Below are 48,000 nucleotides of genomic sequence, written 5' to 3'. Positions count from 1 at the left end.
ATTCGATAGAATTCATCGGAAGAGATGTAACGACTCGAGAAGTTAGGAGCCGTAGCTGGACAATTAAACAAGCGATACTCCATCTTTTTGACTTCAACTTTATCTAGTTTTGAAGGAACAAACCTTCTATTACATATTCGTCTGGTGATTATGGCGAAGAGGTCACACCCGTTCCCATGCCGAACACGGAAGTTAAGCTCTTCAGCGCCAATGGTAGTTGGGGGATTTCCCCCTGCGAGAGTAGGACGTTGCCAGGCACAGCCCCTATTTGGGGGCTATTGTTTTGTCAAATTATATTGGCCCGTTGGTCAAGCGGTTAAGACACCGCCCTTTCACGGCGGTAACACGGGTTCGAATCCCGTACGGGTCACCATATAGTGGAGGATTAGCTCAGCTGGGAGAGCACCTGCCTTACAAGCAGGGGGTCGGCGGTTCGATCCCGTCATCCTCCACCATATATAGTTGTTAGGTTTAACTAGCAAGGCATAATTGATGAATATATATTAGTAGAATAAATATTAATAACGCCGGTGTAGCTCAACTGGTAGAGCAACTGACTTGTAATCAGTAGGTTGGGGGTTCAAGTCCTCTTGCCGGCACCATTTAGTATATACTTAATAATTTTAAGAGCCATTAGCTCAGTTGGTAGAGCATCTGACTTTTAATCAGAGGGTCGAAGGTTCGAATCCTTCATGGCTCACCACTATTTGCGGGTGTGGCGGAATTGGCAGACGCACCAGACTTAGGATCTGGCGCCGCAAGGCGTGGGGGTTCAAGTCCCTTCACCCGCACCACTGCTTTTATAACGCGGAAGTAGTTCAGTGGTAGAACACCACCTTGCCAAGGTGGGGGTCGCGGGTTCGAATCCCGTCTTCCGCTCCAAAGAAACTTTGCCGGGGTGGCGGAACTGGCAGACGCACAGGACTTAAAATCCTGCGGTAGGTGACTACCGTACCGGTTCGATTCCGGTCCTCGGCACCACAATACGCGCCCGTAGCTCAATTGGATAGAGCGTTTGACTACGGATCAAAAGGTTAGGGGTTCGACTCCTCTCGGGCGCGCCATCTTAATTAATAAACGGGAAGTAGCTCAGCTTGGTAGAGCACTTGGTTTGGGACCAAGGGGTCGCAGGTTCGAATCCTGTCTTCCCGACCAGTAGAAAGTTTAAATACAAACATGGGGCCTTAGCTCAGCTGGGAGAGCGCCTGCTTTGCACGCAGGAGGTCAGCGGTTCGATCCCGCTAGGCTCCATATTATTTTTAAAATGGCGGTGTAGCTCAGCTGGCTAGAGCGTACGGTTCATACCCGTGAGGTCGGGGGTTCGATCCCCTCCGCCGCTATAAGAAATTAATGTTAGTGCTAGTAATATTGGACCCTTAGCTCAGTTGGTTAGAGCTGACGGCTCATAACCGTCCGGTCGTAGGTTCGAGTCCTACAGGGTCCATTTATATGGAGGAATACCCAAGTCTGGCTGAAGGGATCGGTCTTGAAAACCGACAGGGGTGTTAAAGCCCGCGGGGGTTCGAATCCCTCTTCCTCCGCCATATCCTTTAAACAATAATTCATATTAGCGCGGGGTGGAGCAGTCTGGTAGCTCGTCGGGCTCATAACCCGAAGGTCGCAGGTTCAAATCCTGCCCCCGCAATACCAGGTTTTCAGTAAAATGAAAATTTAATTTGGTCCGGTAGTTCAGTTGGTTAGAATGCCTGCCTGTCACGCAGGAGGTCGCGGGTTCGAGTCCCGTCCGGACCGCCATTTACATATAGGGCACTTATAAAATCAGCATACAGATTGAATTGAGATTTGAAAAAATTTCCTGGAAGTTGTATGATGAAGAAAGCCTTGTCTGAAATTAGGATACATATTAAATAAGGCTCAGTAGCTCAGTTGGTAGAGCAATGGACTGAAAATCCATGTGTCGGCGGTTCGATTCCGTCCTGAGCCACCATTAACTTAATATTCCCTTAGTTTTTCAGGAAGTATGGAGGGGTAGCGAAGTGGCTAAACGCGGCGGACTGTAAATCCGCTCCTTCGGGTTCGGCAGTTCGAATCTGCCCCCCTCCACCACCAAAATTAGGGGCATAGTTTAACGGTAGAACAGAGGTCTCCAAAACCTCCAGTGTGGGTTCGATTCCTACTGCCCCTGCCAATAGATAAATAATGGCGGTTGTGGCGAAGTGGTTAACGCATCGGATTGTGGCTCCGACACTCGTGGGTTCGATTCCCATCAATCGCCCCAAAGTAAAGTATTATTATAAAAATTGACTCATGCTGCTTTTCAATGGGCTATAGCCAAGCGGTAAGGCAACGGACTTTGACTCCGTCATGCGCTGGTTCGAATCCAGCTAGCCCAGCCATTTTCAAATAACTTGGTTAATTGTTAGTCAAAGATAGGTAAGCTTTCATAGCAAGTCAAACTTGAGTATTTACAATAAATTTATACATGCGGGTGTAGTTTAATGGTAAAACCTCAGCCTTCCAAGCTGATGTCGTGGGTTCGATTCCCATCACCCGCTCCAAATAATACATAATGGGGGCCTATAGCTCAGCTGGTTAGAGCGCACGCCTGATAAGCGTGAGGTCGGTGGTTCGAGTCCACTTAGGCCCACCATAATTAAATAATTTTTCTTGTTCCGCAGTAGCTCAGTGGTAGAGCAATCGGCTGTTAACCGATTGGTCGTAGGTTCGAGTCCTACCTGCGGAGCCATTTTTTATATGAAGAAATTTTTAAGATCGCCCTTTGCTAAGAGGATAGGTCCCGTAGACATGCTTATTTCTTTTATTTCAAGTGTGATGCGCCTTTAGCTCAGCAGGATAGAGCGACAGCCTCCTAAGCTGTAGGTCAGAGGTTCGAATCCTCTAAGGCGCGTATTTAAACATAACTATGGTAGAGTGATAGAAAAAACTAATATGAATATCTAAAAATATAACGAGGAGCGATTACCAATATGGTAGTCGCTTTTTTTGTAGGGAAAATAATAAAAAGTTCTCTTTTGAATAACCTTTCTATTAGAACAGTCTGCATCTAAACTAGTATAGGGAGCCTGCTTAGCTTTTTCTGCCCGTAAACTGAATCTATTGTTTTAAAAAAGTTTTTTTCTTTTTAACATGAGGGATAAAGATTCCAAACCTCTGTATTTTATAGAACAAATTCGACTTATACTCTTCTGATTCTTACATGTGACTCGAAAGAATTACATCTTCTTAAAAATTTCCTTACACTTCCTCACTTTTATTGCCCTTAGATTCTCTTTTATGTACAATAGGCAATAGTGTAAATCATGAAACAGGAATTTATTTTACATAAAAACAGCATAAAGGAGCGAGTTAGAGTGGGTAAGGTTTATGTATTTGATCATCCATTAATTCAACACAAATTAACATTTATTAGAGATAAAAACACAGGTACAAAGGAATTTCGTGAGCTAGTAGATGAGGTGGCTACGCTAATGGCCTTTGAAATCACACGTGATTTACAATTGGAGGAAATTGAAGTAGCAACACCAGTTAGTCAGGCGACAGCCAAAACATTAGCTGGAAAAAAACTCGGGATTGTGCCGATTCTTCGTGCGGGACTAGGTATGGTTGATGGAATATTAAAGCTTATTCCTGCAGCAAAAGTAGGACATGTTGGTTTGTACCGTGATCCTGAAACATTGCAGCCTATTGAATATTATGTGAAGCTTCCTAGTGATGTGGAAGAGCGTGAGCTTATTGTAGTAGATCCAATGCTTGCTACTGGCGGGTCTGCTGTTGAAGCGATTAACTCACTAAAAAAACGTGGTGCGAAAAACATCAAATTCATGTGTCTTGTTGCCTGTCCTGAAGGTGTGGATGCAATTAAAGAAGCACATCCGGAAGTAGATATTTATATCGCAGCACTTGATGAAGGGTTAAATGAAAAAGGATATATCGTACCTGGTCTTGGCGATGCAGGAGACAGATTATATGGTACAAAATAATGAAAAGCAGGTGAAAATAGTGGACAAGCCTATAAAAGTAATGACAATCTTCGGTACAAGACCAGAAGCAATAAAAATGGCACCACTTGTACTAGAGTTAAAGAAATATCCTGAGCAATTTGAGACAGTCGTAACAGTAACAGCTCAACATCGACAAATGCTAGATCAGGTATTGAACATTTTTGATGTGCAACCTGATTATGACTTAAATATAATGAAGGACCGTCAAACACTTATAGATGTTACCACAAGGGGACTAGAGGGGCTCGATAAGGTAATGAAAGAAGCAAAGCCCGATGTTGTCCTTGTACATGGCGATACAACAACAACATTTATTGCCAGCCTTGCAGCATTCTATAATCAAATTGCAGTTGGTCATGTAGAAGCCGGATTGCGAACATGGAATAAATATTCTCCATTCCCAGAGGAAATGAATCGTCAATTAACAGGTGTTATGGCAGATTTGCACTTCTCTCCAACAGAGAAATCAGCTCAAAATCTTCTAAATGAAAACAAAAAGGAAGAAAGTATCTTTATTACTGGAAATACAGCGATAGATGCACTTAAAACTACGGTTAAAGATGAATATGAACATGAGGTGCTTCAAAAGGTCGGCGATGATCGTCTAGTATTACTTACGGCACACCGCCGTGAAAACCTCGGTGAGCCGATGCGTAATATGTTCCGTGCAATTAAGCGATTAGTGGACGAGCATGATGATATTCAAGTTGTTTACCCGGTCCATTTGAACCCAGCCGTTCGAGAAGTGGCGGATGAGGTGCTCGGAAATGATCCTCGAATACACTTAATTGAGCCGCTTGATGTCATTGATTTTCATAACTTTGCTTCAAGAGCACATTTAATTTTAACCGATTCTGGTGGTGTCCAAGAAGAAGCCCCATCACTTGGTGTCCCAGTTCTTGTGCTTCGTGACACAACGGAGCGTCCGGAAGGAATTGAAGCAGGAACATTAAAGCTAGCAGGGATAGAAGAAGAAAATATATACAACTTAGCGAAAGAGCTTCTTACAGACCAAAAAGCTTACGATAAAATGGCGAAAGCAGCCAATCCATACGGAGACGGACTTGCATCTTACCGAATCACCCAAGCTATCCGTTATCATTTCAAAGAACTAAAGGAACGACCAAAGCCGTTCACAACCTAACTAACATAGAGGCCCTTGTTATTTAAATAACAAGGGCCTCTATTATTTTGCGGACGTAGCTTTAATGCGTTAAAGTAACTAGGGACGGACCTTTGAGGTTGTCTCCAACTTCCATATCTTAACCCATTAAAATCCATACTTTAGAACGGAAAAAATAATTTATACAAGTATAATATTATATGGAAGTATTTACATTACATAAAAGTCATTCACATATTCATGTTTCTTCTATATACTTTAAGAAGTAGAGCAGTAAGTAGTATTGAAAATGCCTAAAGATTTGTATCTATTGTCAAAAAACACGTTTGAATTGTGTGCAAATTGTGACAACTGTAACAGCTAGTAAACTTTTTAAATACAACACATTGACATAGATAATATGCTATTGTATGCTAACAAAGGATATATAATGATAAGGTTTTCACAATTAAATGTTTAAGGTGTGAAAACGCTTTACATCCTTTGAAGAAAGTGCTTTTCCACATTCCACTACAAATTAGTGTGGGGATGAATTATGCGTCAAAACAAACGACGTCCGTATCAATCGATGGCCCTATATTCTGCCATACTTTCACAATTAGTTGGTTCCATTCTCATTGGAATTTTTGGAGGAAGATGGCTTGATAAAATATGGGATACCACACCACTATTCTTAATTATTGGACTACTTCTTGGTCTGTCGGCAGGTACTTATGCCATGCTTCGCACAGTCCAACATTTCTATTCGGGAGACTAATGTGACATGCCGGAAATACAACAAATGTTTATAAGGCATCGTAAGTACATACTTTTTCTTCTCTCCATTTACGTTCTCGGTTGGGGCTTTACATCCTATCAGTCTATTTTTTTAGGACTTATCTTTGGTACAAGTATAAGCTTGTTTAACCACTGGGTAATGGTTAGAAGAACATCAAGGTTTGGAGATGCGGTGTTAGCAGGGAAAAAGGTACGATCATTAGGGACATTTTCACGGATGGCTGGAGCGGCCTTTGCGATTATAGTAGCAATGGAGTTTCCACACGTATTCCATATCCTAAGTGTTGTTTTGGGATTAATGACATCCTACATTGTCATTATGATAGATTATTTTATTCAGCAACTAAAATCTCATCAGTAGCGGGGAAGAGAGGTGAATTTCATTGAATCATGAAGCTCCTTTATACAATTTGGATTTCATGGGTACGACAATAACCTTTAACCTGGCAAATATTTTAATGATTACTGTAGCAAGTGCTATCGTTTTCCTTATTGCCGTTTTGTCTACTCGTCGACTTGCCATGAAACCAACAGGGTTCCAGAACTTCATGGAATGGACGATGGACTTTGTGAAAAACATTATTAAAAGTAACATGGATTGGAAAACAGGGGGACGTTTTCATATTTTAGGTCTTACCTTGATTATGTACATATTTGTTTCAAATATGTTAGGTCTTCCATTTGCTGTCGTGATTGATCACGAACTATGGTGGAAATCACCTACAGCGGATCCTGTTGTCGCCATGACATTATCTGTCTTAGTGGTAGCACTATCCCATTATTATGGTATTAAGATGAAAGGTTTTGGTGAATACGGAAAAGACTTTTTAAAACCAATGTGGTTCTTGTTCCCGCTTAAAATAATTGAGGAATTTGCCAACACATTAACATTGGGTCTTCGTCTTTACGGAAACATCTATGCCGGAGAAATACTTCTTACTTTACTAGCAGGAAGTTTAGCAACTGGCGTAGGAGGAACGATTGCGGCAGTTTTACCAACACTTGCTTGGCAAGGATTCTCCATTTTCGTTGGTGCCATCCAATCATTCATTTTTGTTATGTTAACGATGGTGTATATGGCTCATAAAGTCAGCCATGACCATTAATATATACCTGTTCATTTATTGAACAAAAACATTTAGTAAAAAATATATTTTTATACATTTAAGGAGGAACTTTAGAATGGGTCTTATAGCAGCAGCAATTGCAATCGGTTTAGCAGCACTAGGTGCAGGTATCGGTAATGGTCTTATCGTATCTCGTACAGTTGAAGGTATCGCACGTCAACCAGAAGCACGTGGTATGCTTCAAACAACAATGTTCATCGGGGTTGCGTTAGTAGAGGCGATTCCTATCATCGCGGTTGTTATCGCGTTCATGGTACAAGGTCAATAATCGAAGTTACACACGTTCCAAAATGGCGAAGATCATTCCTTGAGAACCTTCGCCATTCCTTTATGTTCATGACTTCAGAATAGAAGGAAACAATCTATTATTCACTGCGTAAATCAGTGTGAATTAAATAATTAGCAAAAATGCTTAATAGAAGGAATTGACTCTTGAAGGGAGTGAAATCGCGTGCCAACAAACGCATTTGTCCTTGGTGCAGGTGGAGTTAACACTGGTGATATTATATTCCAGCTTGTTATGTTTATCATCCTACTTGCCCTATTAAAGAAATTTGCATGGGGTCCTTTAATGGGCATTATGCATGAACGTGAAAATCATATTGCAAATGAAATCGAAGCGGCAGAGAAAAGCCGTCAAGAAGCTAATAAAAATCTAGAAGAGCAACGTCAGCTTTTAACAGAGGCACGTCAAGAAGCTCAAGGGCTCATTGAGAACTCTAAAAAACATGGCGAAGAGCAGCGACAAGAAATTATTGCAGCAGCTCGCGCGGAAGCAGAACGCTTAAAAGAATCTGCAAAGCGCGAAATCGAAACGCAAAAAGAACAAGCGGTTACCGCACTACGCGAACAGGTCGCTTCATTATCTGTACTAGTTGCTTCTAAAGTAATCGAAAAAGAACTTTCTGTTGAAGATCAGCAAAAGTTAATTAATGATTACATCCAAGAGGCAGGAGAACAGCGATGAGTAACACTGCAGTCGCAAAACGTTATGCGTTAGCTCTTTTTGAAATTGCCAAAGAACAAAATAGTCTAGAAACTATAGAGCAAGAGCTCCGAGTCGTTAAATCTATTTTTATAGAAAATAACGAAATAAATACTCTTTTAGAAACACCAAAGATTCCTTTAGATAAGAAAAAGGAAATCGTAAAAGAAGCTTTTATAACTGCTTCCCCATCTGTACTTAATACATTGTTATTATTAACTGATCGTCATCGTTCTGGTGAAATCGTTGCGGTAGTTGACGCATTTATTGACCTAGCGAACGAAGAGAGAGGCATTGCAGAAGCAACTGTATACTCCGTTCGACCTCTTAGTGATGACGAGAAGGAAGCGTTATCATCTTCTTTTGCAAAAAAAGTAGGAAAACAATCTTTAAGAATTGAAAATGTGACAGATGAAAGCCTCCTCGGAGGTATCAGAGTCCAAATTGGTAACCGCATCTTTGATGGTAGCCTAGTTGGGAAACTGAATCGTCTGGAACGTGAATTAATTCGTTAACTTTCATATAAATGAGGGGTGAAATTCATGAGCATCAAAGCGGAAGAAATCAGCGCGCTGATTAAAAAGCAAATTGAGAACTATCAGTCTGAGATGAAAGTAAGCGATGTTGGTACGGTTATTGAAATTGGTGACGGTATCGCTCGAGCTCATGGCCTCGACAATGTCATGGCTGGAGAGCTTGTTGAATTCTCAAACGGTGTTATGGGTATGGCACAAAACCTTGAGGAAAATAATGTTGGTATTATTATCCTTGGGCCATTCAGAGATATCCGTGAAGGCGATGAAGTTCGTCGTACAGGTCGTATAATGGAAGTTCCTGTAGGTGAGGAACTAATTGGTCGTGTTGTTAACTCTCTTGGACAACCCGTTGATGGTTTAGGTCCAATTAATACGTCAAAAACTCGTCCAATTGAAAGTAAAGCTACTGGTGTTATGGATCGTAAATCCGTACATGAGCCACTTCAAACAGGTATTAAAGCGATTGACGCTCTTGTACCAATCGGACGTGGTCAACGTGAGTTAATCATCGGTGACCGTCAAACAGGTAAAACATCTGTTGCAGTCGATGCAATCTTGAATCAAAAAGATCAAGATATGGTATGTATCTATGTTGCAATTGGACAAAAAGAATCTACTGTACGTACTACAGTAGAAACGCTTCGTAAGCATGGTGCTTTAGACTACACAATCGTTGTTACAGCATCTGCTTCTCAACCAGCTCCAATGCTATTCTTAGCACCTTATGCTGGTGTATCAATGGGAGAAGAGTTCATGTTCAATGGCAAACACGTGCTTATTGTATATGATGATCTTTCTAAGCAAGCGGCTGCATACCGTGAGCTTTCCTTACTACTCCGTCGTCCTCCAGGTCGTGAAGCATTCCCTGGTGACGTATTCTATCTTCACTCTCGTTTATTAGAGCGTGCAGCAAAGCTTAGTGATGCGAAGGGTGCAGGTTCTATCACAGCATTGCCATTCGTTGAAACACAAGCTGGAGATATCTCTGCTTATATTCCAACGAACGTAATCTCCATCACGGATGGACAGATCTTCTTACAATCTGACCTATTCTTCTCTGGTGTTCGTCCAGCGATTAACGCAGGTCTTTCTGTATCACGTGTTGGTGGTTCTGCACAGATTAAAGCGATGAAAAAAGTATCCGGTACGTTACGTCTTGATTTAGCTGCATACCGTGAACTAGAAGCATTCGCACAATTTGGTTCTGATCTTGATAAAGCAACACAAGCGAAATTGAATCGTGGTGCTCGTACGGTTGAAGTACTGAAACAAGATCTTAACAAACCACTTAAAGTTGAAAAACAAGTAATGATCCTTTATGCGTTAACAAAAGGTCATTTAGATGATATTCCGGTAACAGATATTCGTCGTTTCGAAGATGAATTCCTAAGCTGGTTAGATCGCAACCACACGGATGTATTAGACGAAATTCGTACAACAAAAGCTCTTCCTGAAGACGAAAAAATGGTAGCTGCTATCAACGAATTCAAGAAAACTTTTGCGAAATCTGAGTAAAGAATAGATACCGGCTAATTGAAAAGTGAAAGTGGCTTGGTAAGAGGCGACAAGATTTTCCGGGAAAACAGAAGAGGTCGTTCTTTGACCTCAGCTGTTTTATCGGAAAAGACCTCGAGCCTCTAGCCACTGGAACTAGACTAATTGAAAAGTGAAAGTGGCTTGGCTAGCCTCAGGCATAGTATAAGACAAGCACCTCGGAAAGGCGCCTTTTGGGATGGTTGTCTTATGACCTCGAGGGGGCTAGCTGCTGAAACTAGACAAACCGGTAAGTTCTTTTAAATTATCTTTCGTTCTAAAACAATGAAACAAGGGTGGTGAAAACCAGTGGCATCGTTACGCGATATACAAACTCGTATAACTTCAACAAAAAAGACGAGTCAGATTACAAAGGCAATGCAAATGGTATCTGCTTCTAAGATGAGTCGTGCGGAAATGAATGCTAAGTCATTTATTCCTTACATGGAGAAAATTCAAGAAGTAGTATCTTCGGTTGCCCTTGGTAGTACAGATGTAACGCATCCAATGTTAGTCTCCCGCCCCATCAAAAAAACCGGTTATTTGGTCATTACCTCTGACCGGGGGTTGTCGGGGGGATATAACAGTAATGTTATACGACTTGTCAATAACAAAATCAATGAACGTCATAAATCCAAAGATGAATTTGTGATTATTGCAATTGGGCGTAAAGGTCGGGATTTTTTCCAAAAACGTGGATTCAATGTCATTGAAGGCGTTGTAGGAGTTCCAGATCTACCAAGCTTTGCAGATATTAAAGATATCGCAACGAAAGCGATATCCTTGTTCTCAGATGAAGCTTATGATGAACTGTATTTATATTACACTCACTATGTTAGTGCGATCCAGCAAGATGCTACGGAAAAGAAAGCTTTGCCGTTAACAGATATGGACACCACTACAAAAAAGGTAACATCTTATGAGTTCGAACCATCTGCAGAAGAAATTTTAGAAGTGTTGCTTCCTCAATATGCTGAGAGTTTAATTTATGGAGCATTACTTGATGCGAAAGCAAGCCAGTTTGCTGCTGAAACGACAGCAATGAAGAATGCAACAGACAATGCCAAAGAGCTAATTGATAATCTTACATTATCTTATAACCGTGCACGTCAAGCTGCTATTACACAGGAAATCACTGAAATAGTCGGTGGCGCGGCGGCTCTAGAGTAGTAATAAACGATTAATTCAAATGAATGTCGCAGGCACATTCATCTTTTATATCACAGTCGTGAAATGCTAGTTAGGAGGGAAAGACATGAACAAAGGACGCGTACTTCAAGTAATGGGTCCGGTTGTTGACGTAAAGTTCGAAGCTGGTCAACTTCCTGATATTTTTAACGCGTTAAAGGTTGAACAAACGGAGGAAACTGGCTCAGTTAAAGTTGAATTAACACTAGAAGTTGCCCTTCACCTTGGAAATGATACGGTTCGTGCGATCGCAATGGATTCTACTGACGGTTTAACTCGTGGAGTAGAAGTTGCCGATACTGGAGCTCCTATCTCAGTTCCTGTTGGTGATGTAACTCTTGGACGTGTATTTAACGTACTTGGTGAGACAATCGACCTTGATGAGAAAATTAATGCTGAGGCTCGTCGTGATCCAATTCACAGAGAAGCACCTAAATTCGAACAACTTTCTACAGAAGTAGAAATTCTTGAAACGGGTATTAAAGTAGTAGACTTACTTGCTCCATATATTAAAGGTGGTAAGATCGGTCTATTCGGTGGTGCCGGTGTAGGTAAAACAGTATTAATCCAGGAACTTATTAACAACATCGCTCAAGAACACGGTGGTCTTTCCGTATTCGCTGGTGTAGGTGAACGTACTCGTGAAGGTAACGACCTTTTCCACGAGATGAGCGACTCTGGCGTTATTAAGAAAACAGCAATGGTATTCGGTCAAATGAATGAGCCACCTGGAGCACGTATGCGTGTTGCACTTACAGGTCTTACAATGGCAGAATATTTCCGTGATGAGCAAGGACAAGACGTTCTTCTGTTCGTTGATAACATCTTCCGTTTTACACAAGCAGGTTCTGAGGTATCTGCCCTATTAGGCCGTATGCCATCTGCCGTTGGTTACCAACCAACACTTGCAACGGATATGGGTCAATTACAAGAGCGTATCACTTCTACTAATGTAGGTTCTGTTACATCAATCCAAGCGATTTATGTACCTGCCGATGACTATACGGATCCGGCACCAGCAACAACTTTCGCTCACTTAGATGCAACAACAAACCTTGAGCGTAAACTTTCTGAGATGGGTATTTACCCTGCCGTAGATCCTTTAGCGTCTTCATCTCGTGCGCTTTCTCCAGATGTTGTTGGAGAAGAGCATTACGAAGTTGCTCGTAATGTACAACAAACATTACAACGTTACAGAGAACTTCAAGATATCATCGCAATCCTAGGTATGGATGAACTCTCTGATGAGGATAAGTTAGTCGTATCACGTGCTCGTCGTGTACAATTCTTCTTATCACAAAATTTCCATGTTGCTGAACAGTTTACTGGTCAGAAAGGATCTTATGTACAAGTGAAAGATACTGTTCAAGGATTCAAAGATATTCTTGAAGGAAAATACGATCATATCCCAGAAGATGCATTCCGTCTAGTAGGTCCAATTGAGGATGTATTGGCTGCAGCTAAAGAGATGGGTGTAGAGGTATAATTAGGGACCAGGAGGGAAGAAAATGAAGACATTAAAAGTCAATATTGTCACTCCCGATGGCCCAGTGTACGATTCAGAAGTGGAAATGGTAAGTACAAAAGCTCAAAGCGGTGAGCTTGGTATTTTACCTGGACACATTCCGATGGTTGCTCCACTACAAATCGGTGCGGTTCGCCTCAAAAATGGTGGAAACACTGAGCTTGTAGCTGTCAGTGGCGGCTTTTTAGAAGTTCGTCCTGAACAGGTGACAATTCTAGCACAAGCTGCAGAAACAGCAGAAGCTATCGATGTAGAACGCGCAAAAGAAGCAAAAAGTCGTGCTGAAAGCCGATTACAAGCACAAAAAGAAGATGTTGACTTCAAACGTGCTGAAATTGCTCTCAAACGCGCAGTGAACAGAATTAACGTTTCCGAACGTAACTTCTAACTACAACCTAACACCTCTTCCCATCAGTCTAGGGAAGAGGTGTTTTAGTATATTCTTATAGTGGAGGGACGGACCTTTAACCTCTGTTAAAGGTCCGTCCCTCATTACTTTAGTGCAATAAAGCCTTATTGGTAGAAAAATCTTACATTTATTGATAAGATTTATATTTCAGAGTAGAGGCTTTTGTGGTATTATGAGACTATGCGTGGAATTTTACTGTTTAGGGGAGATTGGATGGTTGAAGTTTTTGGTCAGCAGGCTTTAGTGAGCATGATTGTACATATAATGGTTTTTGGAATCACGTTTTGGGCTTTACAAGCACTACAGTTTGAAAAGTTTCTCAGAAAAAACCGTGTAGCACAAGCTCGCTTACTTTATATACTGCTAACAATTGCCATTGGATCTATTGTCAGTAACTTTTTAATTGATTATTATGTCTGGACGCAACAACTCCCTTTTTACTTTGAACTTATCAGGTTTTTGTGAAAAATAGGACTTCCTGCATGTTTCTTTCTTATGCACTTTTAAGTATTATTTATTTTGTGTCTGTTTGTGAAAAAGTTTCAAAATATTTCTGTTATAAAAGCGATGAATCTTGTTTTAAAAGAATGTAAAAAGATGACGACATTTCCCAAGTATTTTCCTCTTCATCATGGAAAGACTTTTTAGTAAGGGGGAGGAATACAAAATGAAACGTTATTTTTACATTGTTTTAATTTTTTTATTGGGGTTTGGTTTTTACGTCATCCATTACGGGAATAACACGACTGAAGCCACTAGTTCATTAGATATCAGTAAGCTTGAAAATGCAGTGAACAGCGTCGATGGTCGTATCGTTGATTGGTCTCTATATGCAAGAGAAAATTTAAATATCTCTACGGATAAAGGATTTGCTAAATTTATTAAAAATATACAAAGTAAATTTCCGGATTTTAAATGGCAGGAAAAAGTGAAGAATGATGGAACCATCGTTGTGGGACATTTCCAACATGCTCATGGGGAAGAAACGATAAAATTCGAGTCAACCCACACAAATGGGACCACTTTTTCGTATGTTGTTTATAGCATCCAAGGAGATAAAGGGTTATCGACAAAAGATACCAAATATATTGTCGACCAATATATCCCTAATATAGATAAAATTTTTATGAATAAACCTATAATATTCTCTTGTATAAAAGGCGAAATCAATGATAGGCTGGACAAAGTTTTGTCAGGTCAGGCAGTTGAATTATTGGCAGAGTTAGATGCAAAGCAAATTGAGTCATTAGAAGAAAAAGATTTTTATTCGATTTCAGCTTATTCGGAAGAGATCACACAGGCAATACCAACAGAGACAGAAGACATGAATATACAACTAGGATTACGAGATAACGGTTTGGGCGCTAAGACAACCTTTGTTATTGGCACACCAATCCTAACGATTGAATATTAATATAGAGAAATTGGACGCGGAGGGGAATACTCTTGGAAAAAATTATCGTCCGCGGCGGACAGCAATTAAACGGTACAGTGCAAGTAGAAGGTGCTAAAAATGCCGTTTTACCTGTAATCGCTGCAACATTATTGGCTAGTGAAGGTAAGAGCGTAATTAAGAATGTACCAGCTCTCTCCGATGTATATACTATTAATGAAGTAATACGTCATTTAAATACAGATGTAGCTTTTCATAATAACGAAGTAACAGTAGATGCATCTAGAGAGTTACTGGTAGAAGCTCCTTTTGAATATGTAAGAAAAATGCGTGCTTCTGTCCTTGTAATGGGTTCATTATTAGGAAGAACAGGAAGAGCACGTGTTGCCCTCCCAGGTGGGTGTGCGATTGGTTCAAGACCGATAGATCAGCATCTTAAAGGCTTTGAAGCAATGGGTGCCAAAGTAAAAGTCGGAAATGGCTTTATTGAAGCAGAAGTTGATGGAAGACTTAAAGGTGCAAAGGTATACCTTGATTTCCCAAGTGTTGGGGCAACAGAAAATATTATGATGGCTGCTGTATTGGCAGAAGGTACAACAATATTAGAAAATGTTGCAAAAGAACCTGAAATAACAGACTTAGCTAACTTTCTAAATAAAATGGGAGCCAAAGTAAAAGGTGCTGGAACAGGAACAATCCGCATTGAAGGTGTGGAACGATTATACGGTACCGAACATAGCATTATTCCAGATCGTGTTGAAGCAGGTACATTTATGGTTGCTGCTGCAATTACAAAAGGAAATGTATTAGTGAAAGGTGCTATTCCCGAACATCTTTCATCGCTAGTTGCAAAAATGGAAGAAATGGGAGTTACCATTGTGGAAGAGGCTGATGGTCTTCGAGTAATTGGACCGGATAAGTTAAAATCAGTTGATATTAAAACGATGCCTCATCCAGGATTCCCAACAGATATGCAATCGCAAATGATGGCGCTTCTTCTCTGTGCAGAAGGAACGAGTGTCATTACGGAAACGGTTTTTGAAAATCGTTTTATGCATGTCGAAGAATTCCGTCGAATGGGTGCAGATATTAAAATTGAAGGTCGTTCTGTCATTATGAACGGTCCGACGACATTACAAGGTGCAGAAGTCGCAGCAACAGACTTACGTGCTGCAGCTGCTCTATCTATCGCTGGACTTGTGGCGGATGGCTATACTCGCGTAACAGAATTAAAACATTTAGATCGTGGTTACGTAAACTTCCACAACAAGCTTGCAGGAATTGGTGCAGATGTAGAACGTGTAAATGAATCTGTCGAGGATTCTGTTACAAGTCAACAAGTTATTAATGATATTAACGCATAATTTTTATAAAAGGTAAGCCTCTTCAATATTGGAGGCTTATTTTTTATACTTTAATTTATTGGATAGAGATGTAAGTCATCCTATTTCCATGCAAACGAGGATTAAAAAGAAATACCCAAATAAAACAGATCCCTGTAAAATGCAGACGGTGTCTGTCCCCTACAGACATAACGACATTGTTTGATGAGTTTGTGGGTCATTCCTTTTAGCAACATCCCCCTTTGTCTTGTAGATGAGGTTTGAGGGCTGTTTCAGCGGCTTAAGGCCTCTCGCCTTGAGGTCATAAGCCAAGCATCCCGCTCAAGAAGGCAAAAAGAGCGCCATTCCGGGATACTTGTCTTTTGTGCTTGTCAAGGCCACCCAAACCGCTTCCGCTTTTCTCTGTCCAGTTCCAGCGGCTAGCTTAGCTCGCTGTGAAAAAGATAATTACCCTCTAAGGGCAAAAGACGCCCCTTGGAGGTCATCTCTATTTTCTTCGCGAGCTGCCCAAGCCGCTTCCACTTTTCTAATCATAAATGCTTGTCCACTACCATACATATGAAGTAGAGAGGAGAAGTGTTCGGGCATTTCTTCTATTCAATCTTATTTTGGGGGCATCAAACATGAAGCATTTAAAACCAGTACTCATCATCTTCTCCATTTTCATCGCAGTAACGTTTATTGTACCTACCTTAGTTGTGCTTCCTTTTTCGTCAGACAAAGAGAGTAAATCTTTAGAGGAAAAACTTGAAAAAGGCGCTAGTCATGAAGAACTTGCAAAATCTGTCGAGGTAGCAGTCTATCGCTCACAAAAAGACGTGATTGAAGAAATACCATTAGAAGAATATGTTGTTGGTGTCGTCTCTGGGGAAATGCCGGCTAATTTTGAGCTAGAAGCTTTAAAGGCACAGGCTCTAGCAGCGCGTACGTACATCGTCAGTCATTTGCTTAGTGATGCGAAAGGTGTTCCTAAAGGGGCAGACGTTACAGATACAGTGGACCATCAGGTTTTTAAAAATAAAGAAGAACTAAAGCAGGCATGGGGTTCTGATTATCAATGGAAGCTAGATAAAATTTCAGAAGCAGTACTAGAGACAAAAGGGCAAGTTTTAACATTCGATGGTAAACCAATAACAGCCGCTTTCTTTTCAACTGGAAATGGATATACGGAAAATTCAGAGGCATATTGGTCGGATGCTTATCCATATTTAAAAAGTGTGAAAAGTCCTTGGGATAAACAATCGCCTAAATTCACCGATCAAAAAGTAATACCTGTATCAGAATTCCAGCAAAAATTAGGTATTACTCTTGCTGGAGATGGGTCCGTTGGGACAATTACATCTAGAACACCTGGTAAACGTGTTGGAAGTGTAGAAATAAGCGGAAAAGAGTTTAGTGGACGTGAGATAAGAGATAAACTCGAACTTCAATCCTCTGATTTTACTTGGTACCGTAAAGGAGACCACATTGTTGTTAACACGAAAGGTTACGGTCATGGGGTAGGAATGAGTCAATACGGAGCCAATGGAATGGCAAAGGAAGGAAAAGGCTATAAAGACATCGTCGAGCATTACTATAAAAACGTGGAGATTTCCAAAGCAGACCAACTATTACAAAAAGTTACCGCACAGCGTTAATATAAAAAGTTAACATGTTAAAACTCATGAAATCAAAAAGGTACAGGATCATAAAAATTGATCCTGTACCTTTTTGCGTGAGCAAGTAGCTAACCCTTCATCCAAGCTTCCACTCTTTTCATCGTTTTTCCGAATGAACTAGTTTCTCTAAAATAAGTCCGATTAATAATTAAAAAACAGACCATAACACCAAACAAGTCTTTGGCAGCATCAATCAATGTTGCGGAACGATAAGGTATGAATGATTGATGGATCTCATCAATAAAACCATAAAAAATAGCGGCAAGTGCTGCGATAAAATTAACGGCATAACTCAACTTATTATGAGCAAGCAATGCAGCAACAAAAAGAACATAAAGGATAGCAAACTCAATTACATGAAGGGACTCTTTAAAAATTCTATCCCATTTGGATGAAGCCAACTCAATTACCGCAGTATCAGGCAAACTGGATAATGTCCAAATAACACCCATATATACAAACGGGGATACTGTTAAAACTATTTTAATAAAACTTTTCATACCAGTTGTCCTTTCAAAAGAAATTCATAAGTGAGTGTTCCAAGTGAGTGTTCCTGGCACAGAACATCGAATTTGTTCCTGGCACAAAACATTGAATTTGTTCCAGGAACAAAAACACTTGTACCTAAGTTTTTTCTTCTAGAAAAAGGTGAAAAATGCTTCTAATTAGAAGGTTTACTTTTTTTGTTATTTTACCATGTCAGCAAAAAATGTTCGAGAAAGTAAAAAAGTTTTAAAAAATATACATAATTAGAGGTGGTTTGTTGAAAAATAAGGATTTTAAAAATTTTTTATGAAAGATGTATATATTTTTGAGTATCTGTTCAGAATGATTGCTGAGGTGATGAAAATGAGAGAGGAAGAAAAGAAACAATCTTCTCAGAAATTTTTTAAGAAGCGTTGGGTATTCCCAGCAATCTATTTAGCGAGTGCTGCAATCATTATTACAGGTATTCTTTGGTATCAATCAGCAGGAAATGATGTAGCGGATGATTCGGAAGACTTTGGTTTTGAAGAAAATGCAACGGATAAACAATTTGATAATCCTGCCGTTGAAGTAAACCGGTCTTTAGAAAACTTTGTAATGCCAGTGAAAAATCCAGAGAATGCAGTCATCGAAAAGCAATTCTATGATGAAAATGCATCAGCAGAAGAACAAGAAGCTGCTCTAGTTGTCTACAATAATCAATATCAGCCAAACCAAGGTATTGATATTTCAAACGAAGGCAAAGATTTTAATGTTTTAGCAGCTATGAGTGGAAAAGTAACAAAAGTTCAAGATGACGCCCTATTAGGGAACATAATTGAAATTGAGCATGCGGAAGGTATTGTAACTCGCTATCAATCTGTTAAGGATTTTAATGTTGCGGTTGGTGATTCCGTAGAACAGGGGCAAGAGATTGCAAAAGCAGGAACTAGCCAATTAAATGAAAAGGCAGGTACTCACGTTCATTTTGAAATTCGTAAGGACAATGTAGCTGTCAACCCTCTAGAATATATGAATAAGTCGTTAGCATCCCTTAAAGAAGCTAACGTAGAAGACGAGAAGAAGTTAGATGAAGGTACTGCAAGTGAAAAAGCAGAAGACCCTGCTGCAGAAGGCGAAACTTCTAGTACACCGGAAGCGTCGGAAGAAGAGGCAGCAGAACAAGGTGAAGGCCAAGATGAAGCTGCTGAAGAGCAACCAGCAGAAGACAAAGCTACAGATGAACAATCATCAACAGAAAGCGAAGCTGACCAAGAAAATCCAACTTCTGGTGAAGAGCCAAAAGAACAAAAAGAACAAGAATAAATTAGGAAAAAGGATAACCTTTAACGCAGGTTATCCTTTTTTAATGGCTGTTTTCTAAAGACTATTTTCGTAAAGTTTGTTGCTTTTTAACGGAAACTAAGTTTAACCCACTGAGTTAACTGGAGCGGAGGGCACTTGACTCCTGTGGGATACAGAGGAAAGGTCGAGACCCCGAAGACGGAATGGATCATCCATTGTCCATAAACAATAAACTTTACCAAAACAGCCTTTTAAATAGAAAAGAAAACATTTTAAAGTAGCAAATCTGCCAACTCTTTGCATTTATTTTTTTAGAGATAGTAAAAGATTCGACAAGAAAAATAGTATTGTAAAAAACATTTTTTATATAAAAATCTCCTATAACTTCTTCTTTTATAAGGAATATCTTTATTTTTATAAAGTATCTACCTTCCATAACATAAAAATTTGTCTAACAAGTTTTCTTGACCAAGCACCCTATAAAAAAGATAATAAAAAACACAGGTAAAATTTCCGAAAATTCAATTAAATAACCTGAGGAGTGATGCTACTAGCAAATGTTGCGTATATAGGGGGTGGAAACATGTATGTATTTATTGGTTTTATGGTCGTAACAGGGATATCTTTAATTCTTACTCTTAAGCACAAAAAATCTTTTTTTCTAGCAATTCCTTTTTTATCATTATTGGTTTATTTTGTTGTTCAAGTTGCTTTAGTTCCGGTTCCGTTTTTGGACACGGTCAAATTTATTTTTAGTCTATCGTAAGTGAAATGTAAAAGTCTACAATGCTTTCCGAAATGTCATTTGAAGATCAGGGGGGAATATGGATAGATGAAAAAAATAGATAAGGCGACAGCTGATCGGTATTCAAGGGAAAAAAACCGCTACACGGTTCTCTACTTAATAGTCTGGTTTGCTGCTTCCTTCGGGGTTGTGCTATTTGCAGAAAGCTTATCAACTGTTACGTTAAACGGCTTTCCTTTTCATTACTTCATGGGTGCTCAAGGGGCCATTTTAATCTTTATTATTCTTTTATTTGTCAATGCAAAGGTCAGTGATCAAATTGATAAAAAGTATGGAATCGATGAAAGCAAAAATGAACAAATAAGCTATGGCAAAACGTTAGACCATTAAAAAGAGAGGTCTTTAGTAGAGGGGTAAATAAGGGGAGATTAAACAAGGGGGAGTACAATGGATCAACAGTTTGTCGTTTCAACGGCCATTATTTTAGTTACATTTGCTTTATATATCGGGATTGCAATTTATAACAAAGCAAGAGCAACCTCAGACTTTTACGTAGCTAGCCGTGGCGTTCCGCCGATATTTAACGGTATGGCAATTGGCGCTGACTGGATGAGTGCAGCGTCCTTTATTGGAATGGCTGGTACCGTCATGATTCTTGGATATGATGGGTTGGCCTATATTATGGGGTGGACAGGAGGCTATTTACTATTAACCTTCTTACTAGCTCCGCAACTACGAAAATATGGACGCTACACGGTTCCGGAATTTATTGGGGATAGGTATAACAGCCATACTGCCCGCGTCATTGCGGCGCTTTGTACTATCATTATCAGTTTTACCTATTCAATTGGTCAGTTGTCTGGTTCAGGGGTAGTTATTGGGCGTCTTTTTGAAATTGATGCAAAGGTGGGAACGATGATAGGGGTCGTTCTCATTGCGTTCTATTCAGCATTTGGTGGAATGAAGGGGATTACATGGACGCAAGTGGCTCAATATATCATTTTAATTATCGCTTATTTAGTCCCGGTTATTTTCATGTCATTGCAATTGACTAGTAATGCACTACCATGGATTTCCTACGGAGAATTAGTTGGGAAAATGGGAGAGCTTGATAGGGAATTAGGAATCTCTGAATACTTTGCACCATTTACAAACGGAACGAAATGGCAGTTTATGGCACTTATGTTTACTTTAATGGCAGGTACTGCAGGTTTACCACATGTTATTGTTCGTTTCTATACAGTTAAAACAATGAAAGCAGCACGTTGGTCCGGGGCTTGGGCACTTCTGTTTATCGGTCTCTTATATTTATCAGCACCGGCATATGCAGCATTTTCTCGTTTTATTTTAATGACAAAGGTAGCTGGTAGTAAAATTACGGAACTACCTGAATGGACAAAATCTTGGGTAGATACAGGGAAATTGCAAGTAGCAGATTCAAACGGAGATGGAGTTTTACAATGGAAGGAGCTCATCATCTCCAACGATATTGTCGTTATGGCGACACCTGAAATTGCCAATCTAGGGGTGTTCGTTATTGGATTAGTGGCAGCAGGAGCAATGGCAGCGGCACTTTCCACAGCAGGCGGCTTAATGATGTCAATTTCATCTTCCTTTGCTCACGATATTTATTACCGAGTTTTCAAACCAAATGCGTCCGAGAAAAATCGTTTAGCTGTTGCTAGGTGGACAATTGTCATCGCGACCGTCTTAGCTGGAGTTGTAGCCTTAAACCCACCTGGTGTGATTACGCAGATTGTTGCCTGGGCATTTGCATTGGCGTCTGGAACATTCTTCCCTGCACTTATTCTGGGAGTTTGGTGGAAGCGTTCTAATGCAGCAGGGGTGATTGCAGGTATGCTAGTCGGTTTAGGTGTGACTCTTACCTATATCTTTATAGCAAGAGAAGGCATCACGCTATTCGGTATTGTCGATACAGGAGCAGGTGTATTCGGAGCAGTTGCTGCTATTTTGGCGAATATTATCGTTTCACTTTCCACAAAAGCTCCAACACAAAAAATTCAAGAGGAGGTTGTGGACTTACGTTACCCTGAGCAGATGACATATAAAGATGGCGAAGTATGGGTGGAGGATGATGTTAATATAAAATAAAATGTTATAGCCAGTTAACTAAGGAAAGCTTAGGTGGCTTGCTCAGAGGCGACAAGTTTCTTCGAAAAATAACTCCTTTTAACAACAGTTGAAAGGAACGGTCCGTTGCTCACAAACAACAAACTTTACGAAAATAAGCTTTGAAAAAGAACTGATTCACTAGCGACGTAAAAGACGTTTATGAATCGGTTCTTTTTTATGGAAATAGTATTGTTGTTTGAGGATAGTACAGTTAAAAAATTAATGCTTGGTAAAAGTGATTTTTTCTCTCTATCCTCGACACATTTCTCAGGAAATAATGAAGTTTTACAGGGAAGTTGTCGAATGAATGAGTAATTCCTTTCGTTGAGGAATTACCCATTTTACTTTTCTAAGGAAAAATTATGAGCTGTTCCTGGCATAACCCGAGCATTTTCATCAATAAAAAACGTCTTTCAGTTACTTTTCATCTTGATTATTCATTTATTTTTGGAAAATTTACACTATATCTTGTCCTTATTGGCTTTTTTGTGCATATATAGGGGCACAAGCTAATAAAATGATACAAACCTGACAAAAAAGAGAGTGTATGAGGTGAGGGATCGTTTTATTAGCTACTAAGGAGCAGCGATAATAATCATGATCATCTGTCGTAATTTCAGAAAGTGTATATATAGCTTTCTGCCGCATAAATAGGAAAATAGCTATTCTTTTGTAGGATACAGAATTTCTTTTTGCGGATTGTACTAGTCATTGAAGCGAAAGGCGAGTCTCATTTCGCACTTCTCACATCCAATTTAGGGAGGTCGAGTGGTGTGCACGATTACATCAAAGAGAGAACGATCAAGATTGGTAAGTATATCGTGGAGACGAAAAAAACTGTTCGCGTCATTGCGAAAGAGTTTGGCGTATCCAAAAGTACTGTCCATAAAGATTTAACAGAACGTTTGCCAGAAATAAATCCTGAATTAGCCAATGAAGTTAAAACAATCCTTGATTATCATAAATCAATCAGACATCTACGAGGCGGAGAAGCAACAAAGAAAAAATACCGTAAAGAAGAACTCCATAGCTAAAACCGATATACCAAGCACCTGAAAACTCAAAAGGTCTTGGTATATTTTTTATTGTCTTCTCTTAAATTGCAAGTAGTTGGGACCGCCTGTTAATGTGGGACAAAGTTAATAACTTCGAAACATTTTCTTGACATTTGTTCCCTTATTTCGACATTTTTATGGTAAAATGATAAATTAGGTGAAAGAATATATAAGTATATATATTTCTATTTTCGTATGACTATTAGCTCAAAGAAATTACATACATGAGTAAAGGCACAAATGTTGACTTTTTTTACTATTGAAGGGAGAAAGACAGGATGTTTGCAAAAGATATAGGAATTGATTTAGGTACGGCTAATGTACTAATTCATGTAAAAGGAAAAGGGATTGTGTTAAATGAGCCATCGGTGGTCGCTATAGATAAAAATACGAATAAGGTGTTGGCAGTAGGAGAAGAGGCTCGCCGCATGGTTGGGCGTACTCCGGGGAATATCATGGCAATGCGTCCACTGAAAGATGGAGTAATTGCAGATTTTGACGTAACAGAAGCGATGTTAAAACATTTTATTAATAAATTAGATGTTAAAGGATTTTTATCAAAACCAAGAATCTTGATTTGCTGCCCTACGAATATTACAAGTGTTGAGCAAAAAGCAATCAAAGAAGCAGCAGAAAAAAGTGGTGGCAAGAAAATTTACCTTGAAGAAGAACCGAAAGTGGCTGCAATTGGTGCAGGAATGGACATTTTCCAACCTTATGGAAATATGGTAGTTGATATCGGTGGAGGTACAACGGACGTTGCTGTCTTATCTATGGGGGATATCGTAACATCTTCTTCTATAAAAATGGCAGGGGATAAATTTGACAATGAAATTTTAAGCTATATCAAAAAAGAGTATAAGCTTTTAATTGGAGAACGTACTGCAGAAGACATCAAGGTAAATATCGGAACTGTTTTCCCTGGATCTCGAAGCGAAGAAATGAGTATTCGTGGACGTGATATGGTATCGGGACTACCACGTACAATCACTGTTAATTCAGAAGAAATCGAGAAAGCACTTCGTGAACATATCGCAGTTATCGTTCAAGCTGCTAAAAATGTATTAGAAAAAACGCCGCCTGAACTATCTGCAGATATTATCGACCGCGGAGTGATTTTAACCGGAGGGGGCGCACTTCTTCATGGCATAGACTTACTGCTAGCAGAAGAGCTAAAAGTCCCAGTTCTAGTAGCAGAAAACCCAATGGACTGCGTTGCAATCGGAACAGGAATCATGCTTGAAAATATCGATCGGATTGCAAAGAAAAAAATAGGATAATTAGAAAAGCGGAGGCAGCTCGTTCAGCCCGCGAAGAAAATAGAAAATTCCCTCAAAAGGCGCTTTTTGCCTTTGGGGGGGATTTATCTTTTTCACAGCGGGCTAGCTGCAGGAGCTGGACAGAGAAAAGCGGAAGCGGCTTGCGTAGCCTTCGAGACCCATCTAAGAGGCAAAGGGGTCTGACACCGCAAAGTAATTGGCAGATACTAAGTGAAAAAATGGAGGTTTCTAACCTAGCAACTGCATACTACATCACGGCGTCAGTCCCTGATTAACGAAGAAGTCGATATGCAGTGAATGTAAGTTATCTGTTTTTTAATAGATAAGGGGACAGACCCCGTCTACGTGCTACCAGGAAAGAACTACACACAACCTATCCAACAAAGTGATTACATCAATAGGGGACAGTCCTCGTAAAGCAAGACATCCAACATTTTCTAATGAAAAATAGCGAAAGAATGATAACAAATAAAGCATTATTCCGATATAATGAATAGGTAGAAGCTTGGACGGAACTTAGGGACTTGGATGCTGTCTAAGTCTTATTCAAAATGGCAACATGCTGTAATAGAAAAAGAGGTGGAGAAAATGTTTCGCGGTTTTTATACTGTTGCTTCCGGAATGCTTGCACAGCAACGGAAAACAGAAATGCTATCAAATAATATGGCTAATGCAAACACACCTGGATTCAAAGCGGACCAATCATCGATGCGAGCATTTCCAGAAATGTTATTGCAGCGGTTGGATTCAGCAGAAGTTCCAACAGAAAGGAAACTAAATATTCCTTTTAATAGTGAGATAGGAGCACTTAATACAGGAGTTTATATGCAGGAAGCTACGCCTAACTTTTTACAGGGCGATCTGAAAGAGACTGGGAATGGGACAGATGTTGCATTAACAAACCTTTCCATGCCTGTAGATGAAGTCTCTGGCGCTCTTGGCTCTATCTTTTTTACAATTGAAGGCTTAGACGGTACACCTCGTTATACGAGAAACGGGAATTTTACTGTTGATGGCAGCGGTTTTCTGACAACAGCAAATGGGCAATATGTTTTAGATAATAGTGATGAAAGAATCCAATTACCTAGTGATCAGTTTACGATAAATGAAGATGGTCAGGTTTTAGTTAATGATAGGAACGTGGCAACATTAGGAATCGGGTTTGCTGGGAATCCTAATACACTTGTAAAACAAGGCGATGGTTTATTTGTATCTGAAAACAATAACCCACTTCCAAGTGCATATAACATAGAGGGTGTTTCCTTTAGAACAAGTCAAGGGTTTTTAGAAAGATCGAATGTAGATGCTGCTAGGACAATGACAGATATGATGACAGCTTACAGAGCTTTTGAAGCTAACCAAAAAGTATTGCAAGCATATGATCGCAGTATGGAAAAGGCCGCTAACGAAATCGGACGAGTAAATGGCTAAGCTAATTACCTCTATTTTACTAACGGATAAAGGAGTCCAATAAGATGAACAGGACAATGATTACTGCAACGAATACAATGAATCAATTGCAAAAACAAATAGATATGATCGGTAACAACCTAGCAAACTCTGATACGAATGGATATAAGCGTAAAGAGGCTACTTTTTCGGAACTATTAGTACAGCAATTCAATAATCAGAGAAACGTAGAGGCAGAGATTGGGAGATTAACACCGAACGGCATCCGTCAAGGTGTTGGGGCGAAGCTTGGTCAAGCTCAGATGATTTTAACACAAGGTTCGCTAAAAAATACCAATCGGGAACTAGACTTCGCATTGACAAATAGTAAACAATTCTTTAAAGTACTTGTCCAAGATGGCGAGAATAATGATGTCCGTTATACTCGTGACGGGGCTTTCTATATTAGTCCTACAGGAAATGGCGAGGCGCTACTTGTTAATGGTTCGGGTCATCCTGTGTTAGATGAGAACGATAATTTTATAACATTTCCAGAGAATGTGGAAAGGTTCAATCTAGAAGGTAACGGGGAAGTAACGGTTCGTGATAGAAATGGAACCGAAACTACCTTTGATCTTGGAATTGTTCAATTAGAAAAGCCACAGTTTATGGAGCAGTTCGGCGGGAATTTAATTGGATTACCAGCGAACATGCAAAATCTAGGTGTAAACGAAGCTGAAATTATTACAAACATCCAAGGAGCGGCACGAAATGGGATTTCCTTGTCGCAAAGAATGTTAGAAGCTTCTAACGTTGATATTGGAAAAGAAATGACAGATATGCTGAATGTTCAGCGTTCATATCAATTTCAAGGAAAATCGATCTCGATGGCAGATCAAATGATGGGCCTTGTGAACGGGATACGCTAAAGGGGTTTGAAACTATGACAGGAAAAGATATACTACAAGAAGGTAAAACAAGGGAAGACATTAAAGCAGATAAAGCGAAAGTAAAACAGCAGAAAGAGGAAATGACACAAGAAACCCAAACGCAGGCTTGGGTACGTGTAAGACTCATTCCAATCTGGCTTCGTGTCCTTTTATTTATTCTACTTCTTGCTGTCAGTTTAATTCTTGGCACCGCCATCGGTTTCAGTGTCATCGGGGACGGAAAATTCTTAGACACCTTTAAACTCGAAACATGGCAACACATCTACGACATCGTAATGAAAGAAAAATAACCCTTGCATATTAGACGCCCTCTCAAGTAGTGGGCGTTTTTTTAATACGTTAGTGTAGTGGGGGACGGACCTTTAAAGGAAACCTTCAAAGGTCCGTCCCTCACTGCTTTAAATTGGTAAAGTAATACTTGTAGTTCTCGGTGCCAGTCAGCACAGTAATGGATTTCCCTTCAAAATAGCATCTATTTCAAATCATCCTCGATTTCGGTACAATAGAAGGATATCGTACATATTTAGGAGGACTAGTGATATGCTTACTATTGATCAAATTAAAGAAATTATTCCACATCGTTATCCTTTTTTGTTAGTGGATCGTATTTTAGAGGTGGAAGAAGGCCAAAAGGCAGTTGGAATTAAGAATGTGACGGCTAATGAAGAATTTTTTAATGGACACTTCCCTGATTATCCTGTAATGCCAGGTGTTTTGATTGTCGAGGCACTCGCACAAGTTGGAGCAGTGGCGATGCTGAAAAAGGAAGAAAATCGTGGCCGGTTAGCATTTTTTACAGGGATTGATAAATGTAGGTTTAAGCGTCAAGTAAAACCTGGTGACCAACTTCGTCTTGAAGTTGAAATGACTCGCTTTAAGGGAGCAATCGGAAAAGGAAAGGGAATTGCTACGGTAGATGGCGAGGTCGCTTGTGAACTAGAAATGATGTTTGCGCTAGGTGACAAACAATAATAAAGTGAAACTTCAATCAGTGGCGTTTTCCTGACCGTTAATGCGGGATAAAAGGAACGGTTCTCTAAGATAAGTCCTTAGAGAACCGTTCCTTTTTCCTTGTTAAATTTCAAAATCAATGTAAGTTTAAAATAAAATTGGGAATGATAATGGGAGACCAGTAATAGCGGTCTTACTTACACTTATATGTTTGAAAGGAGTTATACATCATGAGCAGAAAATTATTATCCATTTTGGGTGGATCAGCACTTGCTGCAATGCTTTTAGTTGGCTGTAATGCCAATGATGACCAAGAGCCACCTCCAGAGGACGATGCACCATTAGAAGAGGACGGCGGGGATTTGAATAACGACAATGGTGACAACGGTAATAATGGAAACAACGTTGACAACGGTGACGATGGTGACCTGAACGGTGACAATGGTGACCAAAACAATGGAAATAACGGTGATAACAATAACAATGGTGATGGAGAGTTATTAGAAGATGAGAATTCTCCAGATGAAGAACCATTAGAAGATACAAAAGATATGAAAGACGAAGATAATAAAGATCAATAATAATTTTGACAGAGATGGCAGTAGCTGTCTCTGTTTTTTAAAAAATACTTTTACGGTGATAACTCACAAAAAATTTGAAGAAAGTTTCGTTTTAAAGTAAAATCTTTTAAGGTAGGATATAGTAATGGTAAAAGTAATTACCATATTTTTTACAATAGAAGCTCTACATATCGTCTGGCCATTATGATATAGTTATAATACTATGTATATTTTTTTAGGGGGTACTTTTTATACATGTTTAATCAATTATCATCGGGTACGAAGATCAGTATTACCCGTTCTATAAAAACAGCTTTTGAACAATATATGGCGAAGATTAGTTGGGATGAAGAAAAGTATGAATTACAAAACTTTGTTCAACTTTGGCGTACATATATAAATGAAAGTGCTTCATGGTTTAACAATTTAGATGATCAGATAAAAAATGATCCCAAATTTCATGAAGAGTTAGCAGTTAAGATTAATGAAACGATAGAAAAAATTCTTTCAGAGCCACCAACCGAAGAGCAAATGAACGAAATAGACTCTCTTCAAAAGGATCTTGGAACGGATTACGACTATTCATGTAAAGTAGAAGCAAAATTTTTACTTGATAAACTCCAAGGAATGGCAAAAAAAAACTAAATCTACCTTTAGATAAAGACTTCAAATTGGCACAAATTTTGTACTATCAAGTTTTTAATGAAGAGCTCCCCTTGCAAAATTACTCCAAAGCGGATATTGAATATATCATAGAAGAGCTTATTAACGCACAAGATATCAACCCTTTTTATAGTGATATTGTTCATTAAAGCCCCTAAAAAATAGGGGTTTTTGTTAATAGTTAGGAAATGATAAGTTATTCTTTTGTGGGTAATTTTCTATTGGGACATCTATATAGCTTTAAACTCTTATCCTCCCAATCCTGTTCGTTCTGAATATGCTAAGCGCACCTGATTAAGGTGATTCTATTCTCCGTGCATTAATAATATAACGCTCCTCTGTACTAGATAAATAGTCAAATGGATAGCAAGTGGACAATGTTAGAACTTCATCAGGGGAAGTGGATTGTAAAACGGACATATTTGTTTCATGAACAATAAATGTTTCAAAAATTTCATAGATAAATATGCCATCCTTCATCTCTATTATAAGTTTATCTCCCTCTTGCAACTCCCCGATGTGCTTAAAAACGGTATCACGATGACCTGCTAAAAAGATTCGATCCCTTTGGTTGGGAAGTTTTGTAGAGGAATAATGACCAATTCCTTTTTCAAGCTCTTCTTCATCCGTACCTTCTATGATCGGAAGTTCTTTATTAAGGGCAGGGATATCAAGAATTCCAACAACATCCCCTTTTGAAAAAGAATATATAACCTCAGAATTATTTCTTTTTTTTTTAGATGTTCATCTGTAAGCTTCTCTTTTGCTTCACTCAATGCCTGTGCTTCCTGTTGTTTTTGCGAAATGATGTGATAAATGGAATAGGTAATTAACATTAATCCTATAATGAATAATGTCAAACTGGTTATTTTCAATATGCTACTTCTCAAAAATTTTTCTCCTTTATCAATAAAGATTATATGACTAGGAAATCCCCATTCTTTTGGGAGGTTTACTAGTCGTATTTTTTGTAACGTATCATACTAATTTTTCTTATTATACATTATAAAGAACAATATATTTTATATAAAAAACGAAATTATCTGAAAGAATGAGGATTTTGAAGATATAGAACAGAAAGTGTTCATTATAATGAAAAAATGAAGGAATTTGCCATTTTTTAAATAACAGTGGCTACTTTATACTAGAATCAATTGTTCTTTTAAAAGAACAATTGATTCTGTAGTATTATTTTAGCTTGCGAAAGGATAATAATTAAAGGCTGCTTTCGTAAAATTTGCTGCTTTTTAACTCCAAACCAAGTTTAACCCACTGAATTGATTGGAGCGGAGGGCATTTGACTCTTGCGGGAAAAGAGGGAAGTGAGAATCCCACAGAGGAAACGTATGTCTAGCTCGCTGTAAAAAAGATAAAATTCTCAAAAGGAAAAGGGTGCCTTGGGGGAATTTTTCCTGTTTTCTTCACGAGCTGAGAAAGTCGCCTCCGGTTTCTAAGAGTCTTTTATTTCTCCCCGAGCGTAGCAGAAATTAACGGGAAGAATTTATATAAGTAAAAACAATAATCTATGAGAAAAGAGCCTAATTTAATGACCTTCAGCATATATTTTTCATCACTACTAACCTTTTCTAATAAATTTATATCAGGGAAAGAGGTATTGAAATGTATAAAAAAACATGCGATCGCTGTACCCGTCCATCCTATAGTAGTGCAGAACTAGGAGAGTGGATTTGCCCCTCATGTGGACTTGACTTAACCAGTGCACCTTTGTATAACTCCTCTACGATAAATCCAAAGAGAATTATTCCTCTAAGTAAAAAGTTGGAAGCATATCAAAGACAGGCAGAAAAGAGACTGTATTAACCCTTCGACAATATTATGTCATTACCTTAATTAATAATAAAAATATACGTAAATTAAAACCTAAATTGTCAAAATATAAAGAAAAATTTTCCGGAAAAAATTTCAGAATAGACAAAAATCAACATATAAAAAAATAGCTAGATAGTATAATAAGGATGGGACTAAAGAGATAATGTCAGATAAAGGCAAACCTGTTGAAAAGTAGGGACGCAAAGTCACGGGTCTAAGGTTTAGACATGCTTCAAAAGGATGAGCTTGTGTAAACTATGACGGCTGGATTGCCTGAAATACGAAGCGTATTTTAGGAGGAATGGGATTTGGGGAAGAAAGAATTAGATGTAGAATGGATCCAACTAATTAAGGAGGCAATGAAAGTCGGAATAAAACAGGGAGAAATTAGAGAGTTTTTACAAATGAACACCTCGGTAAAAGCTCTAAAACCAAACAGAGAAAATTAAAAAGTCTTGCTTCCTAGCAAGACTTTTATTTTTGACCTTGACGCCATTTATTAAATTCAATGAACTCACGAAATTGATCTTTTGAAATGCCTGAATCCATTGCTTCTTCCACAATCTTCATCCATTCATAATCCATCTGCTCTTCTTTAATTTCATCATGTAAAAGGGAGTCAACTGTAACTCCGAGGGCAGCAGAAATTTTTTCAAGGAACTGAATGGAAGGATTCTGTTGAAGACTTCGTTCAATTGAGCTTAAATACGACTTAGCTACTCCAGCTTTATCAGCAAGCTCCGTCATGGACATTTTCTTTTCTTGTCTTAACCTTTTTACTCGCTCGCCAATCATGACTGTCACGCACCTTAGAATTAATTTTATACTAGTATACCACATTCTCTAAGGTTGTTCCATATAATGAACGTCCTGTTCTTGTTATATGTTTTTTGCTTCCGAACTAGACTTTGATGAGGCGGGAATTTGTGGTTTGGATTTCATTTTACTTTTAAATTCTTGCATGAGTTCTTCCCCTGCATAGCCCTTTTGCATTAAGTTAGCGAGTAAGAGTTCTGCATACTCATTTCGTTGTTTTCTTAGCTTTCCTTCAAACAAAATACTCATTTTATCATCCATTAACTTAATGCACCGAATAGATGTTAAGAATGCGGCTGGATCATTTGCTTGGTGAGAAATAACAACTTGTATTTCTAAATCGCCTTTTTCCTGTTGAGCTTCCCGGAAGTAATCATAGTATTCTTTTGAAACATATGTCTCAATTAACCATGTTCTTTTATCGTCTTCTTTGTTAATAATTAAACCGTCCACGATATTAATGTCCTTCAGTACCTCTTTTTCGACAACTTGGAGAGTGATAACTTTGAATGTTTTCATGAACGAACATCTCCTACCATTAGTTTCACTTTTACCAAAATTATACCATAGAGAGAAACGGATACATAATGGTGTAATTTCACTATTCTTCTTCATTGGAAAAAACTTTAAAAAAGTTTAATTTTATATTCCCTCATTAAGATTTGTTTTAAAAAGTGAAAATTCGCCTAGATGAATTTTGAGAATTCGAGAGGAAATAGCAGTGAAAATACAATTTCCTTCATTTTACAGGATAAAGGAATGCTTGTAAGATGGGGTCAGACAGGAAAGGAGGGCAGATGCTCAGTGATTAATCAAGTAACATTGGTGGGGAGGTTAACGAAAGATCCAGAACCTAGAGTAACACCAGATGGAAAATCAGTTTTGAATGCTACAATCGCATTGACCCGTAGATTTCGTAATCAACAAGGGCAATTTGAAGCGGACTTTGTTCTTTGCACGTTGTGGAATAAAGCAGCTGAAAACACAGCGAAATATTGCAAAAAAGGCTCCGTAATTGGAATAGTTGGCCGACTTCAAACTCGTAACTATGAAAATGAACAAGGAAAGCGAATCTATGTGACGGAAGTAGTTGCGGAATCAGTTAAATTCCTTGATGGCAAACCTGCTCAGCCACAGAAATCAACTGATAAAATAGAATTGCCATTTTAAAATATCTTCTAACAAAGAAAAAGTATTTTTTAGGAGGTGAAAACTTGTCTCTAGCATTGATAGAAAAAAGAATTGATCGCTTGGAAAAATTAAATGAAGAATTGATCCGTAAGTTAGCACGAGTAAATGTAGCGAATTACTACCTTTCGCAACGTATAGAAACCCTCGAAGAACACGCATCTGTAGAAAAAGCTCCCGACATATCTAACCAGCAGAAAAAACTCAGCCTAGTATCCAACTAATAATATGTATTTTTGATCCTACCAACAACAAATTACCTCTAACATCCTGCCGAAAAAGATAGAATAAAACGTTACCTCGAAATCAAACTCCTTATAACTTCAAATAGAGCCGATTCCTTTGATGGAATCGGCTGTTTTTTGTTTGCAGTACCCTTTTTGGAGGTCCGTCCCTCACTACGTTAATGCACTAAAACTTATTCTAGTGTTAGGAGGGATTGGAGGTCTTGGTTGGATAGTTCGGTGATCCATTGGTCGCTTCGGATGATTTCTTCGTTTAGTGCTTGTTTTTTTTCGAGCATGCTGTCGATCTTTTCTTCTAGTGTTCCAGAGGAAATCATTTTATGGACATGGACAAATCGCTTTTGACCGATGCGGTAGGCGCGGTCTGTTGCTTGATTTTCAACTGCCGGGTTCCACCAGCGGTCATAGTGAACAACATGGTTGGCAGCTGTTAAATTAAGTCCTGTTCCTCCTGCTTTTAATGACAGTAAAAAGACAGGGAATTTTCCTTCTTGGAAATCAGATACAAGCTTATCACGCTGCGTTTTGGACGTACTTCCATTTAAAAATGGCACGTCAACACCAAACTTATCTTTCATCACGCGTTGGATCATTTCTCCCATTGAAATATACTGGGTGAAAATTAGACAACCCTCTTCGGCACCGAGGGCTACCTCGACAATGTCCACGAGCTTTTGCATCTTCTCTGATCGCTGCAGTACCGAATCTGGCACCGGTTCTTTTAAATAAAGGGCCGGATGATTACATAACTGCTTTAGTTGATTAAGCATTTGCAAGATTAATCCTTTGCGTTCAAAACCATCTAACGTTTCAATTTTTGTGAATGTCTCCTGAATGAGCTGCTCATAAAGGGAGGCTTGTTCCGCTGTTAATGGACAGTATTCCTTCTGCTCAATCTTCTCTGGAAGGTTCAACTCCACTTCAGGATCCTTTTTCGTTCTACGTAGTAAAAATGGTTTAATTTTTGCCTGAAGTTCTCTAACTTTATCCTCAGACTCATCCTTTTCAATCGGAGCAATATAATTTTTCTGAAATTGCGTAAAGCCACCGAGATATCCATGGTTGAGAAAATCAAAGATTGCCCACAGTTCAGATAATCTATTCTCCATTGGTGTCCCTGTTAATGCGATATGATGCTTCCCAGACAATTTACGGATAGCACGGGATTGCTTCGTATTCGCATTTTTAATATTTTGCGCCTCATCAAGTGAAATAGCACTCCAATTTATTTGCGAGAGTTCCTCAAAATCCATATGAGACAAGCCGTACGAAGTTAACACAACATCCGCATCAGCAATTCCTTCTGAAAAGTTCTCCCCCTTTAAGCGATTAGAACCATAATGAAGATGGACAGAAAGAGATGGTGAAAATTTCTCCAATTCCCGTTGCCAGTTCCCCAGTACAGAAGTAGGGGCAATAATTAACGCAGGCGAGTCTGGTGTTTCGTTATTTTTTACATGTAAAAGATACGTAATTAACTGTACCGTTTTGCCGAGGCCCATATCATCTGCCAGGCAAGCCCCAAATCCAAACTTCCGTAAAAATAATAGCCAACTCATCCCAAGCTGCTGGTATGGTCGCAATTCCCCTTGGAAATCTGTAGGCTCTTCGGCAATCGGAATTGTCGACACGTTCGAAAGCTGGTGCACAAGCTTCTTCATCGATCGATTAAGTTCAAGCTGGATACGCGCATACTGGTGTGGATCATACTCATCCTCGTCGGGCGCCGCTTCATCCGAATCTTTCGGAACAAGCTCTTGTTCGAGCATATCCTGAATCGAGATCCCATCTTTCTTTGCCTTTGTCATCAATTCTTGGATTTTGCGGATCATCGCTGGATCAAGCTTCATCCATTGACCGCGGATTTTTACTAACCGACGTTGTTCATTGACAAGCTTTTGGAAGTCGTCTTCGGAAAAATCAACGCCATTCATCGACAGTCGCCAATCAAAGTCGAGCATCGCATTCAAACCGACAAAAGAAGGGCGGTAACTCGTATCTGTATTTTTTAATCGCGCTTTTACCGTCAGCTGGGCATCTTTCATCGCTTCCCACCAAGAAGGCAAAAGAATTTCAATATCTAAATCAATTAGTTTTTCACTTAAAATAGTTAAGAAATCCCACGCATCGTGTTCATCTAATGTTGTTCGAAGTTTATCTCCCGTCCCTTTTATTAACGGCATCATATTCATCCAACGTTTTTGTTCAAGGTAAACTTCCGGTAGATATTTTTTCCAACTAGGCGGAATCTTGTCTTCCACCAATGAAATAACACGATCCTGTTTCTTTTTATCTCGTAAAATGGTTTCTAAGTGCCATGTATCTTCCTCTTCCAAAGGTTCAGAAATACTTAGACCCATTGTAAAAGGGAGGGAGGAGTCCTCTAACCCAATCCATTCACTCCAACGTTCCTCATCAAAATAGGCTTGAAGCTCTTCCGACGTTAACGAACTGTCCTGAAGCTTTTGCACTCGTCTCCATGACGAAGATTCTTTTGCATTCATGGCCTCTTTTAATCCATGTTGAAACCATCGCTCAGTTAAGCCGCGCTTAGTAGGGCCAGAAGGGAGTTCCTCTTCCCAAAACTCATTCGGAAAATTAGTCCAAACCTCTTCAGGAATTTGGAATTGTAACCCCTCTTCTTTTAACTTATCAAACTGTGGAAGCCATTTCCCTGACTCGATGGCATCAAAAAGAATTGGAGCAATCGCAGAACAAGCTTGCCCTGTCTCATCCCAGTCCCAATCAACCATCGAACTAAAACTCTCATTGGCAAGGAGTGTTAAGAGCTCCCAATGAGAAACAATCACATGATCTTGGTAGCCAATTTTTTGTACAGAAAGGCGTGTTCCATAAAAACTTTCCTCATGCCATAAAAATAACTGGCGTTTCCAGTCTGTAACCGATAGAGGCTCCCCCTTATCATTAACAGCAGAAACGAGAAAGTAATCAGGACTTGTATTGGTATCAATTACTATCTTCACAGGCGATAACTTAAGCATCAATCAATTTACCCTTTCTACATTCCTCTTGAAAAGCCCGTAATCGCTTATTTTTTTCTAAAATAAAAGCAAAAAAGACTTCCCATTTTTCCGGGTGTTTTAATTTTTTATATAACGTCCGCAGTCTCTTTAAATAACGAACGGCTTTTTTATAACTGTCACGATTTTTTTGTTCAATATAGTGAATAATCCCTTCATGATACAGTGGAAGAACAAGCTCTGGAGCATCCTTTGCGACATCCTTTAGCCCCATGCCTTCCATTTCTTGTATCGAATAATTCATATAAATTTGAAGCTCCACCCACGCACGATAGTCTTTCGCCGACAATAAAAACTGACTATAGGAAAAAAAGCTATAAGGAAGCAGGGAAAGGAGCAGTTCCTTCAGAAGCAGTTTCTGATTTTCCGCAAGCCAATCCATCGGCAAAATCCGAAAAAACCAACGAGCAAATTGTGTCGCATAGTAATCATCTAGCCCGTTCATGTAGTCCGCAAGCTTAGGAGCAAGTTGTTTTAAAACAAAAACAGCAGTATCATACTTCTTCAAATAGAAAAACTGCTCCAACCAAAAGTCGGCAAAATGAATAATTTCTAAACCTAGTCTATCAAATTGTTCATAAGCATGATCAAAATCATCTAGCAGCAAATACTGATGGAGAAGGGCTACCGTCCCAAACGTATCCTGCGGAACAGCTGCTTTCAACCGTTCTATCTCTTGCCGTCTCCATTGCTTTGTCTTAAATAAGAAAAACCAAAGGAATCGATAAATATCTGCTTTCACCATTGTACTTTGCTCGGAAGAAGAACTAAATTCCACTGTTTTATTTTTTAAAAAACTAATATAAGGATCAAAACTAAAAGGCATTGCATGAACCGCCAGCCTTCGAATAGCTTCTTCCATTTCCGCTAAAAGAAAATCATACATAGAATAATGATTTTTATCTAATTGTATTTCCCGCTTTTGAACAAATGCATCAATTGTTTGTGATAAATAAAAAGTCGTAAACAATTGATAGAGCGGCTTCCACTCTCGTTCAAAAGGAGCATCCTTCATTAATCGCTTATAAAAATTTTGTATATGTATATCAATCATATAAGATTGTCGTTCTATTACCTCCATATCCTCATCGGATACGACTGTTTCAAAAAATATCCACCATTCTTCAGGAGAATTCCCACGTGTTTTTCTCTCCTTTAATAAATCGCTAGCCTTACGAAGAGCACCTGTGGAAGAGTGCTTTGTTAATAAATCTTGGAGCGAAGACGCAGAGCCTGCCTTTGCATTACTAGGGTGTCCCTCATTCGAGCTTCGCCACTCCGTTAGCCATTCACTAACACGACCGACCTTATTATATAGAACAAAAAATGTTGCCATCCGATGACGGCACCATTTCTCATGTGGACAAGAGCATTTACTAAGCAATGGGAAAGTCAAATCCAACTTAACCGTAACAGGCGTAACATCCTGCACCTCCGCAAAAGCCGCTTCATCCCGTACCTTCACGTTCGAAACCAAATGCTGACGAAACAAAAGCAGCCCCTTCTGAACCACATTCCGACTTTCCTCATCCGTAGCCTTCAACTCGCTTCGAATATACTCACTCACCGGCAAAAGCTTCTCCTCCAGCTCCTGTAGCCTAATCGACATAAAAAGCCACCTCCCATCAAACGAAAAATCCCATCTTTTTATTATAACGTAAAAAGGAAGCGGAAAGAAATGGGGGAAGCGGGATTGCAGGACAGATCTGTTCCTGGAACAAAAGCGGTAGTTTGTGCCAGGAACAAAAGGAGAAGAACGTGCCAGGAACAAAAAATAAAAAAGTTGTTAAATTAGAAGGAAAATGAAGGAGAATGCAGAATAACTTTAATGATAAAAATGAAAGGGTGATCAAATGCCGAGAAAACGGAGAGAATACTATCCTGGGGTCATGCTCCATGTTACTGCAAGAGGGAATCGCAAACAGGAAATATTCAGAAAAAAAGAGGATTATTTGTACTATTTATCTCTTATCAAGCGAGCCCAAGAGAAAACTCCATTTTATCTTCACTCCTACTGCCTTATGACAAATCATGTTCATCTCCTAATCGAAACCATCGAACATTCTCCTTCAGATATAATCTTATTTATTCATTCCATTTACGCAAGATATTTCAATCGAAAATATGAATTGGTAGGTCACGTTTTTCAGGAGAGATACCACGCAACTTTAATAAAAAGTTGGAGGCACATGTTAGATACAAGCCGTTATATTCATTTGAATCCAGTAAAAGCCAACATGACAAACAGACCCGAAGAATATCCTTGGAGTAGTTACAGGGCGTATATAAGTAAGACATCTAAAGACACCATAGTTCATACAAAGAGGCTTCTTCGTGAGATGACTAATGGTTCCAAGGAGACTTATAAATTTTACGTAGAATTAAATATAAAAGAGGGCAGTGACGATTTTAGAAGTTAATGGTAGTAATTGTTCCTGGCACAGACAGCATACATTGTGCCAGGAACAGAATTGCCCACTGAAATTCTTCATCCCTCAAAAATCCACGTGCACATAAAATCCATCCCCACTATAAACATTCACACTCTCAAGCAACACTTTATTCCCGTTCCGCAAATAGTAGTTTTTATTCTCCGGAAATTGCAGTTTTTCCGAACCCTTTATAGCTGTAAAAATAGGATTATCCTTATCTTGTTTATCTATTTTGACTTTGTATCCTTTTTTCTTAAAGTATGTCATAGCATTAATGTACCACTCATCATACCTTTTGGAGTGTAAGGGAATCCCCAAATACTCCGAGATAATTAGCGGGATGTGTGTATTTTCTATTAAACCGGTAGGCTTGCCTGGGCCGTATGCATACAGAAAGATATCTTCCCCGCTGTGCCCGTGGGTGGTAAAACCTAAGTGGGCACGTTTAGCCATCATTTTTACCATGCTGTCCTCGATTGTTTCCAAATCATCGGCTTCTTTGATTTTGCAGTATTCTGCTTTTGACAGGTCATCTAGTCCATACGTCGTGAGAACTTTTTTTAAATTGGAGCGGTCTTTTTTTAATTGCGATGTAGCTCCTTTTACGGTTAGCTCTGCTTTTTTTAGCGGTTTAATAAAATTCCCGGCAGGCTGATTAAAATAATCTTTATTTGTACTGCTGTTACCGATTGTTAACCCACTGTTGCCATGGTCTGTAACAGCAATAATCATGGTGTTTTTGTCCTTTTTGGCAAAGTCCAACGCTTCTCCAACAGCATCATCAAAGCTAAGAACCTCGCTTATCATGCCGATAGGGTCATTTTTATGTGCTGCCCAATCGATCTTGCTTCCTTCTACCATAAGGAAAAATCCATTTTTGGAGCTGCTCAACGACTCGATTGCTTTTTTCGTCATTTCAGCTAAAGATGGTTGATCGGGGTGAAGTGTTTCGCGATCGAATTCATACGAGATATCTTCATTGGCAAACAATCCCCAAACCTTATCGTTTCGCACATCTTTTTTTAAAAGTTCCTCACGGGTTTTCAAAAGGGTATACCCATTTGTCTTTACCTCTTTTAACAAGTTTTCACCATCCGTTCGGCTTACCTCGCGAGTTTTCAGCATGCCGTCGTCATTTTTTACATTATCCTCTGCTTTTGGATGAAGCCACGCCTTTCCTCCGCCGAGTGCGACATCGAGGTTTTGGTAAACTTGCTGTTCCCCAATATCACTAAAATCGTTGCGGTCATTTACATGAGAAGAAAACGCGGCGGGGGTAGCATGCTGTATTGGAGAAGTGGAAACAAGCCCAGTAGAATACCCATGTAAATGTGCTGCTTCCAACACGGTCAGGACTGGTCGTGTATCTTTCCGACCTGAAATAGGAATCATGCCTATATAATCAGCAAGTGTTTTATGGCCAGTTGCCATTGCAGTGCCCGCTGCGGCGGAGTCGGTGATAGCCGATTGAGCAGAATACGTTCGCACTCCTCCAACGACAATACTATCTAGGTTTAATGAACTCCCTTTATACCAACGGGAAAGTGTAACAACATCAGAATTAGTGCCGTCCATGATGAGCAGGATAACGTTTTTCGTTCCAGTAGCGGACGCTTGAAGGGAGAAACAATTAGAAGGGAGGGCAATAAGAAACACAGAAATAAAAAGGATAATAAGAGCTGACTTTTTTAATAGGTTCATGGAAGCAACTCCTTTCTTCTACTTAGTATGATGCGAAAAAAGGGGAGTATGTAGATTAAATGAAATGCTTAACTTTTAATTTGTTATTTGTTCCTGGCACAGACCGTTGTAAATGTGCCAGGAACAAAAGGCCGTAAATGTGCCAGGAACAAAAGACCGTAAATGTGCCAGGGACAAAAGGCCGTAAATGTTCCAGGGACAAAAAGCCGGAAACGTGCCAGGGACAAAAAGCTGTAAATGTTCCAGGGACAAAAAGCCGTAAATGTTCCAGGGACAAAAAGCTGTAAATGTTCCAGGGACAAAAAGCCGTAAATGTTCCAGGGACAAAACCCTGTAAATGTGCCAGGAACAAAACCCCCGCATTTGTCCCAGGAACAAACAAATCAGCACCCAAACACCCAAACAAAAAACTGACCCTCAGAAAGAGAGTCAGTTTCATTCCATATTATTTTCTTTCTAAAATCCCCATCAACAAGTTTTCCATAACAAATGGCTCTTTTAATTGTTTTTTCCAGTCTTTCCATTCGACTTTAGACCAATTTAGCGGTGTGATAAAGCGGACATCATTTGTTAAGTAATGATAGTCAGAAGGGTTTACAATATAGTGTTCCCCTTTTTCAACACCTGAAGTAATCTGTTGTTTTCCTTCGACAACAAGGCCTGTTTTGACTTCTTTTCTTTTTACAGTACCCTTATCGGTGAGTACCCAGATGTATTCTTTATCGCCAAGCTTTTCGATACTTATTTCAGGGACTGCTAGCACGTTTTTCACTTCTTCAAGGATAATTGATACTTCAACATGGTGGCCAGGTAAAAGTTTGCTTTCATCCTGAATGGTTACAGTAAAAGGATACGAACTTTCCTTTTCTACAGCAGGATCTTGTTTTGGAAAAGAGGAAATTTGTGAAATTTCTCCCTTTAACGTACCGGATTCATTTTTGGAACGTATCCGTGCTTGCATTTTTTCTTCTACTTCAAGTGATTCTGTTTCTGTTAAATCACCGTTGACGACAGGTGTTGCAGAAGCAATCGTAATTAATGGATTATCAATCTCGTGGGAAAGATTTTTTACAATTCCAGCAACAGAACTTTGAACGGTTAAGCTAGACTCATAGGAATCTAAATCAGATACTTGTCGTTCAAGATTATCGATTTGATTTTCCAAACGGCTTACTTCGAACTCTTTTGAAGCAATTTCTTTTTCGATGGAAAACTCTGTTTCCATAGCACTGGCTTCTAGAGGGATTTTCTCCTCTTCATTGGAAACAGATGGAACAGAACGCTCGAGATCTTCTAAATCATCAATATGATCTTCGATACTGTCGATTTCATCCTCTAGTTGATCAATATCTGATTCTAACTGGTTTCTTTGAGCTTCCAGGTCGGTTGCTTCATATTGAAAAAGCGGCGTGCCAACTTCTACTTCGTCTCCTTCTTTGACAAGGAATTCAGCGAAGGTTCCAAATTCATCATTAAAGTAAATAGGTGTTTCTTCTTCGGAAGTAACGACACCTTCTTTAGCGAGTGTTTTTGTCAAATTGCTTTGCGTTACTGACTTCCAAAGGTCCGTATGAAGTAGGCGGTCTACTCTGCTGTTTTCTTTTTCAATTAGGAAAACATTCACACCAATAAATAATAGGATTGAAATTGTCACTAAAATATAAGTACGTTTTCTCATTCTCATCACTGCCTTATAGTAAACTTGAAAAATCAATATAGGCTAAAAATGCTGTTATACACCAAAAAACGAGATTATAAAGAAGAAGCGTGCCCCAAATAACCCAATTCTTTTTGGCAAGTAATCTTTTCAAGCCTTTATATTGAATAAATAATGTCCATATTTTAAATAGTGAAATACATCCTAAAAAGTAAATGACCCAGCTGTTAGAAGTAATATATTGTGATAGCACTCCTAAAGAAAAAGGAGAGGAAAACCAGTTTAAAGAAAGATAAAGTGCTAATGGGATAAAGGTTAGTTTTTCAATTAATAAGATAATTAATGTTAAGCCTTGAACGACCACTAGTTTGCGATATTCTGCTTCCTCTGAAAGTGTCCAAAAAAGTAGCGATGGAATGAACAAAATAATTCCTGCATACAACAACCCTAATAGCACGCGGCCAATAAAAAAGTAAAATTTTTCTGTCTCAAAAGCAGTAGGGGATAAACCAACTAGCTCTTTGGATAATGAATTCATTCCAATTCCAAAGTGAGCGACTAAACCGTAGACTAAGCTTGAGAGTATAAATAATAGGAAAATTCTAAGACGATAGCCTTTTAAAACCTCTGCTTCTTTTAGCTGGTAAAAGAAAATCGATGGCTGTCTTAACCCCTTGATTAATTTGACTTCATTCTGCATGAAATTTTGTCCTCCAAATTTATAAAAGTCCTCTTCCTATTCTATCGAAAAATGAAGAATGTTTCCATATAATGTAGAATATTAGTAGAAGAATAATAAAAAATGTCGGAAAACCGACGCTATTATCGCCTTATACGTTATAAGTTAAGTAGGTGACCCCTACGATGAGATAATTATACTGAAAAATATACTAATATAACTAGCCGTTTTTCTTTGGTATGTTTTATTTTTACTTCCTCAAGTGCTAAAATTTTCATCCCCTCCGCTACCTCGTTGCCTCAGTAGCAGGATAGTTAGTGATTTTAGTCTGTGGTAAACTGCCAACTTAGTAGGGTCACCTTGATATTTACTCTTCGGGTGTTGCCACAGAACCTAGTCATTTCATCAGTTAGTAATGCAATCTCCCTAACCTAACTGAAGTTCCACCTAGTAAAATTAAGGTTTTTATACCTTTGCGTCACCATTTTCAATTAACTGATAAGTGTAAGGTATTTACGACAAAATTTAGCCAAAATTTGCATTTCCAAAAGTCATAGTTTTCTGATATTGTAGATTCATCAGTTACATAATCTCGTTTTGTGTAATATATTGTGGTAATGAATTAAATTACTGCAAATCTACCCAGGAGGATCTAGAGAAAAAATGGTAAAAAAAGCAGAAGAGAAACAACTATTAAGCCTTATGGAAAAAGCATTCACCCAAGCAAACAACGCCAACATGGACACAAATCAAATGATCAACTGGCTAAAACAAGAACTCGAAATCCAATACACACAAAAAACAAAAGCACTCTAGGTTCTCCTCGGAAACCAGAGTGCTTTTTTGCATTACCATAGCAGGGGACGGACCGCCTCAAAAAAAATTTACTAAATAATGCAGGAACCCCCAAAAATTTGTCGAATAGTATACTTCTACAAATCTAAAAGGAGTGATTCAATGCCTCGAAATCCACGTAACTGGACCCCCGGCACCACCTACAACATTACAGCGAGAGGGAACAGAAAAGAATGTATTTTCTTTCCACCGTTTGATAGACAGAAATACTTACTTTATCTTCAGGATACACAATCCAACTAGCGATTCGCCTTGCATGCGTACTGCCTTATGTCTAACCACCTTCACTTGTTAGTTGAAACAAGCCACATTCCGATACATCAAATTTTCCGAATCCTTCATACAAGATATGTTATTTATTTTAATAGGAAATATGGCCTTGTTGGCCATATTTCTCAAGGAAGATATAGGGCATCTAAAATAGATATCTCTGCCTACTTTATCTCTGCATCTAGATATATCCACCGCAATCCTTTAGAAGCTAATCTCACTTCCAACCCTGAAAACTATCCATGAGGCAGTTATGCCTCGTATGTTACATCCCAACCCAATCCTTATATTAGTAAAACAAGAACACTTGCCTATTTTCCAACTCCGCCGGAAAGGTATTATAGAGAATATGTGGAGAAACAGGAGTGCGAAAAGGATAATCATCAAGATATAAGCAATGCATTTTAAAATATAATTAAGTGAAACTAGAAGATGGAAATAGTTGTATTATATTAAAAAAATAACGGTAATATTACAAATATGTAACAAATACAAAATATTACAGAAAAACGTAGAAAATTGTCGTAAAATGGAATTGTGAAAATATTAAGACTATAATAATAGTCCAAAAGGAGGAAAAAATGAAACGGGAATTTATGATTGTATTCGAGGATTGGAGTAAGCTTAAAAATACTCTTGTTACAGGGAAAAAATATTCAATAATATTTCAAGGTAAAAAGTATAATGACAAACTAGTAGCAGTCTATAGTCCACCAATATTTTCTGATGCTTTAGAGAGTATTATATTGTCAGACTTAGTCATGGAATCTGCAAAGTTTCCTACAGCCTATGCTCTTCCAATAAGCTTTGAAAATCCAATTCCATTTAAATATGTTCATTTTGACCAAAATCAAACGCCAAAAGATTATTTAATCGTTTTAGAAAGAAATCCAGAGGTTAATATTAATATTGTCTCCACAAGTCCTGAGGCTCCAGAACCTACACCCACTGAGCGAATGAACATCTTATCCTACTTGCAATTAAAAAAAGACAGCAGGACAGTCAAATACTTAACGTACAAACCTAACAGCAAAAAGCCGCCTAATAGCAAAACCTCAAAAAAAGATACGGAATGAAAAATGAAAGAACGATCCTGCCCCATAGGATTGTTCTTTCCAATTTAAAGGTTCGTCCCTCCGCATCTACCCTTACCTCTACCCCTAAGTCCCCTTTATCACACTACCAAACTACCTCTCTAAGTTTCTAAAATCAGTAGAAATTTCGTTGACACCTGTCTTTATCAGCACATACAATAAAGATGAGTTATTAGTCAATTTAGAATTTTTCTATTGAGGTGCGGATGCTTTTGGTAAACATAGTAGATCAGAACCGCATAGGTAAAAGTGCGATGCTACTTCTATTAGTGGATAGAGAAGAGGAAGAGTGGAATCGTGAATTCAATGAGTTAAATTGGAGCTATTGTACTGGAAAAATCGGTTCGATGGATAGTCAGAAGGTTGTTGCAGCAATTGAAACAGCCGCCAAACGAAGCGGCTTGGTGAGAGGCGATCTCTACCGTGAGATGCATTCGCTTTACCACGCGATTATGGAAGCTCTCTCTGGTGTAACAAGAGGTCAAACGCAACTAGGTGAAGTTTTGCGAACAGTTGGTCTTCGCTTTTCAATCGTAAGGGGAACACCTTACATAAATGAAGAAGAGGGCGAATGGATTGCTGTTGCACTGTACGGAACTATCGGGGCACCAATCAAAGGATTAGAACATGAAACAATTGGCTTAGGAATAAACCATATATAGTGATGAGCCTATAGATACTAGTTAAAAGGAGGCTCGGTCAGGGACACGTTTGTGTCTTTGACCGAGCCTCCTTTTTGTTTCACTTCGGGGGTGTCGCGCTTTAGAGGTCCGTCCCCCACCACGGTAAAGAGCGAAAGCAAAAAATATAGATGAGGTGATTATAGATGGTTGAATTAACTGGAAGTACGTTGAGTTTAGAGGAAGCAAGACGAGTAATTTTTGAGAAGGAATCTGTCTTTTTGTCAGAGGCTAGTATGGTGAAGGTGCAGAAGAGCCGGGAAGCGGTGGAGCGGATTGTAAAAGAGAAGCGTGTCGTGTATGGAATTAATACGGGCTTTGGAAAGTTCAGTGATGTACTCATTGATCAAGGCGATGTCGAGGAGCTACAGTTAAACTTAATTCATTCTCATGCGTGTGGTGTCGGTGATCCATTTCCGGAAGAAGTATCGCGTGCCATGCTGCTGCTTCGGGCAAATGCACTTTTAAAAGGATACTCGGGGGTTAGACCAGTACTAATTGAACGTTTAATTGAACTTTTAAATAAACAGATTCACCCAGTCGTGCCACAACAAGGATCACTTGGTGCAAGTGGTGATCTCGCACCACTATCCCATTTGGCACTTGTATTAATGGGCGAGGGGGAAGTGTACTACAAAGGGGAAGTACAACCGGCACTTCCTGTTCTCACAAAAGAAAGCATCTTTCCAATTCAGCTACAAGCAAAAGAAGGTCTCGCCCTTATCAACGGTACCCAAGCAATGACGGCAATGGGAGTTATCGGTTACCTAGAGGCAGAGGACCTTGCTTATCAAAGTGAAATGATTGCAAGTCTTACCATCGAAGGTCTTCGAGGAATCATCGATGCTTTTGACGAGGACGTTCATATTGCAAGAGGCTATCCACAGCAAGTCGCAACAGCAAGTAGAATTCGAGATTACTTGAAAGATAGCAAACTCACAACCAAACAAGGCGAGTTACGGGTCCAAGATGCATACTCCTTACGATGCATCCCACAAGTTCACGGTGCTTCTTGGCAAACACTTGATTATGTAAAAGAAAAACTAGAAATCGAAATGAACGCAGCAACCGATAATCCACTCATTTTTGATGACGGCAACAAGGTTATTTCAGGAGGGAATTTTCATGGGCAACCAATCGCACTTGCAATGGACTTTATGAAAATTGCTATCGCAGAGCTTGCCAATATTTCAGAGCGGAGAATTGAAAGGCTTGTCAATCCGCAACTTAACGACTTGACACCATTTTTAAGCCCACAGCCAGGCTTGCAATCAGGAGCGATGATTATGCAATATGCAGCAGCATCTCTCGTTTCAGAAAACAAAACACTAGCACACCCAGCAAGTGTCGACTCGATTCCATCCTCTGCAAACCAAGAGGACCATGTCAGCATGGGAACAATTGGATCCCGTCATGCGTATCAAATTCTACAAAACACAAGAAGGGTGCTAGCAATCGAACTCATTTGCAGCCTGCAAGCAGTAGAACATCGTGGAATCGACTTAATGGCAGAAGCAACTAGAGAGTTTTATGAAAACTCACGAAAAATCATCCCTTCTATCACTAAGGACAGAGTCTTTTCCAAAGATATCGAAAAAACAGCTGAAATGCTAACGAGTCTTCACTGGCAACAATATGCAAGAACAAGAAAGTCAGCAATTAAAGGTGGAAACAATTAAGGAAAAGCGAAGGGGTTCCTATATAATGGAATTCCTTTGCTTTTTTTAAAATAATAAAGAAATAACAATTCCTGCATTAAAAGTAGAAGTGGCTGACACGACCGGATCCAAAGATACGTTTAATGGAGTTCTAGCTGTTTCTTTACTAGAAGGGATAAATATAAAGGAAGCATGCCAAATTGCTACAACTGCTGTACCATTATCGGTGACAAACTTGGAGCGCAAGAGGGAATACCGCTGCGAGAGGAAATAAAGTGCTTTAAATACCAAAGGTTCGTCCCTCACTATGGTAAAGTCAAAGGTCTGGATCAGTTTGCGAACATAAAACAGCGTTTATCTAAGGCATTGAAATCCCCTGCAACACAATACAGGGGATTTCAATTAAATAACTGCTTTTTTAATTGGACCTTCATAAAGTTTTATTCCAATAACTTTTAAAAAGTAAAGTAGTTTTGCCATGGAATCTTTTTCATATTCTTTAATCACATTAAATTCTTTAAGGGTGGCAAACTTATTATTTTTTAATATTGTTCGATCATTGTGGTATAGTTCTTTTTCTTCATTGGAGGAAGAAAATTCAGGGTAAGTGAATACTACTGCTTCACCTATTTTGTTTTGCGATAGCTGAAACTGAAAAGTAAAAGCAATAATTAATTCATCATCTAGGTACGAAGGATTAACTTTCATGTCAATAGGATACAATGCAAAGCCCCCTCTCCTTAATTAATATTAACTATAACAAATTATATGAAGAAGG

General features: G+C 39.0%; 48 protein-coding genes, 24 tRNA genes, 1 rRNA gene and 1 riboswitch. Of the genes, 62 read left to right on the top strand and 11 right to left on the bottom strand.

The genetic code is table 11. From position 1 onward, the window contains the following. The first annotated feature begins 140 nt into the window (after window positions 1-140). From rrf to spoIID, 41 genes are all read left to right on the top strand, one after another. Window positions 141-257: ribosomal RNA gene (rrf, locus tag ACFSUL_RS21265) — 5S ribosomal RNA — on the top strand. 41 nt (window positions 258-298) lie between these two features. Further along, window positions 299-373 (top strand) — tRNA-Glu (locus ACFSUL_RS21260). Between the two features lie 6 nt (window positions 374-379). Beyond that, a tRNA-Val gene (locus tag ACFSUL_RS21255) sits at window positions 380-455 on the top strand. 71 nt (window positions 456-526) lie between these two features. Next, a tRNA-Thr gene (locus tag ACFSUL_RS21250) sits at window positions 527-602 on the top strand. A 25-nt stretch (window positions 603-627) separates the two neighbouring features. After that, window positions 628-703, top strand: a tRNA-Lys gene (locus ACFSUL_RS21245). 6 nt (window positions 704-709) lie between these two features. Beyond that, window positions 710-794: transfer RNA gene (locus ACFSUL_RS21240), tRNA-Leu, on the top strand. Window positions 795-807: 13 nt separating this feature from the next. After that, a tRNA-Gly gene (locus tag ACFSUL_RS21235) sits at window positions 808-882 on the top strand. A 10-nt stretch (window positions 883-892) separates the two neighbouring features. After that, window positions 893-981 (top strand) — tRNA-Leu (locus ACFSUL_RS21230). 6 nt (window positions 982-987) lie between these two features. After that, window positions 988-1,064 (top strand) — tRNA-Arg (locus ACFSUL_RS21225). Window positions 1,065-1,078: 14 nt separating this feature from the next. Further along, window positions 1,079-1,155: transfer RNA gene (locus ACFSUL_RS21220), tRNA-Pro, on the top strand. A gap of 23 nt (window positions 1,156-1,178) precedes the next feature. Then, a tRNA-Ala gene (locus tag ACFSUL_RS21215) sits at window positions 1,179-1,251 on the top strand. A 15-nt stretch (window positions 1,252-1,266) separates the two neighbouring features. Further along, window positions 1,267-1,340 (top strand) — tRNA-Met (locus ACFSUL_RS21210). Window positions 1,341-1,370: 30 nt separating this feature from the next. Continuing rightward, a tRNA-Ile gene (locus tag ACFSUL_RS21205) sits at window positions 1,371-1,444 on the top strand. 7 nt (window positions 1,445-1,451) lie between these two features. After that, a tRNA-Ser gene (locus tag ACFSUL_RS21200) sits at window positions 1,452-1,544 on the top strand. A 27-nt stretch (window positions 1,545-1,571) separates the two neighbouring features. Beyond that, window positions 1,572-1,645, top strand: a tRNA-Met gene (locus ACFSUL_RS21195). Window positions 1,646-1,678: 33 nt separating this feature from the next. Beyond that, a tRNA-Asp gene (locus ACFSUL_RS21190) sits at window positions 1,679-1,755 on the top strand. A 117-nt stretch (window positions 1,756-1,872) separates the two neighbouring features. Next, a tRNA-Phe gene (locus tag ACFSUL_RS21185) sits at window positions 1,873-1,948 on the top strand. A 35-nt stretch (window positions 1,949-1,983) separates the two neighbouring features. Further along, a tRNA-Tyr gene (locus tag ACFSUL_RS21180) sits at window positions 1,984-2,067 on the top strand. A gap of 8 nt (window positions 2,068-2,075) precedes the next feature. After that, a tRNA-Trp gene (locus ACFSUL_RS21175) sits at window positions 2,076-2,149 on the top strand. Window positions 2,150-2,163: 14 nt separating this feature from the next. After that, a tRNA-His gene (locus tag ACFSUL_RS21170) sits at window positions 2,164-2,239 on the top strand. 43 nt (window positions 2,240-2,282) lie between these two features. Continuing rightward, window positions 2,283-2,357, top strand: a tRNA-Gln gene (locus ACFSUL_RS21165). A gap of 88 nt (window positions 2,358-2,445) precedes the next feature. Then, window positions 2,446-2,519, top strand: a tRNA-Gly gene (locus ACFSUL_RS21160). A 15-nt stretch (window positions 2,520-2,534) separates the two neighbouring features. After that, window positions 2,535-2,611 (top strand) — tRNA-Ile (locus ACFSUL_RS21155). 21 nt (window positions 2,612-2,632) lie between these two features. Next, window positions 2,633-2,707: transfer RNA gene (locus tag ACFSUL_RS21150), tRNA-Asn, on the top strand. Window positions 2,708-2,795: 88 nt separating this feature from the next. After that, window positions 2,796-2,869, top strand: a tRNA-Arg gene (locus ACFSUL_RS21145). Between the two features lie 463 nt (window positions 2,870-3,332). Beyond that, window positions 3,333-3,962, top strand: coding sequence for a uracil phosphoribosyltransferase (gene upp, locus ACFSUL_RS21140; protein WP_377938344.1), 630 nt, complete (start codon window positions 3,333-3,335; stop codon window positions 3,960-3,962). 19 nt (window positions 3,963-3,981) lie between these two features. Next, entirely contained in the window at window positions 3,982-5,127 is a 1,146-nt protein-coding gene (wecB, locus tag ACFSUL_RS21135; RefSeq protein WP_377938356.1) for a non-hydrolyzing UDP-N-acetylglucosamine 2-epimerase, read from the top strand. Between the two features lie 514 nt (window positions 5,128-5,641). Then, window positions 5,642-5,863: an AtpZ/AtpI family protein gene (locus tag ACFSUL_RS21130; RefSeq protein ID WP_071410517.1), complete on the top strand. Its 222-nt coding sequence runs from the start codon at window positions 5,642-5,644 to the stop codon at window positions 5,861-5,863. 6 nt (window positions 5,864-5,869) lie between these two features. Then, entirely contained in the window at window positions 5,870-6,244 is a 375-nt protein-coding gene (locus tag ACFSUL_RS21125; RefSeq protein ID WP_377938342.1) for an ATP synthase subunit I, read from the top strand. A gap of 22 nt (window positions 6,245-6,266) precedes the next feature. Beyond that, window positions 6,267-6,989 (top strand): F0F1 ATP synthase subunit A, encoded by a 723-nt coding sequence (atpB, locus tag ACFSUL_RS21120; protein ID WP_377938341.1) that lies wholly within the window; start codon window positions 6,267-6,269, stop codon window positions 6,987-6,989. A gap of 76 nt (window positions 6,990-7,065) precedes the next feature. Further along, the gene (atpE, locus tag ACFSUL_RS21115) at window positions 7,066-7,278 is read left to right on the top strand and encodes a F0F1 ATP synthase subunit C (RefSeq protein WP_071410520.1); all 213 of its coding nucleotides are present in this window, start codon (window positions 7,066-7,068) and stop codon (window positions 7,276-7,278) included. A 183-nt stretch (window positions 7,279-7,461) separates the two neighbouring features. Further along, the gene (locus ACFSUL_RS21110; RefSeq protein WP_071410521.1) at window positions 7,462-7,977 is read left to right on the top strand and encodes a F0F1 ATP synthase subunit B; all 516 of its coding nucleotides are present in this window, start codon (window positions 7,462-7,464) and stop codon (window positions 7,975-7,977) included. Then, entirely contained in the window at window positions 7,974-8,510 is a 537-nt protein-coding gene (locus ACFSUL_RS21105) for a F0F1 ATP synthase subunit delta (RefSeq protein WP_071410522.1), read from the top strand. The genes ACFSUL_RS21110 and ACFSUL_RS21105 overlap by 4 nt, the downstream gene beginning before the upstream one ends. 27 nt (window positions 8,511-8,537) lie before the next feature. After that, complete coding sequence (gene atpA / locus ACFSUL_RS21100) at window positions 8,538-10,046, top strand: F0F1 ATP synthase subunit alpha (RefSeq protein WP_071410523.1); 1,509 nt, start codon at window positions 8,538-8,540, stop codon at window positions 10,044-10,046. Window positions 10,047-10,373: 327 nt separating this feature from the next. Further along, window positions 10,374-11,234, top strand: coding sequence for an ATP synthase F1 subunit gamma (gene atpG, locus ACFSUL_RS21095; protein ID WP_377938337.1), 861 nt, complete (start codon window positions 10,374-10,376; stop codon window positions 11,232-11,234). Window positions 11,235-11,319: 85 nt separating this feature from the next. Further along, window positions 11,320-12,738, top strand: coding sequence for a F0F1 ATP synthase subunit beta (gene atpD, locus ACFSUL_RS21090; protein ID WP_377938335.1), 1,419 nt, complete (start codon window positions 11,320-11,322; stop codon window positions 12,736-12,738). Between the two features lie 22 nt (window positions 12,739-12,760). After that, window positions 12,761-13,165 carry a F0F1 ATP synthase subunit epsilon gene (locus ACFSUL_RS21085; protein ID WP_377938333.1) on the top strand — a complete coding sequence of 135 codons (405 nt, stop codon included), beginning with the start codon at window positions 12,761-12,763 and terminating at the stop codon, window positions 13,163-13,165. A 234-nt stretch (window positions 13,166-13,399) separates the two neighbouring features. Beyond that, window positions 13,400-13,651 carry a DUF1146 family protein gene (locus ACFSUL_RS21080; protein ID WP_377938331.1) on the top strand — a complete coding sequence of 84 codons (252 nt, stop codon included), beginning with the start codon at window positions 13,400-13,402 and terminating at the stop codon, window positions 13,649-13,651. 202 nt (window positions 13,652-13,853) lie between these two features. Next, window positions 13,854-14,600: a YwmB family TATA-box binding protein gene (locus ACFSUL_RS21075; protein WP_377938329.1), complete on the top strand. Its 747-nt coding sequence runs from the start codon at window positions 13,854-13,856 to the stop codon at window positions 14,598-14,600. A 32-nt stretch (window positions 14,601-14,632) separates the two neighbouring features. Further along, on the top strand, window positions 14,633-15,943 hold the full coding sequence (gene murA / locus ACFSUL_RS21070) for a UDP-N-acetylglucosamine 1-carboxyvinyltransferase (protein WP_377938326.1): 1,311 nt from the start codon (window positions 14,633-14,635) through the stop codon (window positions 15,941-15,943). A 602-nt stretch (window positions 15,944-16,545) separates the two neighbouring features. Beyond that, window positions 16,546-17,559 carry a stage II sporulation protein D gene (gene spoIID / locus ACFSUL_RS21065; protein ID WP_377938324.1) on the top strand — a complete coding sequence of 338 codons (1,014 nt, stop codon included), beginning with the start codon at window positions 16,546-16,548 and terminating at the stop codon, window positions 17,557-17,559. A gap of 89 nt (window positions 17,560-17,648) precedes the next feature. Here spoIID and ACFSUL_RS21060 read toward each other — a convergent pair whose 3' ends face one another. Further along, window positions 17,649-18,080 carry a VanZ family protein gene (locus ACFSUL_RS21060; RefSeq protein ID WP_377938322.1) on the bottom strand — a complete coding sequence of 144 codons (432 nt, stop codon included), beginning with the start codon at window positions 18,078-18,080 and terminating at the stop codon, window positions 17,649-17,651. Window positions 18,081-18,429: 349 nt separating this feature from the next. Between ACFSUL_RS21060 and ACFSUL_RS21055 the strand changes: the two genes are divergently transcribed. The 12 genes from ACFSUL_RS21055 (at window position 18,430) to ACFSUL_RS21000 (ending at window position 29,058) form a co-directional block, all read left to right on the top strand. Continuing rightward, the gene (locus tag ACFSUL_RS21055; protein WP_377938354.1) at window positions 18,430-19,371 is read left to right on the top strand and encodes a peptidoglycan DD-metalloendopeptidase family protein; all 942 of its coding nucleotides are present in this window, start codon (window positions 18,430-18,432) and stop codon (window positions 19,369-19,371) included. 562 nt (window positions 19,372-19,933) lie between these two features. Then, entirely contained in the window at window positions 19,934-20,116 is a 183-nt protein-coding gene (locus ACFSUL_RS21050; RefSeq protein ID WP_377938321.1) for a hypothetical protein, read from the top strand. Between the two features lie 66 nt (window positions 20,117-20,182). After that, a complete protein-coding gene (locus tag ACFSUL_RS21045; protein WP_377938320.1) occupies window positions 20,183-20,485 on the top strand; it encodes a DUF4212 domain-containing protein in 303 nt (100 codons plus the stop codon). 57 nt (window positions 20,486-20,542) lie between these two features. Then, on the top strand, window positions 20,543-22,207 hold the full coding sequence (locus ACFSUL_RS21040; RefSeq protein ID WP_377938319.1) for a sodium:solute symporter family protein: 1,665 nt from the start codon (window positions 20,543-20,545) through the stop codon (window positions 22,205-22,207). Window positions 22,208-23,001: 794 nt separating this feature from the next. After that, on the top strand, window positions 23,002-23,262 hold the full coding sequence (gene spoIIID / locus ACFSUL_RS21035; protein ID WP_071410535.1) for a sporulation transcriptional regulator SpoIIID: 261 nt from the start codon (window positions 23,002-23,004) through the stop codon (window positions 23,260-23,262). A 299-nt stretch (window positions 23,263-23,561) separates the two neighbouring features. Next, on the top strand, window positions 23,562-24,563 hold the full coding sequence (gene mreB / locus ACFSUL_RS21030; RefSeq protein WP_377938316.1) for a rod shape-determining protein: 1,002 nt from the start codon (window positions 23,562-23,564) through the stop codon (window positions 24,561-24,563). A 588-nt stretch (window positions 24,564-25,151) separates the two neighbouring features. Then, window positions 25,152-25,994: a flagellar hook-basal body protein gene (locus tag ACFSUL_RS21025; RefSeq protein WP_377938314.1), complete on the top strand. Its 843-nt coding sequence runs from the start codon at window positions 25,152-25,154 to the stop codon at window positions 25,992-25,994. 44 nt (window positions 25,995-26,038) lie between these two features. Next, window positions 26,039-26,881: a flagellar hook-basal body protein gene (locus tag ACFSUL_RS21020; RefSeq protein WP_377938312.1), complete on the top strand. Its 843-nt coding sequence runs from the start codon at window positions 26,039-26,041 to the stop codon at window positions 26,879-26,881. Between the two features lie 14 nt (window positions 26,882-26,895). Then, a complete protein-coding gene (locus ACFSUL_RS21015; protein WP_377938310.1) occupies window positions 26,896-27,192 on the top strand; it encodes a DNA-directed RNA polymerase subunit beta in 297 nt (98 codons plus the stop codon). A 250-nt stretch (window positions 27,193-27,442) separates the two neighbouring features. Then, window positions 27,443-27,874 carry a 3-hydroxyacyl-ACP dehydratase FabZ gene (gene fabZ, locus ACFSUL_RS21010; RefSeq protein ID WP_071410540.1) on the top strand — a complete coding sequence of 144 codons (432 nt, stop codon included), beginning with the start codon at window positions 27,443-27,445 and terminating at the stop codon, window positions 27,872-27,874. Window positions 27,875-28,083: 209 nt separating this feature from the next. Beyond that, entirely contained in the window at window positions 28,084-28,434 is a 351-nt protein-coding gene (locus ACFSUL_RS21005) for a hypothetical protein (RefSeq protein ID WP_377938307.1), read from the top strand. Window positions 28,435-28,668: 234 nt separating this feature from the next. Next, window positions 28,669-29,058, top strand: a complete 390-nt coding sequence (locus ACFSUL_RS21000; RefSeq protein ID WP_377938305.1) for a hypothetical protein — start codon at window positions 28,669-28,671, stop codon at window positions 29,056-29,058. A 312-nt stretch (window positions 29,059-29,370) separates the two neighbouring features. On the opposite strand, the gene ACFSUL_RS20995 is transcribed toward ACFSUL_RS21000, so the two are convergent. Then, the gene (locus tag ACFSUL_RS20995; protein ID WP_377938352.1) at window positions 29,371-29,787 is read right to left on the bottom strand and encodes a class D sortase; all 417 of its coding nucleotides are present in this window, start codon (window positions 29,785-29,787) and stop codon (window positions 29,371-29,373) included. 1,284 nt (window positions 29,788-31,071) lie between these two features. Next, window positions 31,072-31,183, top strand: a riboswitch (cyclic di-GMP riboswitch). A 31-nt stretch (window positions 31,184-31,214) separates the two neighbouring features. Between ACFSUL_RS20995 and ACFSUL_RS20990 the strand changes: the two genes are divergently transcribed. After that, the gene (locus ACFSUL_RS20990; protein WP_377938303.1) at window positions 31,215-31,355 is read left to right on the top strand and encodes an anti-repressor SinI family protein; all 141 of its coding nucleotides are present in this window, start codon (window positions 31,215-31,217) and stop codon (window positions 31,353-31,355) included. A gap of 25 nt (window positions 31,356-31,380) precedes the next feature. Here ACFSUL_RS20990 and ACFSUL_RS20985 read toward each other — a convergent pair whose 3' ends face one another. Both ACFSUL_RS20985 and ACFSUL_RS20980 read right to left on the bottom strand, forming a co-directional pair. Next, a complete protein-coding gene (locus tag ACFSUL_RS20985) occupies window positions 31,381-31,701 on the bottom strand; it encodes a helix-turn-helix domain-containing protein (RefSeq protein WP_377938301.1) in 321 nt (106 codons plus the stop codon). 84 nt (window positions 31,702-31,785) lie between these two features. After that, window positions 31,786-32,241, bottom strand: a complete 456-nt coding sequence (locus ACFSUL_RS20980; RefSeq protein WP_377938300.1) for a YwpF-like family protein — start codon at window positions 32,239-32,241, stop codon at window positions 31,786-31,788. A 285-nt stretch (window positions 32,242-32,526) separates the two neighbouring features. Between ACFSUL_RS20980 and ACFSUL_RS20975 the strand changes: the two genes are divergently transcribed. Further along, complete coding sequence (locus ACFSUL_RS20975) at window positions 32,527-32,892, top strand: single-stranded DNA-binding protein (RefSeq protein ID WP_377938299.1); 366 nt, start codon at window positions 32,527-32,529, stop codon at window positions 32,890-32,892. Window positions 32,893-32,936: 44 nt separating this feature from the next. Further along, a complete protein-coding gene (locus ACFSUL_RS20970; protein WP_377938298.1) occupies window positions 32,937-33,134 on the top strand; it encodes a hypothetical protein in 198 nt (65 codons plus the stop codon). A 194-nt stretch (window positions 33,135-33,328) separates the two neighbouring features. Here ACFSUL_RS20970 and ACFSUL_RS20965 read toward each other — a convergent pair whose 3' ends face one another. Together ACFSUL_RS20965 and ACFSUL_RS20960 are read right to left on the bottom strand one after the other, a co-directional pair. Next, complete coding sequence (locus tag ACFSUL_RS20965; RefSeq protein WP_377938350.1) at window positions 33,329-36,157, bottom strand: DEAD/DEAH box helicase; 2,829 nt, start codon at window positions 36,155-36,157, stop codon at window positions 33,329-33,331. Further along, complete coding sequence (locus ACFSUL_RS20960) at window positions 36,150-37,805, bottom strand: SWIM zinc finger family protein (protein ID WP_377938297.1); 1,656 nt, start codon at window positions 37,803-37,805, stop codon at window positions 36,150-36,152. Before ACFSUL_RS20960 ends, ACFSUL_RS20965 begins: the two co-directional genes overlap by 8 nt. A gap of 244 nt (window positions 37,806-38,049) precedes the next feature. Between ACFSUL_RS20960 and ACFSUL_RS20955 the strand changes: the two genes are divergently transcribed. Next, on the top strand, window positions 38,050-38,616 hold the full coding sequence (locus ACFSUL_RS20955) for a transposase (RefSeq protein WP_377938296.1): 567 nt from the start codon (window positions 38,050-38,052) through the stop codon (window positions 38,614-38,616). A gap of 75 nt (window positions 38,617-38,691) precedes the next feature. Here the strand turns inward: ACFSUL_RS20955 and ACFSUL_RS20950 are convergent, their stop codons facing one another. The 3 genes from ACFSUL_RS20950 to ACFSUL_RS20940 form a co-directional block, all read right to left on the bottom strand. Further along, window positions 38,692-40,329: an alkaline phosphatase gene (locus ACFSUL_RS20950; RefSeq protein ID WP_377938295.1), complete on the bottom strand. Its 1,638-nt coding sequence runs from the start codon at window positions 40,327-40,329 to the stop codon at window positions 38,692-38,694. Window positions 40,330-40,774: 445 nt separating this feature from the next. Further along, the gene (locus tag ACFSUL_RS20945) at window positions 40,775-42,007 is read right to left on the bottom strand and encodes an efflux RND transporter periplasmic adaptor subunit (RefSeq protein ID WP_377938293.1); all 1,233 of its coding nucleotides are present in this window, start codon (window positions 42,005-42,007) and stop codon (window positions 40,775-40,777) included. A 13-nt stretch (window positions 42,008-42,020) separates the two neighbouring features. After that, window positions 42,021-42,686, bottom strand: coding sequence for a hypothetical protein (locus ACFSUL_RS20940; RefSeq protein WP_377938291.1), 666 nt, complete (start codon window positions 42,684-42,686; stop codon window positions 42,021-42,023). Between the two features lie 642 nt (window positions 42,687-43,328). Here ACFSUL_RS20940 and ACFSUL_RS20935 point away from each other — a divergent pair. From ACFSUL_RS20935 to hutH, 5 genes are all read left to right on the top strand, one after another. Then, window positions 43,329-43,481: a hypothetical protein gene (locus tag ACFSUL_RS20935; protein ID WP_377938289.1), complete on the top strand. Its 153-nt coding sequence runs from the start codon at window positions 43,329-43,331 to the stop codon at window positions 43,479-43,481. A gap of 291 nt (window positions 43,482-43,772) precedes the next feature. Then, window positions 43,773-44,036 carry a transposase gene (locus ACFSUL_RS20930; protein ID WP_377938287.1) on the top strand — a complete coding sequence of 88 codons (264 nt, stop codon included), beginning with the start codon at window positions 43,773-43,775 and terminating at the stop codon, window positions 44,034-44,036. Between the two features lie 335 nt (window positions 44,037-44,371). After that, a complete protein-coding gene (locus tag ACFSUL_RS20925) occupies window positions 44,372-44,866 on the top strand; it encodes a hypothetical protein (protein ID WP_377938285.1) in 495 nt (164 codons plus the stop codon). A 230-nt stretch (window positions 44,867-45,096) separates the two neighbouring features. Then, window positions 45,097-45,546 carry a hut operon transcriptional regulator HutP gene (gene hutP, locus ACFSUL_RS20920; protein ID WP_377938283.1) on the top strand — a complete coding sequence of 150 codons (450 nt, stop codon included), beginning with the start codon at window positions 45,097-45,099 and terminating at the stop codon, window positions 45,544-45,546. A gap of 164 nt (window positions 45,547-45,710) precedes the next feature. Continuing rightward, the gene (gene hutH, locus ACFSUL_RS20915) at window positions 45,711-47,243 is read left to right on the top strand and encodes a histidine ammonia-lyase (RefSeq protein ID WP_377938281.1); all 1,533 of its coding nucleotides are present in this window, start codon (window positions 45,711-45,713) and stop codon (window positions 47,241-47,243) included. A gap of 45 nt (window positions 47,244-47,288) precedes the next feature. Here hutH and ACFSUL_RS21385 read toward each other — a convergent pair whose 3' ends face one another. Both ACFSUL_RS21385 and ACFSUL_RS20905 read right to left on the bottom strand, forming a co-directional pair. Further along, entirely contained in the window at window positions 47,289-47,513 is a 225-nt protein-coding gene (locus ACFSUL_RS21385; protein ID WP_449237063.1) for a hypothetical protein, read from the bottom strand. Window positions 47,514-47,624: 111 nt separating this feature from the next. Next, on the bottom strand, window positions 47,625-47,945 hold the full coding sequence (locus ACFSUL_RS20905; RefSeq protein ID WP_377938277.1) for a hypothetical protein: 321 nt from the start codon (window positions 47,943-47,945) through the stop codon (window positions 47,625-47,627). Window positions 47,946-48,000 lie beyond the last annotated feature (55 nt).

Source organism: Bacillus seohaeanensis (genome assembly GCF_042684945.1).
Taxonomy (GTDB): domain Bacteria; phylum Bacillota; class Bacilli; order Bacillales; family Bacillaceae_B; genus Rossellomorea; species Rossellomorea seohaeanensis.
The sequence above is the reverse complement of the archived record's forward strand: the minus strand, read 5'-3'. Positions and strand labels throughout refer to the sequence as shown.

Bases quoted from the DNA above. Each gene is read 5' to 3' on its own strand.
- ACFSUL_RS21130 (WP_071410517.1), top strand. From the start codon at position 5,642: ATGCGTCAAAACAAACGACGTCCGTATCAATCGATGGCCCTATATTCT.
- ACFSUL_RS21125 (WP_377938342.1), top strand. From the start codon at position 5,870: ATGCCGGAAATACAACAAATGTTTATAAGGCATCGTAAGTACATACTT.
- atpE (WP_071410520.1), top strand. From the start codon at position 7,066: ATGGGTCTTATAGCAGCAGCAATTGCAATCGGTTTAGCAGCACTAGGT.
- ACFSUL_RS21105 (WP_071410522.1), top strand. From the start codon at position 7,974: ATGAGTAACACTGCAGTCGCAAAACGTTATGCGTTAGCTCTTTTTGAA.
- atpA (WP_071410523.1), top strand. From the start codon at position 8,538: ATGAGCATCAAAGCGGAAGAAATCAGCGCGCTGATTAAAAAGCAAATT.
- atpD (WP_377938335.1), top strand. From the start codon at position 11,320: ATGAACAAAGGACGCGTACTTCAAGTAATGGGTCCGGTTGTTGACGTA.
- ACFSUL_RS21085 (WP_377938333.1), top strand. From the start codon at position 12,761: ATGAAGACATTAAAAGTCAATATTGTCACTCCCGATGGCCCAGTGTAC.
- ACFSUL_RS21080 (WP_377938331.1), top strand. From the start codon at position 13,400: ATGGTTGAAGTTTTTGGTCAGCAGGCTTTAGTGAGCATGATTGTACAT.
- ACFSUL_RS21075 (WP_377938329.1), top strand. From the start codon at position 13,854: ATGAAACGTTATTTTTACATTGTTTTAATTTTTTTATTGGGGTTTGGT.
- spoIID (WP_377938324.1), top strand. From the start codon at position 16,546: ATGAAGCATTTAAAACCAGTACTCATCATCTTCTCCATTTTCATCGCA.
- ACFSUL_RS21060 (WP_377938322.1), bottom strand. From the start codon at position 18,080: ATGAAAAGTTTTATTAAAATAGTTTTAACAGTATCCCCGTTTGTATAT.
- ACFSUL_RS21055 (WP_377938354.1), top strand. From the start codon at position 18,430: ATGAGAGAGGAAGAAAAGAAACAATCTTCTCAGAAATTTTTTAAGAAG.
- ACFSUL_RS21050 (WP_377938321.1), top strand. From the start codon at position 19,934: ATGTATGTATTTATTGGTTTTATGGTCGTAACAGGGATATCTTTAATT.
- ACFSUL_RS21045 (WP_377938320.1), top strand. From the start codon at position 20,183: ATGAAAAAAATAGATAAGGCGACAGCTGATCGGTATTCAAGGGAAAAA.
- ACFSUL_RS21040 (WP_377938319.1), top strand. From the start codon at position 20,543: ATGGATCAACAGTTTGTCGTTTCAACGGCCATTATTTTAGTTACATTT.
- mreB (WP_377938316.1), top strand. From the start codon at position 23,562: ATGTTTGCAAAAGATATAGGAATTGATTTAGGTACGGCTAATGTACTA.
- ACFSUL_RS21025 (WP_377938314.1), top strand. From the start codon at position 25,152: ATGTTTCGCGGTTTTTATACTGTTGCTTCCGGAATGCTTGCACAGCAA.
- ACFSUL_RS21020 (WP_377938312.1), top strand. From the start codon at position 26,039: ATGAACAGGACAATGATTACTGCAACGAATACAATGAATCAATTGCAA.
- ACFSUL_RS21015 (WP_377938310.1), top strand. From the start codon at position 26,896: ATGACAGGAAAAGATATACTACAAGAAGGTAAAACAAGGGAAGACATT.
- fabZ (WP_071410540.1), top strand. From the start codon at position 27,443: ATGCTTACTATTGATCAAATTAAAGAAATTATTCCACATCGTTATCCT.
- ACFSUL_RS21005 (WP_377938307.1), top strand. From the start codon at position 28,084: ATGAGCAGAAAATTATTATCCATTTTGGGTGGATCAGCACTTGCTGCA.
- ACFSUL_RS21000 (WP_377938305.1), top strand. From the start codon at position 28,669: ATGTTTAATCAATTATCATCGGGTACGAAGATCAGTATTACCCGTTCT.
- ACFSUL_RS20985 (WP_377938301.1), bottom strand. From the start codon at position 31,701: ATGATTGGCGAGCGAGTAAAAAGGTTAAGACAAGAAAAGAAAATGTCC.
- ACFSUL_RS20980 (WP_377938300.1), bottom strand. From the start codon at position 32,241: ATGAAAACATTCAAAGTTATCACTCTCCAAGTTGTCGAAAAAGAGGTA.
- ACFSUL_RS20965 (WP_377938350.1), bottom strand. From the start codon at position 36,157: ATGCTTAAGTTATCGCCTGTGAAGATAGTAATTGATACCAATACAAGT.
- ACFSUL_RS20960 (WP_377938297.1), bottom strand. From the start codon at position 37,805: ATGTCGATTAGGCTACAGGAGCTGGAGGAGAAGCTTTTGCCGGTGAGT.
- ACFSUL_RS20955 (WP_377938296.1), top strand. From the start codon at position 38,050: ATGCCGAGAAAACGGAGAGAATACTATCCTGGGGTCATGCTCCATGTT.
- ACFSUL_RS20950 (WP_377938295.1), bottom strand. From the start codon at position 40,329: ATGAACCTATTAAAAAAGTCAGCTCTTATTATCCTTTTTATTTCTGTG.
- ACFSUL_RS20945 (WP_377938293.1), bottom strand. From the start codon at position 42,007: ATGAGAAAACGTACTTATATTTTAGTGACAATTTCAATCCTATTATTT.
- ACFSUL_RS20940 (WP_377938291.1), bottom strand. From the start codon at position 42,686: ATGCAGAATGAAGTCAAATTAATCAAGGGGTTAAGACAGCCATCGATT.
- ACFSUL_RS20935 (WP_377938289.1), top strand. From the start codon at position 43,329: ATGGTAAAAAAAGCAGAAGAGAAACAACTATTAAGCCTTATGGAAAAA.
- ACFSUL_RS20925 (WP_377938285.1), top strand. From the start codon at position 44,372: ATGAAACGGGAATTTATGATTGTATTCGAGGATTGGAGTAAGCTTAAA.
- hutH (WP_377938281.1), top strand. From the start codon at position 45,711: ATGGTTGAATTAACTGGAAGTACGTTGAGTTTAGAGGAAGCAAGACGA.